The sequence below is a fragment of the Micromonospora zhanjiangensis genome, assembly GCF_042650605.1.
Taxonomy (GTDB): Bacteria; Actinomycetota; Actinomycetes; order Mycobacteriales; family Micromonosporaceae; genus Micromonospora_J; species Micromonospora_J zhanjiangensis.
In genome coordinates this window covers 1-57,671 of record NZ_JBHSBN010000008.1, presented here as the reverse complement: position 1 = coordinate 57,671, position 57,671 = coordinate 1, and the positions used below count along the sequence as shown (strand labels likewise).

At 71.5% G+C, this 57,671-nt stretch carries 43 protein-coding genes (1 of these 43 running past the window's edge); 28 read left to right on the top strand and 15 right to left on the bottom strand.

Annotated features, from left to right (window positions below; translation table 11 throughout):
• The 14 genes from ACFOX0_RS14030 to ACFOX0_RS13965 form a co-directional block, all read left to right on the top strand.
• Positions 1-1,633, top strand: the 3' portion of a protein-coding gene (locus tag ACFOX0_RS14030) for a hypothetical protein (protein ID WP_377545556.1). It extends 362 nt beyond the left edge of the window; only the last 1,633 of its 1,995 coding nucleotides appear in the window; the start codon falls outside the window, past its left edge; its stop codon occupies positions 1,631-1,633.
• A gap of 287 nt (positions 1,634-1,920) precedes the next feature.
• Entirely contained in the window at positions 1,921-2,994 is a 1,074-nt protein-coding gene (locus tag ACFOX0_RS14025) for a Gfo/Idh/MocA family protein (protein WP_377545554.1), read from the top strand.
• Complete coding sequence (locus ACFOX0_RS14020; RefSeq protein WP_377545552.1) at positions 2,991-3,995, top strand: NAD-dependent epimerase/dehydratase family protein; 1,005 nt, start codon at positions 2,991-2,993, stop codon at positions 3,993-3,995. The genes ACFOX0_RS14025 and ACFOX0_RS14020 overlap by 4 nt, the downstream gene beginning before the upstream one ends.
• Positions 3,992-5,125, top strand: coding sequence for a DegT/DnrJ/EryC1/StrS family aminotransferase (locus ACFOX0_RS14015; RefSeq protein ID WP_377545550.1), 1,134 nt, complete (start codon positions 3,992-3,994; stop codon positions 5,123-5,125). The genes ACFOX0_RS14020 and ACFOX0_RS14015 overlap by 4 nt, the downstream gene beginning before the upstream one ends.
• Positions 5,122-5,823 (top strand): acetyltransferase, encoded by a 702-nt coding sequence (locus ACFOX0_RS14010; RefSeq protein ID WP_377545548.1) that lies wholly within the window; start codon positions 5,122-5,124, stop codon positions 5,821-5,823. Before ACFOX0_RS14015 ends, ACFOX0_RS14010 begins: the two co-directional genes overlap by 4 nt.
• Positions 5,820-6,932 (top strand): DegT/DnrJ/EryC1/StrS family aminotransferase, encoded by a 1,113-nt coding sequence (locus ACFOX0_RS14005; protein WP_377545546.1) that lies wholly within the window; start codon positions 5,820-5,822, stop codon positions 6,930-6,932. The genes ACFOX0_RS14010 and ACFOX0_RS14005 overlap by 4 nt, the downstream gene beginning before the upstream one ends.
• Positions 6,933-6,942: 10 nt before the next feature.
• A complete protein-coding gene (locus ACFOX0_RS14000; RefSeq protein ID WP_377545544.1) occupies positions 6,943-8,223 on the top strand; it encodes an MFS transporter in 1,281 nt (426 codons plus the stop codon).
• On the top strand, positions 8,220-9,245 hold the full coding sequence (locus ACFOX0_RS13995; protein WP_377545542.1) for a TolB family protein: 1,026 nt from the start codon (positions 8,220-8,222) through the stop codon (positions 9,243-9,245). The genes ACFOX0_RS14000 and ACFOX0_RS13995 overlap by 4 nt, the downstream gene beginning before the upstream one ends.
• A gap of 26 nt (positions 9,246-9,271) precedes the next feature.
• Positions 9,272-10,135, top strand: coding sequence for a DUF6492 family protein (locus ACFOX0_RS13990; RefSeq protein WP_377545540.1), 864 nt, complete (start codon positions 9,272-9,274; stop codon positions 10,133-10,135).
• Complete coding sequence (locus tag ACFOX0_RS13985) at positions 10,132-11,574, top strand: O-antigen ligase family protein (RefSeq protein WP_377545538.1); 1,443 nt, start codon at positions 10,132-10,134, stop codon at positions 11,572-11,574. The genes ACFOX0_RS13990 and ACFOX0_RS13985 overlap by 4 nt, the downstream gene beginning before the upstream one ends.
• An 11-nt stretch (positions 11,575-11,585) precedes the next feature.
• On the top strand, positions 11,586-12,485 hold the full coding sequence (locus ACFOX0_RS13980) for a Wzz/FepE/Etk N-terminal domain-containing protein (RefSeq protein WP_377545536.1): 900 nt from the start codon (positions 11,586-11,588) through the stop codon (positions 12,483-12,485).
• A 203-nt stretch (positions 12,486-12,688) separates the two neighbouring features.
• Positions 12,689-15,886, top strand: a complete 3,198-nt coding sequence (locus tag ACFOX0_RS13975; protein WP_377545534.1) for a N,N-dimethylformamidase beta subunit family domain-containing protein — start codon at positions 12,689-12,691, stop codon at positions 15,884-15,886.
• A 175-nt stretch (positions 15,887-16,061) separates the two neighbouring features.
• On the top strand, positions 16,062-16,943 hold the full coding sequence (locus ACFOX0_RS13970) for a helix-turn-helix domain-containing protein (protein ID WP_377545532.1): 882 nt from the start codon (positions 16,062-16,064) through the stop codon (positions 16,941-16,943).
• Complete coding sequence (locus tag ACFOX0_RS13965) at positions 16,936-17,130, top strand: DUF397 domain-containing protein (RefSeq protein WP_377545530.1); 195 nt, start codon at positions 16,936-16,938, stop codon at positions 17,128-17,130. The genes ACFOX0_RS13970 and ACFOX0_RS13965 overlap by 8 nt, the downstream gene beginning before the upstream one ends.
• A gap of 265 nt (positions 17,131-17,395) precedes the next feature.
• Here ACFOX0_RS13965 and ACFOX0_RS34360 read toward each other — a convergent pair whose 3' ends face one another.
• From ACFOX0_RS34360 to ACFOX0_RS13950, 4 genes are all read right to left on the bottom strand, one after another.
• Positions 17,396-17,716 carry an Imm32 family immunity protein gene (locus ACFOX0_RS34360; protein WP_449288856.1) on the bottom strand — a complete coding sequence of 107 codons (321 nt, stop codon included), beginning with the start codon at positions 17,714-17,716 and terminating at the stop codon, positions 17,396-17,398.
• Positions 17,701-24,648 carry a polymorphic toxin-type HINT domain-containing protein gene (locus tag ACFOX0_RS13960; protein WP_377545528.1) on the bottom strand — a complete coding sequence of 2,316 codons (6,948 nt, stop codon included), beginning with the start codon at positions 24,646-24,648 and terminating at the stop codon, positions 17,701-17,703. Before ACFOX0_RS13960 ends, ACFOX0_RS34360 begins: the two co-directional genes overlap by 16 nt.
• A 53-nt stretch (positions 24,649-24,701) precedes the next feature.
• Entirely contained in the window at positions 24,702-28,274 is a 3,573-nt protein-coding gene (locus ACFOX0_RS13955; protein WP_377545912.1) for a LamG domain-containing protein, read from the bottom strand.
• 322 nt (positions 28,275-28,596) lie between these two features.
• Positions 28,597-29,118 (bottom strand): Rv0361 family membrane protein, encoded by a 522-nt coding sequence (locus ACFOX0_RS13950; RefSeq protein ID WP_377545526.1) that lies wholly within the window; start codon positions 29,116-29,118, stop codon positions 28,597-28,599.
• Between the two features lie 598 nt (positions 29,119-29,716).
• Between ACFOX0_RS13950 and ACFOX0_RS13945 the strand changes: the two genes are divergently transcribed.
• Together ACFOX0_RS13945 and ACFOX0_RS13940 are read left to right on the top strand one after the other, a co-directional pair.
• The gene (locus ACFOX0_RS13945) at positions 29,717-30,622 is read left to right on the top strand and encodes a hypothetical protein (RefSeq protein ID WP_377545524.1); all 906 of its coding nucleotides are present in this window, start codon (positions 29,717-29,719) and stop codon (positions 30,620-30,622) included.
• Positions 30,623-30,636: 14 nt separating this feature from the next.
• On the top strand, positions 30,637-31,323 hold the full coding sequence (locus ACFOX0_RS13940) for a hypothetical protein (RefSeq protein ID WP_377545522.1): 687 nt from the start codon (positions 30,637-30,639) through the stop codon (positions 31,321-31,323).
• 35 nt (positions 31,324-31,358) lie between these two features.
• On the opposite strand, the gene ACFOX0_RS13935 is transcribed toward ACFOX0_RS13940, so the two are convergent.
• Both ACFOX0_RS13935 and ACFOX0_RS13930 read right to left on the bottom strand, forming a co-directional pair.
• Positions 31,359-31,604 (bottom strand): type II toxin-antitoxin system RelE family toxin, encoded by a 246-nt coding sequence (locus ACFOX0_RS13935; RefSeq protein ID WP_377545520.1) that lies wholly within the window; start codon positions 31,602-31,604, stop codon positions 31,359-31,361.
• Entirely contained in the window at positions 31,601-31,900 is a 300-nt protein-coding gene (locus ACFOX0_RS13930) for a type II toxin-antitoxin system Phd/YefM family antitoxin (RefSeq protein ID WP_377545518.1), read from the bottom strand. The genes ACFOX0_RS13935 and ACFOX0_RS13930 overlap by 4 nt, the downstream gene beginning before the upstream one ends.
• 304 nt (positions 31,901-32,204) lie before the next feature.
• Here ACFOX0_RS13930 and ACFOX0_RS13925 point away from each other — a divergent pair, with 304 nt between their 5' ends.
• The 4 genes from ACFOX0_RS13925 (at position 32,205) to ACFOX0_RS13910 (ending at position 36,462) form a co-directional block, all read left to right on the top strand.
• The gene (locus ACFOX0_RS13925; RefSeq protein WP_377545516.1) at positions 32,205-33,278 is read left to right on the top strand and encodes a glycosyltransferase family 2 protein; all 1,074 of its coding nucleotides are present in this window, start codon (positions 32,205-32,207) and stop codon (positions 33,276-33,278) included.
• Entirely contained in the window at positions 33,275-34,315 is a 1,041-nt protein-coding gene (locus ACFOX0_RS13920) for an ABC transporter ATP-binding protein (RefSeq protein ID WP_377545515.1), read from the top strand. The genes ACFOX0_RS13925 and ACFOX0_RS13920 overlap by 4 nt, the downstream gene beginning before the upstream one ends.
• Positions 34,312-35,142 carry an ABC transporter permease gene (locus ACFOX0_RS13915; RefSeq protein WP_377545513.1) on the top strand — a complete coding sequence of 277 codons (831 nt, stop codon included), beginning with the start codon at positions 34,312-34,314 and terminating at the stop codon, positions 35,140-35,142. The genes ACFOX0_RS13920 and ACFOX0_RS13915 overlap by 4 nt, the downstream gene beginning before the upstream one ends.
• Positions 35,143-35,271: 129 nt before the next feature.
• Positions 35,272-36,462, top strand: coding sequence for a rhamnosyltransferase WsaF family glycosyltransferase (locus tag ACFOX0_RS13910; RefSeq protein ID WP_377545512.1), 1,191 nt, complete (start codon positions 35,272-35,274; stop codon positions 36,460-36,462).
• Positions 36,463-36,478: 16 nt separating this feature from the next.
• Here the strand turns inward: ACFOX0_RS13910 and ACFOX0_RS13905 are convergent, their stop codons facing one another.
• Together ACFOX0_RS13905 and ACFOX0_RS13900 are read right to left on the bottom strand one after the other, a co-directional pair.
• On the bottom strand, positions 36,479-38,308 hold the full coding sequence (locus tag ACFOX0_RS13905) for a DUF4082 domain-containing protein (protein ID WP_377545510.1): 1,830 nt from the start codon (positions 38,306-38,308) through the stop codon (positions 36,479-36,481).
• A 416-nt stretch (positions 38,309-38,724) separates the two neighbouring features.
• Complete coding sequence (locus tag ACFOX0_RS13900; protein ID WP_377545508.1) at positions 38,725-39,567, bottom strand: glycosyltransferase family 2 protein; 843 nt, start codon at positions 39,565-39,567, stop codon at positions 38,725-38,727.
• Positions 39,568-39,745: 178 nt separating this feature from the next.
• On the opposite strand from ACFOX0_RS13900, the gene ACFOX0_RS13895 reads away from it, so the two are divergent.
• From ACFOX0_RS13895 to ACFOX0_RS13885, 3 genes are all read left to right on the top strand, one after another.
• On the top strand, positions 39,746-40,528 hold the full coding sequence (locus ACFOX0_RS13895; RefSeq protein WP_377545506.1) for a WecB/TagA/CpsF family glycosyltransferase: 783 nt from the start codon (positions 39,746-39,748) through the stop codon (positions 40,526-40,528).
• Positions 40,525-41,547, top strand: a complete 1,023-nt coding sequence (locus ACFOX0_RS13890; RefSeq protein ID WP_377545504.1) for a glycosyltransferase family 2 protein — start codon at positions 40,525-40,527, stop codon at positions 41,545-41,547. Before ACFOX0_RS13895 ends, ACFOX0_RS13890 begins: the two co-directional genes overlap by 4 nt.
• Positions 41,548-41,757: 210 nt before the next feature.
• Complete coding sequence (locus ACFOX0_RS13885; protein ID WP_377545502.1) at positions 41,758-42,816, top strand: hypothetical protein; 1,059 nt, start codon at positions 41,758-41,760, stop codon at positions 42,814-42,816.
• Positions 42,817-42,871: 55 nt separating this feature from the next.
• Here ACFOX0_RS13885 and ACFOX0_RS13880 read toward each other — a convergent pair whose 3' ends face one another.
• From ACFOX0_RS13880 to ACFOX0_RS13860, 5 genes are read right to left on the bottom strand one after another with little or no spacing between them, the layout of a single operon-like run.
• Positions 42,872-44,131: a Coenzyme F420 hydrogenase/dehydrogenase, beta subunit C-terminal domain gene (locus ACFOX0_RS13880; RefSeq protein ID WP_377545500.1), complete on the bottom strand. Its 1,260-nt coding sequence runs from the start codon at positions 44,129-44,131 to the stop codon at positions 42,872-42,874.
• A 41-nt stretch (positions 44,132-44,172) separates the two neighbouring features.
• Positions 44,173-45,471: a polysaccharide pyruvyl transferase family protein gene (locus ACFOX0_RS13875; protein ID WP_377545498.1), complete on the bottom strand. Its 1,299-nt coding sequence runs from the start codon at positions 45,469-45,471 to the stop codon at positions 44,173-44,175.
• A 17-nt stretch (positions 45,472-45,488) separates the two neighbouring features.
• Complete coding sequence (locus tag ACFOX0_RS13870; protein ID WP_377545496.1) at positions 45,489-46,124, bottom strand: PIG-L deacetylase family protein; 636 nt, start codon at positions 46,122-46,124, stop codon at positions 45,489-45,491.
• The gene (locus ACFOX0_RS13865) at positions 46,121-46,984 is read right to left on the bottom strand and encodes a glucose-1-phosphate cytidylyltransferase (RefSeq protein WP_377545494.1); all 864 of its coding nucleotides are present in this window, start codon (positions 46,982-46,984) and stop codon (positions 46,121-46,123) included. The genes ACFOX0_RS13870 and ACFOX0_RS13865 overlap by 4 nt, the downstream gene beginning before the upstream one ends.
• Position 46,985: 1 nt before the next feature.
• Positions 46,986-48,215: a methyltransferase domain-containing protein gene (locus ACFOX0_RS13860; protein ID WP_377545493.1), complete on the bottom strand. Its 1,230-nt coding sequence runs from the start codon at positions 48,213-48,215 to the stop codon at positions 46,986-46,988.
• 191 nt (positions 48,216-48,406) lie between these two features.
• Here ACFOX0_RS13860 and ACFOX0_RS13855 point away from each other — a divergent pair, with 191 nt between their 5' ends.
• The 5 genes from ACFOX0_RS13855 to ACFOX0_RS13835 all read left to right on the top strand — a co-directional run bounded on the left by ACFOX0_RS13855 (position 48,407) and on the right by ACFOX0_RS13835 (position 54,137).
• The gene (locus tag ACFOX0_RS13855; RefSeq protein ID WP_377545491.1) at positions 48,407-49,564 is read left to right on the top strand and encodes an NAD-dependent epimerase/dehydratase family protein; all 1,158 of its coding nucleotides are present in this window, start codon (positions 48,407-48,409) and stop codon (positions 49,562-49,564) included.
• Entirely contained in the window at positions 49,561-50,826 is a 1,266-nt protein-coding gene (locus ACFOX0_RS13850; protein WP_377545489.1) for a class I SAM-dependent methyltransferase, read from the top strand. Before ACFOX0_RS13855 ends, ACFOX0_RS13850 begins: the two co-directional genes overlap by 4 nt.
• Positions 50,823-51,782 (top strand): glycosyltransferase family 2 protein, encoded by a 960-nt coding sequence (locus ACFOX0_RS13845; protein ID WP_377545487.1) that lies wholly within the window; start codon positions 50,823-50,825, stop codon positions 51,780-51,782. Before ACFOX0_RS13850 ends, ACFOX0_RS13845 begins: the two co-directional genes overlap by 4 nt.
• Positions 51,779-53,392, top strand: coding sequence for a lipopolysaccharide biosynthesis protein (locus tag ACFOX0_RS13840; RefSeq protein ID WP_377545485.1), 1,614 nt, complete (start codon positions 51,779-51,781; stop codon positions 53,390-53,392). The genes ACFOX0_RS13845 and ACFOX0_RS13840 overlap by 4 nt, the downstream gene beginning before the upstream one ends.
• Before the next feature lie 244 nt (positions 53,393-53,636).
• A complete protein-coding gene (locus tag ACFOX0_RS13835; RefSeq protein ID WP_377545483.1) occupies positions 53,637-54,137 on the top strand; it encodes a hypothetical protein in 501 nt (166 codons plus the stop codon).
• An 82-nt stretch (positions 54,138-54,219) separates the two neighbouring features.
• Here the strand turns inward: ACFOX0_RS13835 and ACFOX0_RS13830 are convergent, their stop codons facing one another.
• Together ACFOX0_RS13830 and ACFOX0_RS13825 are read right to left on the bottom strand one after the other, a co-directional pair.
• The gene (locus tag ACFOX0_RS13830; protein ID WP_377545481.1) at positions 54,220-55,947 is read right to left on the bottom strand and encodes a glycoside hydrolase family 27 protein; all 1,728 of its coding nucleotides are present in this window, start codon (positions 55,945-55,947) and stop codon (positions 54,220-54,222) included.
• A gap of 238 nt (positions 55,948-56,185) precedes the next feature.
• Positions 56,186-57,202 (bottom strand): NAD-dependent epimerase/dehydratase family protein, encoded by a 1,017-nt coding sequence (locus ACFOX0_RS13825; RefSeq protein ID WP_377545479.1) that lies wholly within the window; start codon positions 57,200-57,202, stop codon positions 56,186-56,188.
• Positions 57,203-57,671 lie beyond the last annotated feature (469 nt).

Here is a 57,671-nt window from a genome sequence, read left to right as displayed (position 1 = left end):
GGCCGAACGGGTGCTCAACGAGGCCCGGGAGCACGCCGAGACCGCGCTGCGCGACTTCGAACTGGCGCTCAAGACCCGGCGGGTCGAGGAGGACGAGGCCGCCGCCGACCGCAAGCGCGAGATGGACGCCCGGATGGCCAAGGCGGCCGAGGAGGCGGCCCGGCTGCGCGAGGCCGGCGAGGCCGCGCTCGCCAAGGCGCAGCAGGAGGCCAAGCAGCTCGCCGAGCAGACCGCCGAGATGGTCCAGCGCAAGCGCACCGAGACCGAGACCTACGTCCAGCGCCGCCGGTCGGAGATCGACGAGTACGTCAAGCAGCAGCGCACCCAGATCGACGAGTACGTCAAGCAGCAGCGCACCGAGACCGAGGCGTACGTGCAGCAGCAGCGCGCCGAGGTCGACGCGCACGTGAAGCAGACCCGCAACCAGGTGCAGCAGGAGCTGCGCGCCTGGCGCGAGGGCGTCGAACGGGAAACCACCCAGCGCCGCACCGCCACCGAGCAGGAACTGGCCGGCAAGTGGGCCGCCACCGAGCAGGAGATCGCCAACCGGCGGGCCAAGGCCGACCGGGAGATGGCCGACCGGCGGGCCTCGGTCGAGGGCGAGTTCGCCCAGTGGCGGGCCGGCCTGGAGGCCCAGTACGCCACGCAGAAGGCGGAGGCCGAGACGGCCGCGACCCGGATCCGGCAGGAGGCCGACGAGTACGCCGCGTCCACCCGCGACGAGGCGGACCAGCACGCCGCCACCGTGCAGCGCAAGGCCGACGAACACGCCGCCGCCGTACAGGCCCGGACCGAGGAACTGACCGCGAAGCTCAAGGCCGAGGCCGAGGAGCACGCGGACACCGTGCGCCGTAAGGCCGAGGAGCACGCCACCAGGATCCGCGCCGAGGCCGACGAGCACGTGTCGCTCTCCAAGCGCCAGTTCGAGGAGTACGCCGCCACCGCGCAGCAGCACCTCGCCACCACCCAGCAGCACCTCGCGGCCACCCAGCAGGAGGCGGTCGCCGGCCGGCAGCAGTTGGCCGAGGTGATGCTGGAGATCGCGCAGGCCCAGCAGCAGCTCGCCGATATCCGGCAGGAGACCTGGGCGTCGCGCCAGGAGTCCGACCAGATCCAACAGCAGCTCGCCGCCATCCAGCGGCAGTTGGCCAGCGAGCACGACCGGCTCGGCGACACCCAACGGTCGGCCGAGAAGGCCGGGCAGGCCGCCGCCGAGGCGGAGGCCGACGTCCAGCGGGTGGCCGAGGCCGTCGAGGCCGCCGAGCCGACTCCGGCGGTGGCCCCGGACGACGCGCCGAAACCGGCGGCGACCCCGGACCGTGCGCCGGAACCGGTCGCGGCCAGCCCGGACGGCGCGCCCGAGCCGGTGCTCGCGGACGCCACGCAGCCCGTCGCCGCGGCCACCTCGAACGGCAACGGTTCGGCCGCCGGGAACGGGTCGGTCGAGGTCCCGGTCGCCGGGGCGGACGGTCAGGTCAGCTCCCCCGACCGGGGCCGGGACGCCGTGGCGGCCACCATCGGCAGCCCCGCCGACCTGGCCAAGAAGGCGGCGAAGACCACCAAGCCGGGAGTCGAGGACCGGAACAACAAGTCCAAGAAGGTGACCGCCGACTCGCCCCGCCGCAACACCTGATCCGCCCCTGATCCGACCCGCCCGCGGGTACGCCGTTCGGCGTACCGGCGGGCGTTCGTCGTCGCGGCGGGCGGGCCGCGCGGGAGGCCCCGGATCGGCGGACGCCATCGGGCGGACCGGTCGCCGCCGGGTACGGTCGGCCCGTCGGATCCGCCGAACGTCCCCAGTGGCGGTACGGCTCTGCCGGATTTCCGTCTCTGCTCTGGCGCTCAGAGTGACGCCTCAGTAGCTTGCCGTGCGGGCGATCAGCCACGCCCGACCGGTCCTCCTACTGAAACGGAACGCCGTTGACCTCAACGCTGACCACCACCGACGAGCCGATCGGGGTCGCCGTCGTCGGGGCGGGATACTGGGGCCCCAACCTCGTCCGCAACTTCCAGTCCTCGACCGACTTCCACCTGCGCTGGCTGTGTGACCTCGACGTCGGGCGGGCCCGCCGGGTGCTGGGCGGCTACTCCACCGTCGGGGCCACCGGCGACCTGACCGAGGTGCTCGCCGACGACCGGGTCCGGGCGGTCGCCGTGGCCACCCCCGCCGGCACCCACCTCGCGGTGGCGATGGCCGCCCTGCGGGCCGGCAAGCACGTCCTGGTGGAGAAGCCGCTCGCCGCCAGCCGGGAGGAGGGCCGGCGGCTGGTCGCCGAGGCCGACCGGCGAGGGCTGTCGCTGATGTGCGACCACACCTACTGCTACACCCCGGCGGTGCTGCGCATCCGCGAGCTGCTGCACGACGGGCACCTCGGCGAACTGCACTACCTGGATTCGGTCCGGATCAACCTCGGCCTGGTGCAGCGCGACATCGACGTACTCTGGGACCTGGCACCGCACGATCTGTCCATTCTCGACTTCATCCTGCCGCCGGGCATCGAACCGGTGGCGGTGGCCGCGCACGGCGCGGACGGCATCGGCGCCGGACGGGCCTGCGTCGCCTACCTGACCCTGCGGCTCAACACGGGCGCCATCGCGCACGTGCACGTCAACTGGCTGTCCCCGGTGAAGATCCGCACCACCATCGTCGGTGGGTCCAAGCGGACGCTGCTCTGGGACGACCTCAACCCGAGTCAACGGCTGTCCATCTTCGACCGGGGTGTCGAGGTGGCCGGCGCCGAGGAACTCGGCCCGGATCAACGCCGCGACATGCTCGTGTCGTACCGGTCGGGCGACATGGTGGCACCGACCCTGATGGAACGGGAGGCACTGCGCACGATGGTGGAGGAGTACGCACGGTCGATCCGCGGCGGTATCCCCGCCCGCACCGACGGGCGGGCCGGGATGCGGGTGCTGGGCATCCTGGAGGCGGCGTCCCGCAGCCTCGCCGAGGGTGGTCGCACCATCGCCCTGGACCGGGAGGGCGACCGGTGAGCGGGATCCCGATCGAGGGCGCGCGCGCCCTGGTCACCGGCGGGGCCGGCACCATCGGCTCGCACGTCGTCGACGAACTGGTCCGGCACGGGGCGGCCGAGGTCGTGGTGCTGGACAACCTGGTCCGGGGCCGGCGGGAGAACCTGGCCGGGGCGCTGGCCGCGGGAACGGTCCGGCTCGTCGAGGGGGACATCCGGGACGTCGACCTGGTCCGGTCGGTGACCCACGGGATGGACCTGGTCTTCCACCTGGCCGCCATCCGGATCACCCAGTGCGCCGAGGAGCCGCGGCTGGCCAACGAGGTACTGGTCGACGGCACGTTCAACGTGCTGGAGGCGGCCGCGGCGGCCGGCGTCGGCAAGGTGGTCGCGTCCTCGTCGGCCTCGGTCTACGGGCTCGCCGAGCGGTTCCCCACCGACGAGCGGCACCACCCGTGGAACAACGACACCTTCTACGGCGCCGCCAAGGCGTTCAACGAGGGGATGCTGCGCAGCTTCCACGCCATGTCCGGGCTGGACTACGTGGCCCTGCGCTACTTCAACGTCTACGGGCCACGGATGGACGTGCACGGCCTCTACACGGAGGTGCTGATCCGCTGGATGGAGCGGATCGAGGCGGGCGATCCCCCGCTGATCCTCGGCGACGGCCGGCAGACGATGGACTTCGTCCACGTGGCCGACATCGCCCGGGCGAACGTCCTGGCCGCCCGGGCCGACGTCACCGACGAGGTGTTCAACGTCGCCAGCGGCACCGAGACCAGCCTGCTCGACCTGGCCCGGACCCTCAGCGACGTGATGAAGTCCGACCTGCCACCCACCTTCGGCCCGGCCCGGGCGGTGAACGGGGTGACCCGCCGGTTGGCCGACACCGGCACCGCCGCCGAGCGGCTCGGCTTCCGGGCCGAGATCGACCTGCGTACCGGCCTGGAGGACCTGGTCGAGTGGTGGCGCGCCCAGCGGCCCGCGGGCCCGGCCGGCGACGGACGGCGGGCCGGGTCGTGATCCCGGTGATGGTGCCGCGGCTGGGCGAGGAGGAGGCCCAGGCCGCCGCCGAGGCGGTCCGTTCCGGCTGGGTCGCGCAGGGTCCCCGGGTGGCCCGGTTCGAGTCCCGGTTCGCCGAGCGGGTCGGTGCCCGGCACGGGGTCGCGGTCAGCTCCTGCACCACCGCGCTGCACCTGGCGCTGGTGCTGCTGGAGATCGGACCGGGCGACGAGGTGGTCGTCCCGTCGCTGTCGTTCATCGCCACCGCCAACGCCGTCCGGTACGTCGGCGCCACCCCGGTCTTCGCGGACGTCGACCCGATCACCGGGAACGTCACCGTGGCGACGGTCGACGCGGTCCGCACGGCGCGGACCCGGGCGGTGATCGGGGTGCACCAGTGCGGCGTACCGTTCGATCTGGTCGCGCTGCGCGCGGCGGCCCGGCGGTGGGGCGTGGCGCTGGTGGAGGACGCGGCCTGCGCCGCCGGCTCGACCGCGTACGGCGAGCCGGTCGGCGCGGGCGCGATCGTCGCGGCCTGGTCGTTCCACCCGCGCAAGCTGCTCACCACCGGTGAGGGCGGGATGGTCACGGTCGACGACCCGGACGTCGCGGCCCGGCTGCGCCGGCTGCGCGAACACGGCATGAACGTCTCGGCGGCCGACCGGCACGCCAGCGGCCGGCCGGTGCTGGAGTCCTACCTGGAGACCGGCTTCAACTACCGGATGACCGACATCCAGGCCGCCGTCGGCCTGGTGCAGCTCGACCGGCTGACCGACCTGGTCGCCCAACGGCGCGCGTCGGCCGCCCGCTACCACGAGTTGCTGGCCGACGTGCCGGGACTGCGTCCGGTCCGCGACCCGGCCTACGGGCAGACCAACTACCAGTCGTTCTGGGTGCTGCTGGACGAGGGGTTCGGCGCCACCCGGGACGAGACGCTGGCGGCGCTGGCCGAAGCCGGCGTGTCGGCCCGGCGCGGCATCATGGCCGCCCACCTCGAACCGGCGTACGCCGACCTGGCACCGGCGACGGCGCCGTTGCCGGTGACCGAGCGGCTCACCCGCGATTCGCTGATCCTGCCGCTGCACCACGCGCTGACGGCGGACGACCAGGAGCACATCGCCGGCGTCCTGCGGAAGTTGGCGGCCGGATGAGGGACCTGGTCATCGTCGGCGCGGGCGGGTTCGCCCGGGAGACCGCCGCGGCGGTGCGCGCCGTCAACCAGGTCCGGCCGACCTGGCGGCTGCTCGGCTTCCTCGACGACAACCCCGCCCTGCGCGGTGTCGAGCGGGCCGGCCTGCCGGTCCTGGGCGGTCTGGAGACCCTCGCCGACCGGCCGGCGGCGGCCGTGCTGGTCTGCGTCGGCAACCCCCGGGACTGGTCCGGCCGGCAGCGCGTCGTCGCGCGGCTGGGCCTGCCGCCCGACCGGTACGCCACCGTGCTGCACCCGGGCGCCGAGGTGGGGTACGGCTGCTCCATCGGCCCCGGCACGGTGCTGCTGTCCGGCGTGGTGCTCACCGCGGACGTGACCGTCGGCGCGCACGTCGCGGTGATGCCGCAGGCCGTGCTGACCCACGACTGCCGGGTCGACGACCAGGTGACCGTCGCCAGCGGGGTCCGGCTCGGCGGCGGATCGGTGCTGCGGCACGGCGTGTACGTGGGGGCCGGCGCGCTGATCCGGGAGGGCGTCACGGTCGGCGCCCGGTCGCAGGTCGGCATGGGCTCGGTCGTGCTGCGCGACGTCCCACCCGCCCAGGTCTGGGTCGGCAACCCGGCCCGGTACCTGCGTGCCACCGCCCTGTCCCCGGACCGTACGACCGGGGTGATCCCGCAGTTGAGGAGCCGATCGTGACCGACATCCCGCTGGTCGACCTGGCCGCCGCGCACGCCGAGGTGGCCGAGGAGGTGGCCACCGGCTTCAAGCGGGTGATCGCCGGCAACGCGTTCGTGGGCGGCGCCGAGGTCGCCGCGTTCGAGCAGGAGTACGCGGCCTTCACCGGCGTGCCGCACTGCGTCGGAGTGGCCAACGGCACGGACGCGCTGGAGTTGGCGCTGCGGGCCGTCGGGGTCGGCCCGGGCAGCGAGGTGGTGCTGCCGGCCAACACGTTCATCGCCACGGCCGAGGCGGTGGCCCGCGCCGGCGGTCGTCCGGTGCTGGTCGACTGCGAGCCGGACAGCCTGCTGATCGACGTCGACGCGGCGCTGGCCGCGGTCACCCCGGCCACCCGGGCGGTCGTCCCGGTCCACCTGTACGGACAGCTCGCGGCGGTGGAGCGGCTGCGCTCCGGCCTGGCCGGGCGGGACGTGGCGATCGTCGAGGACGCCGCCCAGTGTCAGGGCGCGACCCGGCACGGCCGACCGGCGGGCGCCGACGGCATCGCCGCGACCAGCTTCTACCCGGGCAAGAACCTCGGCGCGTACGGTGACGCGGGCGCGGTGGTCAGCGCCGACCCGGCCCTGACCGCCCTGGTCCGCGCCCTCGGCAACCACGGCAGCGTGCGCCGGTACGAGCACGACGTGATCGGGATGAACAGCCGGCTGGACGGCCTGCAGGCGGTGGTGCTGCGGGCCAAGCTGGCCCGGCTGGCCGACTGGAACGCCGCCCGTCGGGCCGCCGCGCAGCGGTACGACGAACTGCTCGCCCCGCTCGACGTGGTGCGCCCGGTGACGCTGCCCGGCAACCGGCACGTCTGGCACATCTACTGCGTACGGGTCCCCGGGACCGGGCGCCGGGACCGGGTGTTGGAGATGCTCACCGCCGCCGGGATCGGCGCGGCCGTGCACTACCCGTACCCGGTGCACCTGACACCGGCGTTCGCCGGGCTGGGCTACCCGCCGGGCGCCTTCCCGCACGCCGAGCGGGCCGCCGGCCAACTGCTGTCGTTGCCGATCTACCCGCAGCTCACCGCCCGGCAGCAGGCGGTGGTGGTGGCGGCGCTGACCGCCGCGCTGGCGCACTGAAGCGTCCGCCGTGTACCTGACCCTGCGACCGGACCGGCGCGCCGGTGACCGGACCGGCGACCCGCGCGCCCGGCGTGGCCGGGTGGCCGGCCCGGTGCTGCTGCTCGGCGTGGTCAGCCTGCTCACCGACGTGTCGTCGGAGTCGGTCGCCGCGGTCCTGCCGCTGTACCTCACCGCCGTGGTCGGCCTCGGTCCGGCCGGGTACGGGCTGGTCGACGGCGTGTACCAGGGGGTGACCGCGCTGGTCCGACTGGCCGGCGGGTACGCCGCCGACCGGGGCGGCCGACCGAAACGGGTGGCCGTGCTCGGCTACGGGGTGTCCGCGGTGAGCCGGCTCGCGCTGTTGCCGGCCACCGGACTGGCCGCCGTCACCGCGACGGTCACCGCGGACCGGTTGGGCAAGGGCCTGCGTACCGCTCCCCGGGACGCCCTGATCGCCGCCGCGTCCCGGCCGGGGCTGCTCGGCCGGTCGTTCGGGGTGCACCGGGCGCTGGACACGGTCGGCGCGGCGGTCGGGCCGCTACTGGCGTTCGGGCTGCTGGCCGGTCTGCCGGGCGACTACTCCGCGGTGTTCGTGGTGTCCTTCGCGTTCGCGGCGGTCGGGGTGGCGGTGCTGGTGCTGTTCGTGCCCGACCTGCGCACGTCGGCCGCCGCCGGACCGGGCGGCCAGGTCGCGGCCGGGGTCAGCCCGCCGGTCGGGCCGCGCCGGGTGCTCGCCGAGGTGACCGGTCGGCGGTTGCGCCGACCGTTGCTCGCCGCCACCCTGCTGGCGCTGCTGACCGTGTCGGACGGGTTCGTCTACCTGTCGTTGCAGGACCGGGACGACTTCGCCGCCCGCTGGTTCCCGCTGCTGTACGTCGGCACCAACGTCGCGTACCTGGTGCTGGCGGTCCCGTTCGGTCGGCTGGCCGACCGGTTCGGCGCCGGCCGGGTGCTGGTCGCCGGGCATCTCGCCCTGCCGGTCTGCTATTTGCTGGCAGCGGCGCCGGCCGGCGGTCTCGGCACGACCGTGGCGGTGCTGGCGCTGCTCGGTGTCTTCTACGCCGCCACCGACGGCGTGCTGCCGGCGTTGGTCGGCCGGCTGGCCGCCGGGCCGGCCCGGGGCAGCGGGATCGCCGCCGCGCAGACCGCCGTGGCGCTGGCCCGGTTCGCCGCCTCGGTGGTCTTCGGTCTGCTGTGGACGGTCCAGGGCCGGGCGAACGCCCTGCTGCTCTTCGCCGGCCTGCTGACGGCGGCCGTCCCGGTGGCCGGCTGGCTGCTGCGCGGCAGCCGTGGGGAGGGTGGGATGTGAGCACCCGGACGCGGCTCGCGGTGCTGGTGGCGGTGGTGTTGGTCGCCGCGCTGGGCACCGGTGGCTACCTGTGGCGGGCCGGTCGGGCCGGGCCGTCCGGCGGGTCGGCCGGCGCGGCGCCGCCGGCCGGCGACGCGGACCGGCTCGCGGCGGTACGCGCACAGCCGCACCTGGTCTTCCGCAGCACCGCCCTCGGCGACGGGTACGGGCGGGTGGCGCTGGTGCCGCTGTCCCGGCCGGACGGGCCACGCGAACTCACCCCCGCCTCGTGCGACCGGGTGTACGCGACCGGCTCCGCCGCGATCTGCCTGGCCGCCCGGCGTGGCCTGGTCACCACGTACACCGCGCGGCTGCTCGGGCCGGACTGGGCGCCCCGGCGCGACCTGCCGCTCACCGGCGTACCGAGTCGGGCCCGGTTGTCCGCCGACGGTGGGCTGGTCGCCACCACCACGTTCGTCTACGGGGACTCGTACGCCAGTCCGGGGCGGTTCTCCACCCGTACCGTGGTCAGCCGGGCCGGCGGTGAGGTGCTCGGCGACCTGGAGCGGTTCGAGCTGGTGGTGGCCGGTCGGCCGGTCCGGGCGGCCGACCGCAACCTGTGGGGCGTCACCTTCACGGCGGACGCCGACCGGTTCTACGCCACCGCGGCGTCGGGCGGGAAGACCTGGCTGGTCGAGGGGAGCCTGGCGGCCCGCCGGCTGACCGCGCTGCGGGCGGACGTCGAGTGCCCGTCGTTGTCCCCCGACGGCACCCGGATCGCCTTCAAGAAACACGGTGACCTGCCGCCCGGTCGCTGGCGGCTGGCCGTCTACGAGCTGGCCACCGGTCGGGAGACGCTGCTGGCCGAGCCGCGCAGCGTGGACGACCAGGTCGAGTGGCTGGACGACGGCCGGATCGTCTACGGACTGCCGCGGGACGGCGGCCCGACGGCGACCAGCGACCTGTGGCGGGTGCCGGCGGACGGCACCGGCGGGCCGGAGCTGCTGGTGCACGACGCCTGGTCCCCGGCGGTGGTCCGGTGACCGGCCCGACGGAAGGAGGTCCCGCCGTGTCGCGGCTGGCTGTCATCACCCCGAGCTTCGCGCCCGACTTCGAACTCTGCGCCGACCTGCACCGCTCGGTCCTGGCGTACGCGCCGGAGTCGGTCACCCACCACCTCGTCGTGCCGGGCCGGGACCTGGCCCTGTTCGACCGGCTGCGCGGCCCTCGGACGGAGATCCACGACCAGGCGGCCTTCCTGCCCCGCTCGATCCAATCGGTGCCGGGGACGAAATACCTGGTCAACCTGCGTCGACCGGTCCCGCCGCTGCGGGGCTGGATCCTGCAGCAGATGCTCAAGCTGGCGGTCACCGCCCGGCTGGACGCGGACGTGGTGCTGCTGGTCGACTCCGACATCACCTTCGTCCGGCCGTTCACCGCCGAGACGTTCCGCCGGGACGGCGTGGTGCGCCTCTACCGCAAGCCGGACGAGATCGACGCGCGGCTGCCCCGGCACCTGCGGTGGCACCGGGCCGCCCGGACGCTGCTCGGGTTGCCGGCCGGCGAGCCGCCGTACCCGGACTACGTCTCGTCGTTGCTGGCCTGGGATCCGGTGCTGGTGCGGCAGGCGCTGGCCCGGGTGGAGTCGGTGACCGGCCGGCGGTGGGTGGACGCGGTCGGCGGTCAGCTGCACTTCTCCGAGTGGACCCTGTACGGGGTGTTCGTCGACGCGGTGCTCGGGGCACCGGCGACCTCGTTCGCGGCCGACGATCCGCTGTGCCACGCCCACTGGGACGAGACCCCGCTGGACGAGCGCGGGGTCGCCGACTTCCTCGACGGGGTGGGACCGGACGACGTCGCGGTGATGATCTCGGCCAAGTCGGGGACCCCGCTGCCGGTCCGCCGGGCCGCGCTGCGGGACCTCACCGGATGACCCGGTTGACCCGGATGCGCCGGATGACCCGGCTGCGGCTGCCCCGGGTACGCCGCGGCGGCCACCCGGTCGACTACCTGGTGGTGCGACCGCCGGGGTCCCGGCAGGCCGCCGCCCTGCTGCAGGTCTTCGTGGTCACCGTCTTCGTCTTCCCGTCGGACGCGGTGATCCGGATCATCGGTGCGCAGGGCTACCTGGCGAGCCTGGTGGCGATGCTGCTCTTCGCCGGGTGGGCGACCACCGCCCTGCTCGGCTTCCACGATCCGGTGCACACCCGGTACCCGGTTCGCGGCGCGCTCGCCCTGCTGTGGATCTGCTCGCTGTTGTCGTACGCCGTGATGCCGCTGTTCGGTCCGGACGAGACGCAGCGGCTCAGCGCGGACCGGTGGATGATGCTGCTGGTCGGCATGTCCGGGGTGATCCTGGTGACGGCCGAGCACCTGCGCGACCCGCGCGACATGCTGCGGGTGATCCGCGCCCTGGTGTGGGGTGCCGCGTTCTCCGGCACGATCGCCCTGTTGCAGTTCTGGCTGCGCTGGGACCTCAAGCCGGTGCTGCGGCAGGCCCTGCCGGGGTTCGAGGCCGGTGACGCGTACGGGTCCTTCCAGGGCCGGGACGCGCTGATGCGGGTGACCGGCACCGCACTGCACCCGATCGAGCTGGGCGTGGTCGCCGGCATGCTGCTGCCGTTGGCGGTCTGGCTGGCGATGGTCGACCGGGAACGGCGTCCGCTGCGCCGCTGGGTGCCGGTCGGCCTGATCGGGATGTGCGTGCCGATGTCGGTGTCCCGGTCGGCGATCCTGGCGGTGGCCGTGGCGATGGGGGTGTTCGTGGTGTCGCTGCCGCCCCGGCCCCGGGCCTGGGCCGTCTTCCTCGCCCCGGTGGCCGTGGTCGGCGTCTTCGCGGGCGTGCCCGGGTACGTGAGCACCATCGCCGCCTTCTTCGGCGCCGGCACCGAGGACCCGTCGATCACCAACCGGTTGGACAACTATCCCCGGGTGCTCGCCCTGGTGCAGGAGGCGCCGTGGCTGGGCCGGGGTGGTGGCACCTTCCTCGCGCCGGACGCCACGAAGATCCTGGACAACCAGTACCTGAAGTCCGCGATCGAGCTGGGGCTGATCGGGGTGGCCGCGTTGCTGCTCTTCCTGCTCGTACCGGCGGTGGCGGCGCTGGGGGCCCGGTCCCGGGCCACCGAGCCGGACTTCCGCGCCCTGTGCGCGGCGCTGGCCGGCGGCTGCCTGGCCGCCGCCGTGGACGCGTACACCTTCGACGCGTACTCGTTCCCCCAGTTCGCCTCCGCGCACGCCGTCCTGCTCGGGCTCTGCGGCACCTGTTGGCTGTCGGTCCGCCGGTGGGCCGGACGGCCGGGTGTCGAAATCGTCACGCCTTCGCTACCGTCGGCCACGGCGGCCGAACGTCGTCCCACCCACCCGGCCTGAAACGAGCGCCCATGGATCTCCTGGCCCTGCTGACCACCCTTCGCCGGCACAAGCTGCTCGTGCTCGTGGTCTCGCTCATCATGATCGCCGGTGACGCGTTCGTCGCCTTCGGCATCCCGCCGCAGTACGAGTCGCAGGCCCAGTTCGTGCTGATCGCACCGCCGCCCCCGCCCACCTCGACCGACATCCAACGCGATCCGGCGCTGGCCAAGGTGAACGCCGACAACCCGTACCTGCGGTTGCCGAACCCGTCGGTGGTGGTGGACATCCTGGCCCAGCGGGTCGCCGGCGACACGGTCCGCAAACAGCTCGTGGCCAAGGGCGCCGACCAGGACTACACGATCACCTCGACCAACGCGATCGGTTCCGGCCTGGTGATCGACATCGTCGGCACCGGAACCTCGGGGGCGCAGGCCCGGCGCACGCTCGACCTGGTTTCCGAGGCGATGGCGACCGAGCTGCACGAGATGCAGAAGATCAACGGCGCCGACGACAAGTACCTCTTCCAGGCGCTGCCGATCAACCCGCCGGCCGACCCGACGCGCAAGGTCACCGGAACGGTTCGCTCGCTCATCGCGGTGTCGGCGGCCTGCCTGGTGCTGCTGTTCGCGCTGGTCTCGATCGCCGAGGCCGCCGGCCCACGCCGGACGAGGCCGGTCGTGCCGCGGGACGGCAGGGACGACGACCCGCCGTCCGGCGGCGCCCCGGCGGACCCGCCGGCGGACCGCCCGAACGACCGCCCGGTGGACCGCTCGGCGGACCGCGACCGGAATCGGGCCGAGACCACGCGGCCGGTGGTGCCGGGGCCGTGGCCCGCCCGTTCCGCGCTCGGCAACGACAACGACCTCACCGTGGTGATGCCCCGGATGTTCGGCCACAACGCGCCCGGATCCTCCGACCGCGAGACCTGAACCCGCCGTTCCGTCGCGTTCCGGCACCCGACCTGTCGGCCTCCCGACCCGACCTGGCTGATCGGTCAGGCGGTGCACGCCGCCCGACGGGCGATCCGGTGTGGACGACCGGTGCGCCGAATCCGTAAGCCGCTCATATTTTGAGTAGTGATACCCGCCGATGGGGGACGGGTGCGCTCTCAAGGTGACGGGCGGGCGGATCGATGTCCATCAAGGACGTACGGCGGAGCGGGGCGACCAACAAACCAACGGGACGGAACGGCCGGGCGCGGCGGTGGCTCGGGTGGCTCGGCGTACTGAGCTTGTCGACCGCGGGCCTGGTCGGCGGTACGGCACCACCGGCCACCGCGGCCTGCGCGGCCAACCCAGTGGTCTGCGAGAACGCCCGGGCGGGCGCCACCGACTGGGACATCAACGGTGCCGGCGACGACACGATCCAGGGCTTCGCCACCGCGATCAGCGTCAACGTCGGCCAGCAGATCGCCTTCAAAATCAGTACCCCGGCCCGGTCCTACACGATCGACATCTACCGGCTCGGCTGGTACGGCGGCGCCGGCGCCCGGTACGTCGCCCCGGTCACCCCGTCCGCGCGGCTGCCGCAGTCCCAGCCGGCGTCCTGCGTCTCCGACCCGACCACCGAGCTGTACGACTGCGGCAACTGGGCCGTCTCCGCGACCTGGATCGTGCCGGCCGACGCGGTCTCCGGGATCTACCTCGCCCGACTCAAGCGCACCGACGTGGACAACGGCGAGGCCAGCCACATCACCTTCGTCGTCCGGGACGACGCCAGTTCCTCGGCCCTGCTGTTCAAGACCTCCGACGCCACCTGGCAGGCGTACAACACCTACGGCGGGTCGGACTTCTACCAGGGCGCGGCCAACGGGCGGGCGTACCGGGTCAGCTACAACCGGCCGTTCGCCACCCGGGGCGAGAACGGCGGCCGGGACTTCCTGTTCAGCAACGAGTACCCGATGCTGCGCTTCCTGGAGCGCAACGGGTACGACATCAGCTACACCACCGATGTCGACACCGATCGGCGGGGCGACCTGATCCGCAACCACCGGGTGTTCCTGTCGGTCGGGCACGACGAGTACTGGTCCGGACCCGAGCGCGCCAACGTCGAGGCGGCCCGGGACGCGGGCGTACACCTCGCCTTCTTCAGCGGCAACGAGGTCTACTGGCGGACCCGGCTGGCGCCCAGCGCGGACGGCACCGACACCGCCGACCGGACGCTGGTCTGCTACAAGGAGACCTGGGCCAACGACAAGATCGACCCGTCCACCGAGTGGACCGGCACCTGGCGCGACCCGCGGTTCACCCCACCGGCGGTGGGCGGCGGCAACCCGGAGAATGCGCTGACCGGCACCGCGTACGTGAGCAACCACGACGACCTGGCCATCCAGGTCCCGCAGCAGCAGGGCCGCAACCGGCTCTGGCGCAACACCACAGTGGCCACCCTGGGCACCGGCCAGACCGCCACCCTGGCCCCGCACACGGTCGGTTACGAGTCCGACGAGGACCTGGACAACGGCTTCCGGCCGGCCGGGCTGATCCGGCTGTCCACCACCACCGGGTCGACCCCGGAGTACCTGCGCGACTTCGGCAACACGGTCACCCCGGGCACCACCACCCACCACCTGACGCTGTACCGCGCGGCCAGCGGCGCCCTGGTGTTCAGCGCCGGCACCATCCAGTGGTCGTGGGGCCTGGACAGCGAGCACGACGGCACCAGCACAACGCCGGACGTCCGGATGCAGCAGGCCGTGATCAACCTGCTGGCCGACATGGACGCGCAGCCGGCGACCCGGATGACCGGCCTGGCCGCCGCCGCCAAGTCGACCGACACCAGTCCGCCCACCGCCACCGTCACCTCCCCCGCCACCGGCACCACCGTGGCGAACGGCGCCCAGGTCACCGTGCAGGGCACGGCCACCGACGCCGGGGGCGGCCAGGTCGCCGGCGTCGAGGTCTCCACCGACAACGGGGCCACCTGGCACGCGGCGAACGGCACCACCGCCTGGACGTACAGCTTCTACACGGGCGGCGTGGGCGGCCAGTCGGTACGGGTCCGGGCGATGGACGACAGCGCCAACATCCAACCGACGCCCGCCACGGTGTCGCTGACCCTCACCGGCCCGAGCACCATCTTCGGCGCCCGGGTGCCGGCCACCCCGGCGGTGAACGACAGCGCCGCGCTCGAACTGGGCGTGCGGTTCACCCCGCAGGACGCCGGCTACGTCACCGGGATCCGCTTCTACAAGGGCACCGGCAACACCGGTACGCACACCGGCACGCTGTGGACCAGCACCGGCGCTCCCCTGGCCACCGGCACCTTCGTCGGCGAGACCAGCACGGGCTGGCAGAAACTGACCTTCACCAACCCGGTGCAGGTCACCGCCGGCACCAGCTACGTCGCCTCGTACACCGCGCCCAAGGGGCACTACGCCGCGGACGGCCTGGCCTTCAGCGCCGCCGCCTTCGGCACGTCGCCGCTGCGCGCGGACCGGTCCACCGAGACCGCCAAGAACGGTCTCTACCAGTACGGCAGCGGCTTCCCGACCGAGTCCTACCAGGACAGCAACTACTACGTGGACGTGCTGTTCGTGGACAGCGAGACCGGTCCGCCCGCCCCGGTCGCGCTGTCCCCGCCGGCCGGCGCGGGCACCGTACCGGTGGCCGCCCGCCCGGCGGTGACCTTCTCCAAGCCGCTGAACCCGGGATCCATCCAGTTCACCCTGCGCAACCAGGCGAACGTCGTGGTGCCGGGCGCCGTCGGCTACGACGACGCCAGCCGGACGGTCACCTTCAGCCCCGTTTCGCCGCTGACCGTCGCCACCACCTACACCGCGACCGTCACCGCCGCCGACACCCTGGGCCGCCCCACCGAGGCGCCGGTGACCTGGTCGTTCACCACCGACGCGTACGCGGCGATCTACACCCTGTTCGCCGCCAACGCCACCCCGCAGGTCGCCGCGGCCAACGACTTCAGCTCGGCGGAACTGGGCGTCCGGTTCACCCCGTCGGCCGCCGGCCTGGTCGTCGGGGTGCGCTTCTACCAGGGCCCGGGCAACACCGGTACGCACACCGGCAGCCTCTGGAGCGCCGGCGGCACGCTGCTGGCCCGGGCCACCTTCAGCGGCGAGACCGGGTCGGGCTGGCAGACCGTACGCTTCACCACCCCGGTCACGGTCACCGCCGGTACGACGTACGTGGCGTCGTACCTCGCGCCCAACGGCCAGTACGCGGAGACACCGAACTTCTTCGCGTCGCCGTGGACCAACGGCCCGTTGACCGCCCCGGCCACCACCAACGGCGTGTACCGCTACGGCGGTCAGGGCTTCCCGACGAATTCCTACCGGGCCACCAACTATTGGGTGGACCCACTGTACGTCCCTCGATAGTTCCATTAAAAAGCGCGGCGTGAGGTGCTGTTTTCTGTCGTATCCATCTTGTACGGTCGAGGTCTGTCCCGATAAATATCGACCCCGCCTACCGCAATTCCCGGGGCACGATTCCGGTGTTACACATCCACCGGCGGGATGTTGCAAAATGAGACCTCGAAAGGATGGAAAGCCGATGGCCGAAGACATGGGGTCAACGGTCCCAAGGCGACAACTCGGCCGCACCCTGCGGCAACTCCGCCTCGAATCCCAGATCACCCTCGACGGCGCCGCCGACGCCCTCGACTGCAGCCGCCAGAAAGTCTGGCGCATCGAATGCGGCATCGGCGCCGTCCGCGGCGTCGACGTCCGCGCCATGTGCGAGCTGTACGACGCCACCGCCGAACTCACCACCGCCCTCGTCGCCCTCGCCGGCGAAACCAGGTCCAAGGGCTGGTGGCACGCCTACGGCGACGCCATCCCCGAATGGTTCGAGCTGTACGTCGGCCTCGAAACCACGGCCTCCCGGATTCGTCGCTACGACGAGTCCCTGATCCCGGGTCTGTTGCAGACCCGCCACTACGCCCGCGCCGTCTACCAACACCGGACCGACCTCAACGAAGAGGAGCGAGAACGTCTGGTCGAGATCCGCATCCAACGCCAGGCGCTGCTGATCCGGCGTCTGCCACCACCACCCCGGATGGACGTCATCCTCTCCGAGGCGGCACTACTGCGCGTCGTCGGCAGCCCGGCGGCGATGGCCGACCAGCTTTGCCACCTGCTGCGGGTCGATGACCTACCCAGCGTCAGCATCCGGGTCCTGCCCCTGTCGGCGGGGCTGCACTTCGGCGCGGTGGCCGGCACGTTCGTCATGCTGGAGTTCCCGCTCGGCAGCCGGGTCATCCCGGATCCGCCGGTGATCTACTGCGAGTCGCTGTCCGGCGCGCTCTACCTCGATCGGTCGCACGAGTTCGCGCTCTACGAACAAGCGTGGGCGAGCCTCGATGAACTGGCCCTGGATGGTGAACAATCAAGACACTTGATTGGGAAGATCATCGGGGAGGTCCATCGTGGTTGACTTGACCGACGCCGTCTGGCGCAAGAGCACCCGTAGTGGCGACAACGGCGGTGATTGCGTGGAGGTCGCCGACAACCTGACCGGCGTGGTCGCCGTGCGGGACAGCAAGGACCCGACCGGACCGGTCCTCACCTTCACGCCCACCGCGTGGGCCGGTTTCGTCCGGACGGTCGAGACCGGCCACTGACGACGTACCGGCAGACAGCCCGCCCCCGGCGAACCCGCCGGGGGCGGCGCTGGTCGCACCACCGTCGTCCCGGTCGTCCGGAATAGCGGGCACGCCCACCGAAGCCGAACCACCCCACCGATGCCGCAGACAGTGAGTCAGCGACGCAGGTCGTGACGATCGCTCACCTGAGCGGACAGCCGATGGTCGTCCACACTACCGAGCGCCCGTCGCCTCACAGCGGAATGGTCAGAGTCACGCTCGATGACGCAAACATGGGTGTCGGCTATTTCTTCTCAACCTCTATCCGAATTGCGGCCGATCCTTCCTCCAGCCATCCGCAGTAAGTATCAAAGTCCAGATGGCGGCCGTCCGGAACCGCGTCCTGCGCAAGAGTTAGTAGATGCCTTGCAAGGGACACCAGGCCCGCCGGGTTTCCAGAAATTACGACGGTCCTTTCCGGTGAATCCCACACCTCCGCTCGGAGGACGGTGCCGTCGTTCCACCAAGTAGCAACGCCCAGTGCCGGATCGTAGACCGCGACCTCAACATCTACACGCGACGTAGATCGATCATTACTGTGACCATCGGCTACGGCAGATGCCATCCTGGCTCCTCAGGTAGGTAAATGTGGATGTTGCTGACCGGGCCACGGCTGCGGATTCCGGGTCCAATCGGGCTGTCATAAGTCTCAAAGTTGATGTGGGGATTCTGCCTCGGGTGCGCCAGATCTGCATCGGTAAGCCTGACCTGACGAAGGCCGTCTTTACTCAAAAATCGACCGCCTCCCATATCACGATACCCGGGACCAACGAACTCGGCGGCGGTCTCCATAGCGTCGCTCGTCGCCATATGCGCGCCGTCTCTGAGATTCCCGACACCAGCTGGAACACCTTCCCCACAGTTATGCACCAGCACGGACGTGTTGCCGGCAAGCACATGGTACGTGTGGATGCCTTCGACGGTGAGGGTGTAGGCCGTGCCGAAGTGGGACGTCACAGGGAGCAGGCCGTCGACGCGCAGTCCGGTGCCATCCGATGCCAAAAGCAGGTCACCTGGGTTGAGCGCGTCGGCCCGCTCCCACCGTTGATCCGTTTTACTCCAGAACGGATGGTCCTCGGTGGTGACCAAGCGCTTACCACCGGCCGACAATGCGACAAGCGTGTCCTCGTGAATCCAGAGATGGGTCACTCTCTGCGAGGTCTGCCTGCCGGTTTCCGGATCCGTGGCAAGAACCTGATCACCGACCTTGACATCCTTGATTGCCTTCCGGCTGCCGTCGGCCATAAGCACGCCGGTGTCACCGGAGAAACTGCACGCCGCCCCAGCGATATTGGCTGCTCTTTTGGCGATCTTCGACTCGATCTCGCCAGCGAGTTTCGAATTTATCGGCGTCCGCGGAAGGCTTCCTGGCGCCAACGCTCCGAAATAGACCGGCCCTACGCCCATCTTGTCGATGTCGGGCAGCGGCATCATCGTCGCCCAGTAGCCCGGGAAGAGAGTCTTCTTTATCCACTCGTCACACGCACCGCCGCCAACTTTGGCGCATATGTCCATGGCTAGGGCGAACTCCTGGTGCATCTCCTCGTTTGGAGCCGTATCACCCCATCCCTGAGCCATTCTCATTTGTTTCGCGGACTGCTGGCGCCACATCTGGGCGAATTTTTCGAGATCCACCCCGTCGGGAACAAGAATTACGTTTCCGAGGATGCGGGGGTTGTTGGACCGATGACTGTTTCTGGTGCTTCCCTTACCGCGCGACTTCCCCCAACTAACGTTGCTCGTGCTGCCGCAACCACCGGGGCATCCGGTTGTCGGGCTGTAGCCGTAGCAGTCGAATTCGTTGCAGTCGGCGTCGATGAGGCCACTGGGGTCGCTGTTGGTGACCGGTGATCCGTGTGAGTAGGCGTAGCCGTTCCACTGCTGTGGGTCAGCGAGGTCCTGCACGGGGTCGACCGAGATGAACTGGCCGAGGTTCGGGTCGTACTCGCGGGCGCCGAGGTGGGTCAGGCCGCTCGGATCGTTGTCACCGCCCACAAAGCCCTTCGGGTTGCCCCAGAGTTGCTTGGGTCCGCGCGGCACGCCGTACGGGGTCTGCCGTCGAACCGTCACGGTCTGCCGAGCGGCGTCGACCATGGTGTCCTGGGTGCCCTGGTGATCGGTGAAGAGCCAGGTGAGCCCAGCGGGCGTACGGCTTCCGACAAGGTTCCCGGCGAACGAGTAGTACCGCGTCGCGGAGACAACGCTGTTCTCGGATCGGATCTCCTGGCCCGGGAGGTAGAGCGTTGTACCGGTCGAGTCCCGGCGGATCAGGCGGGCGCCCTCAGCGTCGTAGATGTTGCTGCCAGAGGATGCGCTGTTGCCGGAGACGCTGGTGAGATGCCCTTCGGGGTCCCAGGCCAACGTCTGCGAACTCTCGCCGGGCGGGCAGGTGTTGGCTGCCGCACCGGTCGGCCGGCAGACGGTGTTGCCCGAGCTGTCGTACCCGAAGTTGAGGGTCGGACCGGGTTGACCGCCCGACGCCGTCGTCACCGAGGTGACGGCGTGCGGCCGGACCACACCCTTGCCTGCCGTGGGATACGCGAACGTGCGGGTGGTGTCGCCGTCGCCGGTGTGATTTGTCTCCGTACGGCGGTTGCCGAGACTGTCGAAGGTCCAGTCCTGCCAGTACGGCGCCGGACCGGTCAACCCCGCCACCGACGGATCGGTGGTCTTGCAGTCCACGCCGGTTGCCGGGGTCCAGGCCGTGCTGAGGCGACTGAGCGTGTCATACCGGAAGCACTGGTTGTCGGTCGCGCCGACCTGCGGGGCGTCCGTGATGCCCAGGTAGTTGCCCGACGGGTCGTAGCTGTACCCGCGATTGACGACCGTGCCGGGTGAGGTTTCCGGTTTCACCTGGACCCGGTCGACCCGCCGGGTCACCAGGTCGTAGCTGGTCGAGTCCTCGACGTAGACGCCACCGTCGATCTTCCGCTGGGTCAGCGTGGGCTCGCCGTACGCCGTGTAGAGCTGTTGCGAGACGTAAGACCCTACGAGATCGGTTTTCAAGCTCGTCGGGAGTCCGCTCGCAGCAGCGTACTTGGTGGTGACCAATTCTGCGCTCAGCCCACCGGCAGCGGGAAATACAGTCTCGGTCGGGGAACCGTCGAAGTCTGAGTAATTGAAAATGTAGGACCAGGTACCAGCAAGGCCGGTTGCCTCGGTAGCAGGAATGAGGTACTTCGCTCCGGTCGGCTGATACCGGGTGTTAAAGGCCGATATTCGATAGGTGTACGCGTTGGCCGAGCCGGCCGGTTCGTAGCGGGTGCTCTCGGTCAACTGACCGCGGACAGTTGCGCCGCCGTAGACCTGGTCGTACTTCCATGACGCCCGCTTGGTGGCGGCGGCGATGCTGTTGTCGTACAGGCCGATCTTGCGACCGATCTTGTCGTACTCGTACACCAGCTTCTTGTTGTTGGCGTCGGTGGTGCTCGTCAACTGGTCGTAGTCGTCGTAGCCGCTGGTGCTGTGGCCGCTGTCCGGGTCGTCCGTCGACACCTTGCGGCCCTTGATGTCGTAGCCGTAGGACCACTCGTTGCCTTGGGTGTCAGTGACCGTCTTCAGTTGGCCCTTGCGGTCGAAGGTGTAACGCGTGGTGATGTCAGGGCTGGCGTGCTGCCGCAGTTCGACCGTACGACCCTGCGCGTCGGTGACGGTGGTGACCGGCGTGCCGCCCTTTGGCGGTGTCACGTCGGTCTGGTCACCGCGGTAGGTGGTGACCGAGCGCCATTTCTCGACCAGGTTGGTGACCCCGTCGGTGCCGAAGAGGATCTGGTTCGTCGGCCGGGACGCGTCGTCGTACACCGTCTTGGTCAGCGAGGGCACCGACCACTCAGGCTTCCACCACAATCCGCCGCTTGGGCTACCGGGCTCGGCGTGAACCGTGTATGCGGTCGCCTCCCGACCGACCGGGTCGTAGAGCGTGTCGGTCACAACACGCTCCCCGTTGGCGCCGGTTGTCTGCGTCTGTCGCGGACGCATCAGCGCATCGGTGATCTGGTACGCGGTCCGATAGCCGCCGCCCGCGGTCAACTTCCGGATCGTGGTGTAGGGGTAGGCGTCACGTGCGGGCGCGTAGGTGTACGCGAACTCGGCCGACGGTGAGGTCAGGTGCGACGCCCGGTCCCAGCCGACGGCCCAGACCTTGGTGACCCGGCCGAGCGAGTCGTACTCGTTCTCCGTTACCCGCTTGTTGGCGTCGGTGGTCTTGGTGGTGGCGCCCCAGTACGGCGGGGTCACCGTGGTCGTGGTCCACGGCGTTCCGCCCTGGGGGTCAACGGTGCTCACGGCGACCGAGGTCACCGGGCCGCCGGTTGCCGGGGTGTAGGCCGTCGTAACGGTGTTGCCACGCACGTCGGTCGATGTGACCGGCCGGCCGTAGGCGTCGTAGGTGTTGGTGCTGACGGTCTGCCAGACGGTGCCACCGGTGGCCGACCAGTCCTTCAACTTCTCGGACCTGGTGGCAAGACCGGTGGTGGGGGCGGTGTCGACGTCGGTGGCGCCGTCGTAGTAGGTGCGCTCATCGGCGATGACGTCATCCGTGCCGGTTGGACCCTTGTCGCAGGTGAGGGCGGTCGTGGTGACCTGCTTGACCTTTTGCAACAGGTTCCGGACCGGGTTGCGGTTGTACGAATAGCGGACACATTTCTGGTCGTCGGACTTGGCGAGATCGCCGTCGTCCTGCGTCCAGTTCACCGTCCCGTACGCGTCGTCGAAGGCCGATTCGGTTCGGACCGTCCGCCAGCCCGCCGTGCCGTCCTGCCCCAGTGCGGTGGCCTGGTACGTGACCCGGGTATTGGTGTACCGGGCGGTCACGGTGTCCCCGTTGATGGTGCGGGAAGCGGTGGCTGAAGACATCCACGGGACGTTCACCGTCTTGGAGACCGGCTTGGTGTCCACGCCGTTGTAGGTGACCTGTTCCCGGGTCATGCCGGCGAACTGGTCCTCGTCCTTGACAGTCTCCGTCCCGACCGACGCCGCAACGGTGACGTCCCGAATGCCGCCGGTCGGCGCCAGCCGGTCGCCGTGCATGCCTCGCAGGAAGGTGGTGCGGGTAAGGGTCTGGCTCGGCTCGTCGCCGACCCGCGTCTCGACCGTGGCGTAGCCGCGGAACTGGTTCCACGTCTTGCGGTTCGGTTTGACCAGCCCGTCATCGTCGGCATAGTGCCAGGCCGGCGTGCCGACGTAGGTGTAGAAGGTGTTCTTGACCGGTTGCCCGTGGTCCGTCCCGTCGACCAACACCATGAGGTCGGACTCGGAGACCTTGGTGACGACGTACTTGTGCCACCACTCGGTGATGTCCGGACCGTCCGGCGCATACGGGTCAGGGCCAATCACCGGGTAGCACAGTTTGGTGTTCGTCTCCGGCGCCGACGGCAGTTTGCCGTTCGCGCACTCCGGCACGTTATAGGTCACCTGGACCTTGGCGCCGGCCTCGGTGACGATGTTCCCGATCCGCATCCGGTTGTTGCTGGTGTTGTGCGCGGTCAGCACCCGGTTGGGCAGCGATGTCGGTTCGAAGGTCACCGGTGGCATCGCGACGCTGCCGCCGACCAGGCCGGTGTGCACGATCGAGTTGAGCCAGAGGCCGGCGAAGTCGCTGCCGTCGCCGACGGCGGGATAGGAGTGGCTGAACGTCCAGGAGTCGACGGGCTGCCAGGCCGGCGTGCTCTTGGTGGTGTCCCACACCTGGGTAGTGATCTTCGCGAGGCGCTTGGTGGACCAGAAGGTGGGTGCGACGTTGTTACCGCAGTCGGCCGCCGTGGAGAGGCACTCCTGGTCCCACGGCACGTCTTTCCAGTGCGCGGCGTCATGGGTTGAGCAACCCGAGGCGCACCGGTCAACCCGGTCGAAAGCGACCTGCGCGAGCGGCGTGACGGATCGGTCGCTCGCGTCGCGGTCCCAGGTGCCGTAGTCGATTCGGGCCAGGGTGCCGCCACGGATGTACTTGGCCTTGTCGGTGGGCTTGAAGTTGCGACCGTAGTAGTTGACTTCCTGGTCGTACCAGTACGACATGGTGTTGCCATGTACGTCGACCACGTAGTCGAGGTTCCAACGCCAGGCCTGGTCGCAGAAGGATCCGCCGAAGTTGCCGCTCTTGAAGCACGGTTCGCCCGAGTGGTTGCCGGCCACCGGGACGGTCCAGGCGGAGTTGGTCTTGGCCGACTGCCCCGGCAGGTTGTTCCGTCCGAAGAAGTACTGGGTACCGTCGGCGTCGGTGACCTTCCAGTACTCGCCGTCGTTGTCGCCGTTGCTCTCGCCGGTCAGCTTCTCGATCTTCGAACCGTCCTCGGACCTGGCGTGCCAGCCCTTGCCGGTCTGGAAGACGAGTTCCGAGCCCTTCCCGTTGAGCGAGAGGGTCGCGTTGTCCGAACGCCAGCACTCGTCGCCGGTGTCCTTGGAGTTCGTCGCGCCGTTCTTGGTGTCGTCGCTGCAACTGACGTAGCTGCGTTCGATGTAGCCCGGCCAGTAGTCAAAGCCCTCACCGATCCAGGACGGCTGGTTGTTGGACGCCTGCGACTTGCCGTCGACCGCCGCCGACGAGTAGGACAGTTCGAGAGTGGGCCGGGGTCCGCTCAGCGTGGGTGGCACGCGCATCGGATACGACCATGTGAAATTGCCCGTGGACCCGCCGGAGGACCAGGTGGCCGACGGCGACAGCGGCGTCGCCTTGAAGTCGCCCTCCCCGCCCGCAGGACCTGCGGCGAGGGCGAGCAGCGTGCCGGCCGAGGCGGTCAGTGGCGCGTCACCAAGCCGCTGGGCCCGCGTGGTGGCGGTGCCGACCACGCCCGAGGGCGGCACCGGCACATCGGCGGTCACCGTGCCGCCCTGATTTCTGGACGGCAGCGGCACGGCTGCACAACCCGGACGATCGGGGCTGGTCAGCGCGCATTCCGGCAGTTGCCACAGCCGCAGCCGGGACGACCAGCTGCCGCCGTACGCGGACGTGAACTTCCGGTAGTCGACCGCCACACTCGCCGTGCCCTTGGCCGGGTCACCAGGCGCGCCGGCCACCCGCAGCAGCAGGCCGTCTCGCCAGGCCGCTGGCGCCTGGGACCGGTCGAGCAGTTCCACCGAGACGGCAGAGACCCCGGCTCCCGACCCACCGGTCGACCGACCTATCGTGACGGGCAGGTCCCCGGCACGTACCGGCGTGCCGGCGCCGGCGGAGCGTTGCCCCGCGGCTGCCAGCGTGACGGTCGCGCGGCCCGGCTTCGGCCAGGTCGGCGCTGGCAGGTCGGCGTTGGTCGCGGTCTTGGTCGGCCAGGCCCGCCCCTTGGCCGGCGCACCGCCCGAACCGGTCCTCTCCACCTGCGCGGCAAGGTGCTGACCACCATCCGTCGGCTTGGCCTGGCTCGCGGTCCCGATGAGCAGCGAGGCCACCACAGTGCCGACCACGAGGCCCGCGAGTGAGGCCCGGGACCGCCGGCGGAGCAGCGCCCGCCGTTTCACCGGAGCGACACCGACGGGAACGAAGTCGGTCGGGAAGATGCTTCTCACAATCGCCTCCACAGGGCGCCGGGATTTCGAGAGGGACTGACGGGAGACGGTCGTCATTCGGCCGTGTCGAGCGATTGGGAGTCGAAGAGGAGTTTCACGTCGGCGTCCGACAAGGCGCCCTGAAAGAGGTTGACCTCGTCGATGCCGCCCTGCCAGAGGTCCACCAGATTGGTGCTCTGGCCGGGGAAGGTGAACCGGCCCGCGCCCACGGTGAGGGGACCGGTCGAGTCGAAGCCGTTAGTGAATGCGCCCGACCCGAACGTGGTGGTCTGCTCCAACGCGCCGTTGATGTAGAGCCGGACCTCACGCCGGGACCGGTCGAAGACCCCCACCAGGTGGGTCCAGGTGGCCAGGTCGTCCTCGGTCATCACCCGGGACTGCATCGTGGCGCGCACCGTTTTGCCCTGCAGATCGTCGTTGTCGGATCCGAAGACGTCGAAGGTCCACCGATGTTCCATCGTGCCGTTGACGTCGAACCGACGCTCACACAGGTAGAAGGCCGACTGCTTGGCGCCCATCTGCGAAACAGCGGTCATCATGTTCAGCTCACTGGGGTTGACCCAGGCCGAGACCGAGAACGATTGGTCGGTACGGACCACACGGGCGTCCTGCCACAGCGGCATCGAGTCGGTGCCGACGTTCTTTTGCGACTTGGCGTATTCCGTAGTGGCCTGGCTCGGATCGTCAACACCCTGGCGGTCCAGCAGCAGCCCGTTACCTTGGTAGCCGTGCCCGATCACGCTGCCCGGTGTCATCGCCAGACGTTGGGGAAACTTTCCGGCATTCAGCACACTGCACAGCTCGGGGTCTGTCGTCGGCTGGTAGCAGGACAGTGCGCCCTGGAAGTTCCAGTTGCCGACCTTCACCGGGGTGAGGAAGCCTGGCTCGTCGACCCCACCCGAGGATGGGTCGGAGGCGAGCTGGCCGGTGAAGTCCTGGTCGACCAGCGCCCGGTCGAAGACCTGGACGTCGGACAACGCCCCGGCGAAGTAGTTGTTGGCGGTCGTACCGACCAGCAACCGCCCCACCTGGAACGGATTGGTGGCGCTCCAGGCGGTGGCCCAGGGCGTCGAGGCAACCGGACGGCCGTCGACGAACAGGGTCAGCGTCCGCGCGGCCTCGTCGTAGGAGACGGCGACGTGCTGCCAGCGACCGACATCGGCGGAGGTGATCGGATTCGGGGCCGCCAGCGAGGTGTACGAGGCCGATCCGCCGCAGTCGGTCTGCCGGGTGGTCACGTTCCACCTGGCTGCGCCCGCCGAGACCGTCGCGCCGAAATAGAAGCCGTAGATGCAGGTGCCCGATTGGGTGGCGATCGCCATGTTCTGGGTGGGTAGGGCGGACAGCCGGACCCAGGCCGACACCCCGTACGACTTCGTCGTGTCCACCACGGGCGTCGGAGCCTGGAGATAGGACGAGGTGCCGTTCAGGCTGACCGTGCTGCCACCGACGATATGGATGTCGTTGGCCCAGGAGACGTTTCCGGCCGTGAGCGGGGTGTCGCCGCCGAGGGCGGGCTGGCTGTCGGCCAGTGCCTGAGCCTGTGTGACGCCGGGATAGCTGTCCAGACCCCAGCGGGCTACTGCGGGTGACGGCCGGTTCGCGACGAACTCGATCGAGCCGTAGCCGACGTTGCCCGCACCGTCGACCGCGGCCACGTAGAGGACGTTGCGGCCGTACTTGGGCACCGTCGGCGAGACGGACGCGGATCTCTTCCAAGCGCTGGTCGGCGGCTCGGGGTCGACTTCCGTGGTGGGTGGGCTCGACCAGCCGTAGCGGAACTTCGTCACCGTCGTGTCCGTCGTGGTTATGGTCACCGGAGCGACCTGACCGGGCACCGGTGTCGGTCCGGAGAGCGCCGCCGTCACATTCGGTACGTGGGTGTCCACGGTGAATTCACACCACTGGGACGGCAAACTGCCCTGGTTGTAGGGTGCCGGGTCGGTGGACCGGGCCCGGAAGGCGTACACGACCGGTGGGAATGCCTCGGCCAGCGCGGGCAGCGCGGCGGTGGTGGACCGGCCACCGGCGGGCACCGAGGTGCCGGCCGGCGGCGTCATCCGCGGCGTCGAGTCGTTGTACGTTCCCGAGGCGGGCACCTGGAGCAGTTCGTACTCGGTTCGCAGCGCCTGGGTGGTGTCGGCGTCCGGGAAGATCGCCGACAGGGTGGGGGTCTTGGTGCCCACGGTCAGCCGCAAACCTGGCGTGCAGGCCACCCCGCCGACCTGTGGGTTGATCGGCGCGCCCGGGTAGGAGTCGAAGTCGACGATCAGCTTGGCCTTGTTCGGGAAGTACCGCTTCCAGCGCTTCTGATCCGACTCGTTCACCCCGTGGATGTCACCGCAGGCGCAGAAACCGAGGGTGACGTTGGTCCACTGGTTCTTGGCATGCGTCTGGATGAGCTCCCGCACGCCGTCATTGGTGAAGTTGACGGTCATGTCCGGATCCTTCGCCCCGCAGCCGTCGTCCTCGTTGCCGTGCGAGTACGCCTGGCCGATCCATTTGTTCAGTGCCGGCGCCCATTTCGACCGTGGTGTGGAGGTGATCCCGTTGGTGTGGAACAGGTGTGTGATCGTGTCCTCGCACGAGTGCGAGTGGTCCAACACCATCTGCACGTACGCCTTGTAGATGTACTTGCCCTTCAACGCCGACAGCGGGAAGTCGAAGTACGAGCGGTACAGCACTCCGTCCACCGGGTTGCGGCCGACCCTGGCGTTCGACAGGTCGTCGTTGGTTTTGTTCGCGTTGTTCGAATAGGCCCACCGAGACTTGCCCGTCGACCAGGCTGGATCGATGAAGATGGGGAAGCGTGCCCGGCCGTCGGTCAACATTGCCTGATCCGGCTTCAGCAGCAGCTCGCTGTCGGAGACCTCGGTCGTGACCGGCGCCGTCCGCGCCCCGTCCCCCGAGCCGGTCACCGATGAACGCATCTCGGCCGGTGCCGCGCTCGCTGAATCCCACATCAACGCCGGCTCAGCGGTAGCGATCTCCCGTCCCTGGACGACCGCACGCAGCGACCCGTCCGGCAACCGCTGCACGTCGGCGTCCCCGCCGAGACGGAGCTTGATCTCACGCAGCGACGGGTCGCCGGCCGCCGCCGCAGTCTTGATCACGAGCACGTGGCTGAACCCTCGCACGGTTGCCCGCACCACGAGATCGACGCCGGGTTTCACCTCGGGGTACGTCGCCGAGTCGCCGGACACCGACGGCGCGGGCAGCGGAGTGGGCCAGGTCAGCGAGAACGACGAGCTGCCACGAGTGAGCGTGACCAGCGCCTCCGATCCGCCCGTCGAGAACCGCACGTCGGCCGTCGAGGCGACCGGACGCAGCAGGCCGTCGCCGCCGCGGCGCAGGGAGAGGTCGATGTCGGCCCACGACCCGTCCGCCTGGCGCACCCGCTGCGGTTCGACCGCAGACTCGGCAACGAGGCCGCCGGTGGGCTTGGCGAACACCTGTGTGAGCTCGGTACGCGCCGAGAGCACCTCTACCTGCTCACCCGACCTCTTCGCGGCGGCCACGGCCGACCTCTCGTCGGGGGCCGTGGCCGGCCGGGCCGGCGCGGCGGGGGCCGCCCGGGCGGGCACCGCCGGTTCGACCCAGGCCGCACCTGTCGTGATGAGCAGCATGCTCACCACCGCGCCGAGGGTCCGGGTAAGCGACCTGTTCCAGTCCGAGCGCACACGTCTACCGCGACAAGCCACCGCCGAGCCCCCGTCTTCAGTTCGAACGACGGCGGAACTCTACAGAGGACGCACGCTGCGTGTAAACGGGCGTCACATCCTGCAATCACAAACCGGATGAATCCACGGATACCCGAGACCTGACACCACTCGTCGTGATCTTCAATGTGTCGATGCGGGATCCGCTCGGCGGTTGAAGCCCTACACCGGCAACGCTTGGCGAAGATCGAGGACGGGGGCGTCCCGATAAAGTCCCGCGGACCGGCGGTCAGCCGGTGGGGGTCGGAGTCGCGCCGGATCCCTCACCGGACGGGTCGCAGACCCTCCAGTGTCCCGACTCCTTCCGGAAGTGCAGGGTTGTGTCCGGCTGGCCGGGACGGCTCACCCGGGCACTTGCGGCGTCACCGGTTACCGTGATGTCGGAGGTCTTCACCGGCCGCGTCGGGCCCGGGCTGACGACCGGCCCACCCTCGGCCGGGTCGTAGTCGTCGTCCTCGGTGATGTCGGCGGCCTCCGCCGCGCAGAGCAGGCTGAGGATCTTGCCTTGGTCGTCCCGGTCGACCGCCGCGGCGAAGTCGCCGGCCAACCGCTGGATCTTCGCCTCGTCGCTGTTCGCCCGGGCCACCAGCACCCAGCCGACCACCCCGGCCGTGATCACCAGGGCCAGCACGGCGGCCACCCCGCCGATCAACCACCACTTCCACGCCCCGCCCGACCGCCGCGCCACCGCCGGACCGGGCGGCGCCACCGCCTGGCCGTACGACGGGCCGGGCCCCGACGTCGGCCCCACCGGCCACGGCGAGCCCGGCGGACCAGACACCTGCCCGGCCGGCCACGACGGGCCTGGCGAACCCGACACCTGCCCAGACGGCCCGGACGGAGCCGACACCTGCGCCGGTGGCCTTTTGGCGCCCGGGACATCGGGTGGTGGCGTACCCAGCGGCGCGGGCGGCGGCCCCTCCGGGGACGACGACGTGCCGGGCAACGTGGCATCCGGCCCCGGACCGTCGCCGGCCTGCGATCCCGGCGGCACAGCGTCCGGACCGGTAGCGTCGCCGGCCTGCGATCCCGGCGGCACAGCAGCCGCCCCCGGACCGTCACCCGCCCGCGATTCCGGCGGCACGGCAGCCGGGTTCGGGCCGTCACCGGCCCGCGATTCCGGCGGCGCGCTCTCTGCTCCCCGACCATCGCCGTCCTGCGGCTCCGGCGGGACCGCCCGATCGTCCGGCTGCGACATTCGCGACTCCCCACTGGCCGGGCCCGGCACCCCTGTAACGGTTGGGCCGAGCCTCAAAGGCTATCCGGGCCGGGCAACCGGGCGCACACTCCATGTTGGAGCGGGTGGTTACCATGCCGGGTGTCCGCGGATTCGACGGAGGGTGGGCGACGTGCCGACATCGAGTATCCGGCCCGCGAGGCTGCCGGCGAGGAAGACCCTGGCGGCCCTCGCCGCGTTCGTCCTGCTGCTCGCCCTGGGCACGCCGGCATCCGCCGCGCCGTCGCCCCCGGGGAGTCTGTGCGCGGCCCAGACGGCCGCGGTGCTGTCGCTGCAACAGCGGATCAGCGCGCACAACGCCCGGCCACACACCTTCGAGCTGCCCCGGCAGGCGGGCGCCTACGCGGCCTACAACCTCGAGGCGAAGCAGCTCGAGGCCGAGAAGGTCACGGTCAATGCCAACCTCAGGACCTGCATCGACGCGATGAACGCGCTGGCCGACGCCGCGAACACGTCGCTGGCGCTGCAACCGGTCCCGAGCGACGTCCGGGCGAAGATCGTCGCGGCGAAGGCGGGCATCCCGCCGAACTGGACCCCGCCCGCGCCGCCGCCGACCGGGAAGAACTGGACGGTGCCCAAGGGCAGCCCGCTCCGGCCGCTCTACGACGTCCTGCGCTACGACAACCCGGCGCAGATCGGCAGCGCCATCCTGCGCGGCGCGCCGCGGCCGACGATCGGGGCTCCGGACTCGGCGTACCCGCCGTCGACGGGCTACGTGTACGGGACCAGCGCCACCGGCCTGGCCAAGGCGTCGCCGGACCACATCGTGCCGCTGGCGCAGATCGTCAACATGCCGGGCTTCACCCGGCTGAGCCCGGAGAACATGTACGTGGTCACCCGCGCCCCGGTGAACTTCCAGTGGCTGTCGGACAAGGCGAACAAGTCGAAGCAGTCCCGCAGCGTGGCCGGCATGTCCGGGGTCGACGAGACGTGGCGGACCGACCAGCTCGCCCTGACCGAACAGGTCCGCGAGCAGCTGCAAGATATCATCGACAAACTGCTGAAGATCCAAGGTTGACGGAGGGGGGCGAGGTGACCGAGGCCGATCCCGTCGAGGTCGCGGCGGCGCTGGACGGCACGCCACCCACCCTGGTCAGACCCGACTCCGCCGACCTGGACCGGCTCCCCGAGCCGTGGCTGCCCATCGCCCACGGCACCGACCCGGCGGCCCGCCTGGCGACCGCCCTGGCGCTGTGGAACCCGGGCCTGCTCGGCCTGCTGCCCCGGTTCGCCGAGGCGCTGCGCACCCGGTTCGTCGACGTCCGCACCGGCATCATCGACGACTGTCCCGTCCTGCTCTACGCCGCACCCGGGGACAACGGCCGACTCGCCTGCTGGGTCGGCTACGACCCGGGCAGCTTCGGCGACCCGCCGCCGTTCTGGGACAGCTTCCCCGAACCGTTGCGGGAGTTCCTGCGGACCGTGCACGCCGGTTTCGTCTCCGGCAGCCGGCTCAGCTACGGCCCGGTCCGGCCCCGGCACATGGACACCCTGGCCGACCTCTCCGACTGGCCGGACGGCATCCCCGACTGGGAGGCCGACATCGCCTCGACCCGGCTGCTGCAGCTCTGCACCGACGGCGGCGGCATCCTCTCCTACTGCCTCTCACCCGACCTGGACCCCGGACAGGTCGCCCTGGTCTACGAGGGCGACGTCGACCCGCAGGACCTCGGCCCGGAGCTGGACCAACTCCTGATGTCCCGCCTGCGCCGCCCCTGACCCACGCGGTTCTGCGGGAGTGCGCCCTCCGGCGGTCAGTTGTCGTAGACGTCCTTACGGTGCCCGACCGCGTGCACGGTCAACTCGTCCCCGTCAAGGCGATAGATCACCCGGTAGTCACCGACCCGCAGCCGGCGGCCGGAGCCGTCACGCAGATCGGTGGAGCTCTGCGGAGTCGGATCGGCAACCAGGCCGAGGATCGCGCCCAGGACTGTCAGGAAGACATTGCGCGGCTGCTTGTGCAGCCAGACCAGCACATCGCGGTCAACCTGGACCTTCACGCCGCCTCGCTGCTCGCCCGGTCCGCCAGCAGCGCCTCGACCTCACGAGGATCGACGCCAAGCGACTCCAACGCCGCAGCCAGCGGCACGAACTCGCCCTCGGCCCGGGACCGAGCGATCGCGGCGGAGTCCTTGCGGTCGCGGAACGCCTCCAACTCCTCCCACTCGTCGATGCCGATCAGCACCGCGACCGGACGCTCGTACTTCGTAATGATCACCGGCTCGTGCGTGCGCTCGACCGCCTCCAGCACCCGACCGGCGCCGTCCCGGAACTCCCGCAAAGTCATCGTCACCATGGGCATCACAGTACCATGCGGTACCATTTTCCTGGAAGCATTGGCCGTATCGCCATCCCACCCCTCTGACGGCAATCACCTACACCGGAGCGAGGCCGAGGCCCGGGCGAGGGGCCGGTCCAGTGATCGGAAGTCGCCTACCGGACAGCGTTTGCGGGCGAGCGGCCGTTGTGCGCGCCGCGCCGGATACGGCAGCCTGATTGCTCGACGCGGTCGGACGATCGCCCTCTGTGTCCACGGAGTGGGAGGACAAGGCGTTGGAGGAACGGATCGTGGCGCCACCGGACGAGGTGGGCACCCGCCGATGGTGACCCGGATCAGACCGCGACCCCTGACCACCAGACCCACCGTCTCGGTGGTGATCCCCTGCTACAACTACGGCCACTACCTGCCCGAGTGCGTGCACAGCGTGCTGTCCCAGTCGGGCGTCGAGGTGGACGTCCTGATCGTCGACGACGCGTCGCCGGACGGCAGCGCCGAGGTGGCCCGCGAGCTTTCCGCCGACCCTCGGGTACGGCTGATCGCGCACCGGGAGAACCGGGGCCACATCGCCACGTACAACGAGGGCCTGGCCGCCGTCGACGGCGAGTACGTCGTGCTGCTCTCCGCCGACGACCTGCTCTCCCCCGGCTCGCTGGCCCGGTCCACCGCGCTGCTGGCGGCGTTGCCGGACACGGCCTTCGTCTACGGCTTCTCGGCCGGCTTCGCCGACCGGCCGCCGAAGCCCCGGCTGCGGCCGACCTCGTGGTCGGTCTGGACCGGCCCGCAGTGGCTGGCCGAGAACCTCGCGCTGGCCACCAACCCGGTCGCCACCCCCGAGGTGGTGATGCGCACCGCCGTCCTGCGCAAGCTGGTCGGCTACGACGCCCGGGTGCCGCACGGCGCCGACTTCCTGCTCTGGCTGCGCGCCGCCACCCGCGGCGCGGTCGGTCGGGTCAACGGCGCCGACCAGGCGTACTACCGCATCCACGGGGAGAACATGCACGTCCAGCAGTTCGGCGGGATGCTCCGGGACGTGCGCGAGCGGCGTCGGGTGTTCGAGATCCTGTTCACCGAGGACGGTGACCGGATCGCCGGTTCGGACCGGCTGCACGACACCGCACGGGCCGCGCTGGCACGCGAGGCGCTCGCGGTGGCCTGCCGGTCGTACCGGTTGGGTCGGGCCGGCGCGGAGCCGTCCGGCGAGTCTGCCGAGTTGGCCGCGTTGGCGACCAGCCTCTCCGGCGAGGCCCGGGCGAGCCGGGAGTGGCGGCGCTACGCCCGGCAGGTCGACGGCGCCCGGCCGCCGCGGCTGCCGCTGCCGGTCCGGGAGTTCACCGACCGGGTCGAGCACCGGCTGCGCTGGGGCCGGTGGCGGCGGACGGGGATCCGGGTATGACCGCCGTCGAGATCGGCCCGACCACCGCGGCGCCCGCCGGCACCGACGGGGTGATCGTGCTGTCCGGCCTGACCAAGGTGTACGAGCCGACGCCGCGCTGGATGCGGGTGATGGCCCGCACGCACGTCCGCGCCAACGTGACCGCGTTGGACGGGGTGGACCTCACCGTCCGGGCCGGCCAGATCTGCGCCATCGTCGGGCCGAACGGTGCCGGCAAGACCACCCTGTTCCGGATCATCGTCGGGCTGACCACGGCGACCACCGGCACCGGCCGGGTGCTCGGCCTGGACGTGGACCGGGACACCGAGCAGGTCCGCCAGGTGGTCGGCTGGATGCCGTCGGAGGACCGCAGCCTGCTGATGCGCGCCACCTGCCGGGAGAACCTGCACCTGCACGGCCGGTTGCAGGGGATGTCCCGGCGGGCCATCACCGAACGCATCCCCGAGGTGCTCGCCAAGGTCAATCTCTCCGGCCAGATCGACTCGGTCGTCGCCGGGCTGTCGGCCGGGATGAAGGCCCGGTTGCGGCTGGCCCGGGCGCTGCTGCCCGGTCCCCGGGTGTTGATCCTCGACGAGCCGACCGGGGCGGTGGACCCGATCGCCGCGCACGAACTGCTCGGGCTGATCACCGACCTGGTCCGCCGCGAGCGGCTGGCGGTGCTGATCTCGTCGCACCGGCTGGAGGAGATCGAGGCGTTGCGGTCGCAGACGCTGCTGCTCGACCGGGGCCGGGTCAAGTACGTCGGTGACCTGGACACGCTCCGCGAGCAGTGGGAACGCCCGCAACTGGAGTTGGTCTTCGATTCGGCCGCGACGGCCGACCGGGCGGCCGCCGCGCTGCTCGCCCACGGGCTGGCCGCGACCGCCGACGGCCACGCCGTGCGGTGTGGGCTGCGACCGGCCGAGGGCGCCGGCCGGGTGCTGTCCGCGCTCGGTCCGACGGCCGGCGAGGTCCGGCACGTCCGGGAGATCCCGATGCCGTTGCGGGACCTGATCGCCCGCGCCTACCGCCAGGACGCACCGGAGGGAATCCGTTGACCAGCACCGCGTACAGCGCCGCGATCGGCCGGCGGGGGTTGTTGCGCAAGTCGCTCGACACCTGCGCGGCGTACGTCCGGATCGACCTGGTCGAGGAGCGGATGTTCCCGGCGACGACCGTCCTGCGGTACGCCGCGGTGGTCTTCCCCGTGCTGCTCTACTTCTTCCAGGGTTCCTTCCTGGACACCCGGGACGCCTTCGTCTTCATGCTGATCGGGGCCAGCGTCACCGCCGGGTTCCAGGACGCGCTGAGCGCGCTGACCAACCGGCTCCAGTTCGCCCAGGAACGCGGCACGCTGGAGACCTATCTGGTGGAGCCGGTGCCGTGGGCGTTGATCCCGGTGGCGATGAACATCTGGCGGAGCGTCACCGGCACGCTGATGGCCTGCTTCATGATGGGGTTCGGTTGCCTGCTCGGTGCCCGGATCGAGTGGCGGGCCATCCCGCTGGCGCTGCTGGTCTTCCTGGTCGGGATCGCCGCCTGCAACGCCATCGGCACGCTGACCGCCAGCTTCATCATCCTGTTCAAGCGCGGCGAGCCGCTCATCATGCTCTACAGCCTGGCCGCCTCGGTCCTCGGCGGCACGCTCTTCCCGGTCGACGTGCTGCCCGGTTGGATCCGCTGGCTCAGCTACCTGGTCCCGCATTATTACGTGATCGCCACGGAACGACAGTTGCTGATGGCCGACCCGCCGGCCGGCGGCACGTCACCGGGCGCCTCCATCGCCACGCTGGTGGTCTTCTGCGCGCTGGTGTTCGCGGTCGGGCTGTTCGTCTTCGACCGGTCCCTCAAGCTGGCCCGCAAGCTGGGCATCCTGAGCATCTGACGGCGGGTCACCGGTCGGCCGGCGCCCGGCGGGCCACCGGTCGGTAAGGGACGCGGACCGGGGCCGGGTGGGAGGCGGGGTTCGCGGGACGAGACGGGTTCGGACGAACGAGACGGTTGGGGGCGCGGCATGCGGGGACGGGTGGGGCAGACGCTGCGGGCGCTGCGGGGCGACCCGGCGCACCTGGCCCGGCGGGTCTCCCGGCGGGCCTACCAGCGGCTGGGCGCCGCCGACCTGGACGTCCTGCTCGGCCTGGACGACGTGGCGGACTCCCGGGGGCTGACGCTCGCGGTGCCGGACCGGCGACCGGCCCGCGGCACCCCGCTGACCGTCGGCTGGGTCTGCGCGCCCCCCGGCCCGGGCTCCGGCGGCCACACCACCCTGTTCCGGATGGTCGAGGCGGTCGAGGCCGCGGGCCACACCTGCGTGCTCTACCTGTACGACCGGTTCGACGGCGAGCTGCGGCCCCGGGTGGAGCTGATCCGGCGGTGCTGGCCGAACGTCCGGGCCGAGATCCGTTCGGTCGCCGACGGGCTGCCGCCGTTGGACGCCTACGTCGCCTCGGCCTGGGAGACCGCGCACGTGCTCGCGGCGCGGGCCGACCTGAAGACCCGACGGCTCTACTTCATCCAGGACTACGAGCCGCTGTTCTACCCGCCCGGCTCGGAGTACGTCCTGGCCGAGGACTCGTACCGGTTCGGTTTCCGGTCGATCACCGTCGGCCCGATGCTGGCCGACCTGCTGGCCGAGCGGTTCGGGGTACGGGCGGCGGTGGCGCATTTCGGCTGCGACACCGAGACCTACCGGCTCACCGAGCCGGGTCCTCGCAACGGGGTCGTCTTCTACGCCCGGCGGGACACCGCCCGGCGCGGTTACCTGCTCGGGGTGATGGCGCTGCGGGAGTTCCACCGGCGGCACCCGGACCGCGAGATCCACCTCTTCGGCGATCCCACCGCCCGGGTGCCGTTCCCGGCGACCAACCACGGCAAGCTGTCCCCGGCCGGGCTGAGCGAGCTCTACAACCGCTGCACCGCCGGCATCGCGCTCTCCTTCACCAACGCGTCGCTGGTCCCGGACGAGCTGCTCGCCTGCGGGGTGGTCCCGGTGGTCGGCGACAACCCGTACGCGCGGGGCGGGTTGCCGAACCCGCACATCCGCTGGACGGAGCCGACGCCGTACCGGATCGCCGACGCGCTCGGCGCGGTGGTGGAGGGTGACCGCCCGGCGCCCGCGGAGCTGGCCGCCTCGGTGCGGTCCCGGCCGTGGAGCGACGCCCAGCGGGTCACCCTGGCCACCATCGAGGACGAGGTCTACGGCTGACCGCGCCGGCGCCGGGTCAGGGAGTGATCTTGTAGATGTGGTACGTGAACTCCTGGGCGAAGGTGTCGGTGAAGGCGCCCCCGTTGATCGGGACGCTGCGGTTCTCGTAGAGCACCTGGGCGCTGGTGCCGGTGATCCCCGGGGGCAGCACGAGCTTCTGGCTGCCGGTGCCGCCGGTGGGGCCGGGCATCGCGAAGATGTAGTACGACCCGCCGGACGCCTTCAGCATGGTGTCCAGGCTGGAGTTGAACGTCCACTGGTAGGACTGGGTGTTCAGCACCGGCGCGAGGTCCCTGATCCGGGAGTTCGTCTCGGTGATCTTCGGCCGGACGGTGGTCTTGCCGCAGTCTCGCAGCACGTGCTGGGAGATGCACGGGCCGCCGAAGTTGTGGTTGAAGTAGATGATCCCGCGCGCCTCGTGGATGACCGAGTTCATCACCGCGCCGGCGGCCTGGTTCCCGGTGATCGTCGGCGCCGTGTTCTCGGAGGCCGGATGGCCGTCCTCGACGAAGGCCCAGATCGCCTGCAGCTTGCCGTCCGTGGCGTCCAGCGCGCGCATCCGGTCCATGGTCCGGCCGTAGTTCGCCGACCGCCGGCAGTTGGCGACAGTGACCCCGATGCTCGGTCCCTCCGACGGCGACGTGCAGACGTTGGGGTCGGTGTACCAGTAGATGTCGTTGGAGACCACGCCGGTCCAGCCGTTGACGAACCGGGCGGCCTCGGCGTCCGACTCCCAGAACATCACGCCCTTGCCGTAGTTGGCGTAGTGGAACCGGCCGTTTGCGGATGGCAGCTTGGCGCTGAGGGTGTTCTGCACGGTGTAGCCGCAGTTGCCCGTCGACGGCGAGCAGATCGTCCCCTGGCCCGGGAAGTTCCCGGTCCACGCCGCGGTGCCGGGACCGGCCCACATGTCCACCTCGTCGCTGATCAGCCACCCGGTGGTCTCCGCGCCGAACCCGGGCAGTGCCCCGTCGAGCACCGCGTACATGCCGTTGCTGCGGATCAACGGCAGGTTCGAGCCGCTGGTCAGCTGGACGTACGTGTTCAGGCCGGCCGCCTTGTCCAGGTCGATGTCCGCCTGGGCGTAGGTGCCCTCGAACCAGACGCCGATCGGGAAGAACGCCGGGTTGGTCCAGCCGGCCGCCCGGGCGACCGGGAAGCCGGCGTAGTAGCCCGGACCGCCGTTCCACGGCACCCGGGGCAGGTTCAGCCCGCCGGTGCTGGTCGGCGTCGGCGACGTGGTGGTCGGTGGGGCCGTCGGCGTCCGGGTGGGCGAGGTGGTCGGCGTGACCGTCGGCGACGGCGTGCCGGTGGGTGTGAAGACCAGGTCGACCCAGTAGTTGGTGGCCCGGAAGGTCTGGTTGGGGAAGGTCCCCGCCGGCCCGTACGCGAAGAGGCCGTTCACGCTCGCCGTGGACAGCGGGCCGGCCTGGATGGTCTGGGTGAAGTAGTTCTCGCTCGACCGGTAGCGGGTGGTGTGGTACGACACCAGGTACTGCGAACCGGCCTTCAGCGCCACCGCTCGCGGCAGGGTGACCTGTTGCCAGCCCGAGCTGGTCTCGTTGGTCGAGGGGGCGGTGGCCAGTTGGGTACCGCCGCTCGACCAGACGCTCACCTGGTGCGGTCCCGGGTCGTTGGTGACCTTCAGGAACCGGACCGCGGTCAACGAGCCGGCGGTGCTGGTGGTGAAGCGCAGGCCCACCTCGATCGGGGCGACCTCGGGATCGGTGGGCACGTTCGACACGTCGGTGTTGGTGAAGAACGAGTAGCTGACGGCCAGCGACCGGAGGGAGCGGGCGTCCGCCGCGAACGCGGTGATGGTGGTCGCAACCGCGAACAGGCCCACGACGGCCCCGGCGAGGAGCCGCCATCCGTGCCGGGGCCAACGGTGGACCCCGGGCGACGGTCGCGGGAATCGGTACGGGCGGGGTACGGGCACGGGCGGAGGTTGTCGGCGTTCCACGGGAATCTCACCCTTCGGTATTTCGAGCTGCGACCGGTCCCGCGCGGACAACGGGACCAACCCTCCCCAGTGAACGTTTTTCGTGTTGCGGCGGAACGCGCCACGATTCACCGCCGCCGACGATAGCCATTACGCGAAGGACGCCCAAGAAACTTAATCAGCTCTTATAGCGGGGCAGAACAGTTCTGTCGGAAACCATCTACTCCGAGGAAAATGATTCGTAATGCTGCACGGTGGACTATCGCATTCACGACAGCGGCCACCCGGCCGCGGTCGGCACGGCGGCCGCCCGGTCCCGGTCAGCGTCCCCAGCCGGAGCGCGCGGTCCAACCCGGCGACCGGCGCAGCCCCTCGGCGAGCAGCACGACGAGCAGGTAGCAGCCGGCCGCCGGCAGCAGCCGGGGCGAGCGCAGCACCACGTCCCGCAGCCAGGACCAGGTGTTCGACCCCTCGACCGGGTCGGCCGGCGGGCGGTGGCCGGGCGGGGCGGAGCGGACGTACCGCCAGAACTCCGCGTTGCCCGCGCGGGCCCGGGCCAACCGGCGGACCAGCTCGCGGGTGCGCCGGGGGGCCCGCACCGGCAGCACCGCGTCGATCTCCACCTTCTCCCCCGCCGCCACCACCGCGTCCAGGAACATGTCGTCGGCGGTGATCTCGGGAAACCGGTCGAACCGCGACCTGGCCTCGGCCGACAGCGCGATCACCCCCCGGCCGAACAACCGGCGGTCGAACACCGGCAGCCGGGCGTTGACGGCGTAGTAGGCGCGGACCGGCCAACTGCTGGCGCTCGCGTCGACCGCCAGCCGCGGCACCGCGCCCTCGACGCCGGGCCGGCGCACCGCCTCGGCCAGTTGCCGCAGCAGCGTCGCGGTGACCGGCATGTCGGCATCCAGATAGATCCGCACGTCCCCGTCGGCCAGCCGGTCCGCCGCGTTCAGCGCCGCCGGTTTGGACGCGGCGGCGACCTCGACCACCCGCACGCCGTACGACCGGGCTATCTCGACGGTGCGGTCGGTGCAGCCGTTGGCCGCGACCAGAACGCGCAGATCAGGGCCGAAGCCGGGCGACCGGGTCAGGGTCGCCAGAACGTCGCCGATGCCCGCCTCCTCATTGAAGGCGGGCATTATCACACTGGTCGTCACGCGGGTGATGGTGGCATCCCGTACGGTGGACGACAACCGGGCGTACGGCCGATTTCCGGTCCTCCCACCCGGACATTCCCTGACCGTTCGTGGCATTGTCCGGGCCGGCAATATCGGTACGTTTGCATTTGTGCTTGACGCTTCTCGACCCGCGCAAAGGATTCCCCGAAGGATCATCGTGCACGGCATCGAATTCGACCCGATACGGGAGGACGACGTCGTACGGCACGTCATTCACGAACTGTCGGCCGATCGGGGTGGTCAGATCGTGACCCCCAATGTGGACATCCTGCGCCGGGCGGTACGCGACGGCGAGGCCCGGCGGCTCCTGGTCGGCGCGGACGTGGTGGTCGCCGACGGCGCACCGGTGATCTGGGCCAGCCGGCTCGGCGGGACACCGCTGCCGGTCCGGGTCGCCGGATCCGACCTGATCTGGAGCCTGAGCCGTGCGCTCGCCGGGCAGGGCGGCTCGATCTATCTGCTCGGCGGCGAGCCGGGCACCGCCGCCCGCGCGGAGCGGGTGCTGCGGGACCGGTTTCCCGGCCTGGCGACGGCCGGGCACCTCAGCCCGCCGTTCGGCTTCGACACCCGGCCGGAACAGTTCGACGCGGTGTGCGCGGAGGTTACCGCCGCCCGGCCCGATCTGGTCTTCGTGGGGCTCGGCTTCCCCAAACAGGAACGGGTCATCGCCCGGCTCCGGCCGCTGCTGCCCCGGTCCTGGTTCCTCGGCTGCGGTGCGGCCATCGGCTTCGTCGCCGGCGTGCACCGGCGCGCCCCGGTGTGGATGCGCCGGTCGGGGATGGAGTGGCTGCACCGGCTGGCCGCCGAGCCGGGCCGGTTGGCCGGCCGGTACCTGGTGCACGACGTCCCGTTCGCGCTGCGGCTGCTGGCGACCGCCACCCGGTCCCGGGTCGGCACGCCGCGGATCCCCGTCCCGCGCCGCCCGGAGGGTGACGCGTGACCGCCCCGGACACCTCGACCCACGACACCTCGACCCCGAACCCGTCGACGTTGGACGCCTCGGTGGTCATCGTCACCTACAACACCCGCGACCTCGTCCTGGGCTGCCTGCGCGCGCTGCTGGCCGGGCGCACGCCGGACGTACGCTTCGACGTCACGGTGATCGACAACGCGTCCCGGGACGGCTCGGCGGACGCCGTCGCCGCGGCCTTCCCCGAGGTACGGCTGATCCGGCTGGCCGACAACGTCGGCTGGGGCCGGGCGGTGAACCGGGCCGCGGTGGCCACCACCGGCGAGCACCTGCTGCTGCTGAACCCGGACACCACCCCGGCCGGCGACCTGGTGAGCGAGCTGGTCCGGTTCGCCCGCCGGCACCCGGGGCACGGCATCTACACCGGCCGCACGTTGCGCTCCGACGGCTCCGACGACAGTTGGTCCTGCTGGGGCCTGCCCAGCCTGTGGAGCTGCTTCGGCTTCGCGACCGGGCTGTCCACCGCGCTGCGCCGGTACGGCTGGGCCAACCCGGAGGGGCTGCCCGACTACGACCGGCGCAGCGTACGGGTCGTACCGGCGGTGTCGGGCTGCCTGATGCTGATCGAACGCGACCTGTTCTACCGGCTGGAGGGCTTCGACCCGCGGCTGTTCCTCTACAGCGACGACATCGACCTCTGCACCCGGGCGGCCCGGTTCGGCGCCCGGCCGGTGCTCGACCCGGCGGCGACGGTCGTGCACGTCGGCGGCGCCTCTTCGGACCCGGACGGCCAGCGGGCGAAGATCCTCCGCGGCAAGGTCACCTACCTACGGCGGCACTGGTCGCCGGCCAAGGCCCGGCTCGGGGTGGGGTTGCTGGTCGCCGGGGTCGGGTTGCGCGCGCTCGGCCGGTTGCTGCTGGGCCGGGACCGGTCCCGCGGGATCGACTGGCCGGCGGTCTGGCGGGCCCGGTCGGTGTGGGCAGCCGGCTGGCCCGAGCTGGTGGAGCCGCGCCCGCCGCGCGACCCGGCCACCGTGCCGAACGGCTGAACCCACGACCGGCGGCCGGGGTACCGATCTCATGTTGCGTCGGTTCGCGCCGACACAAGGGCCGTTTGGCACTCGTTTCTGTCCGTAATATCGCTGATCGAATACTCGCGAACACTCCACCACGGCCTGTAACGTCAGCCTCACCTGACGACGGATCGGCGGTTACCGAGGCCATATTCGAGAGTCAGGGCTGGCACCACCGGAGCAGCCATGGCCGCCTTCCACGATCCCTCGCCGACCAGCCCGCCGGGATGGCCGAGCGCCGGGCCGACGCCGCCGCCCGGGCGCGATCCGGCCCGGAACCGCCGGCGGGTTCGGCTGGGCGCCGCTGGCCTGGTCCTCGCCGGCCTCGGCGGCGTCGCCCTGCTGGTCCCCGTCCCCGTGGTCGGGCGGCACTGGACACCGGCACCGGCGGGCGACCCGGCACCCGCCGGCCAGCCGCGCCTCGCGCCCGCCCCGTCGACCGATCCGCACGCCGCCCCGGAGATCGCTGCCACCCCCAGCCCCACGGCGACGCCGCCCACCCCGATCACCTACTGGCCGAGCGCGGCCACCACCGGCGTACCGGTCGGGACCGTGCTGACCACCACCGGCTCACTCACCCTGAGCACGGACGGCCAGGTGGTCAGCAACCGCGACATCGTCGGCTGCGTCACGGTGACGGCCCGGAACGTCACCATCCAGCGGTCCAGGATCACCTGCGCCAGCACGCTGTACTCGATCCGGACGCTGAGCACCGCGGTGAACCTGACGGTCACCGACGTCGAGATCAACGGTTCCGGCAAGAACTCGGCCGCGGTCTGCTGCGACAACTACACCCTGCAGCGGGTGAACGTGCATCACAGCATCGACGGGCCACGGCTCGGCAACAACACGAAAATCATCGACTCGTACGTGCACGACCTGACCCGCACGCCGACCTCGCACAACGACACGCTCCAGGTCACCGGGGCCAGCAACGTGCTGATCCAGCACAACAACCTCCAGCCCTACAACCCGGTCACCCGGGACCCGGCTAACGCCTGCCTGATGCTCGGCTCGACCACCGCCCCGTCCACCAACAACGTGCTCTACCAGCTCAACCTCTGCGACGGCGGCAACTACTCGATCGGCATCCGCTCCGACATCGTCGCCACGAAGCTCGTCTTCAAGAACAACAAGTACGGCCGCGACTACCGGTACGGGGTCATCGCCAGTCTCGCCATCGCGGGGCTTCAGTGGGACCGGCCGACCAACGTCTGGTTCGACAACGGGAAACCGGTCATCTGACCGGCGGCCGGCGCGCGGCCGGCCGGCATTCGGCGAACAGGCCGCCGGCCGACGGTCAGCCGACCGGTCGCCGCTGTTCGCCGTACGGGATCAGCTCGGCCGGCTCGCGCAACCGCTTGCGGCGGATCCGGCGTACCGTGCCCACCGTCGAGCGCAGCCGCTCCCGTACGGTCAGGTGCCGCCACCACATCCGGGCCGTCGGCAGGTGCCGCAGCCGGGGCGTCATCAGGCCGGCCGCCCGCAGGGTGACCAGCCGGCCGGCCACCGCACCGCGGGCCCGCAGCAGGTTCGGCTGGGATGCCGGCAGGATGGTGGGCGCCGCCTCGTCCAACGCCAGCACACCGGCCGCGATCGCCGCCTCGACCAGCCGAACCCCGCGCTCGGTCCGGGCCAGCACCAGCGACCGGCCCGGATCGTCGCCGGTCGGCCGGTACCACGGGTCACCGACCGCGACGTCGGCGAACTCGCCGGTGTGGTCGGCGCACAGGTAGCACCGCCACTGCCGGTGCTGCTGCAGGATCTCGCCCCAGGACTCCTGGTAGCTGAGCGTCCGCTCGTGCCCCGGCTGGTCCTCGACCAACCGGGCCCGGGCCCGGCCGGGCCAGCCGTTGCCCCGGTAGTGCACCGACTCCAGACCCGTCGGGTCGGAGATGCCGAGCCGGCGCAGCATCTCCAGGGTGCCCCGGGTGGTCGGGGTGCCCGCGCAGAACAGGGCGATGGTCAGGCCGAGCCGGGCGTCCAGCGCCGGGCGTACCCGGCGGGCCATCCGGGTCGCCGCCACGTCGCACGGCTTGCCGATGAACACGCACGGCCCGTCGGCCGACTCGACCAGGTCCAACCGGTCCGCCGGACTGGCCGGGGCGTACCGGGAGCCGGCCGCGGCCAGCAACTCGGCCGGGTCGCGGGACAGCCGGGTCTCGTTCAGGTACGGCACGTCCGCCCGGGCGCCGACGTGCAGCACCCCGGCCATGCCCTGCCCGGTGAGGCAGTACCCGGCCAGCGCGGTGGCCACCCCGCCGCTGGAGCCGGCGTACCGGATCGCGGGGTCGGTGGCGTACCCCTCCCAGACCCGGCGGACCGGCCCCCAGGCCGGCCGCAGCGCGGCGATCTCGCCCGGCTCGGCGCGCCGCGAGTCGTGCGCCAGGCGTACCCCCGGACAGCAGTCGACGGCGGCCGTCGCGCCGGGTCCGGCCGGCGCAGACGGCAGCACCGGCAGCGGACGCCGGCCGTGGTCGAGTACGTCCACCATCCGGACCTCGTCCGGGGCGAGGTACGCGCAGACCCCGCAGCCGGTGCAGAGCCGGTTCGCGGCCACCTCGTGCACGGTCCGCGGCCGGCGGCGCGACGCGGCCGGCATCAGCGGGCCCGCGCGGTCGCGCGACCGGCGTGCTCGGCGCGGGCCAGCGCGACGATCTCGTCCATCTGGCTCGCCGCGCGGGCCACCGCGAGCGGCGTGTTGACGGCCAACTCGGCCGCCGCCACCTGCCGCTCGGTCCAGGCCGACCAGAGCTGGGCGAGCAGGTCCTCCTCGCTCGACCGCCGGGCGTCGGCGACCCGCCGTTCCTGGCCGACGCTGGCGAAGACCCCGCGCGCCTTGAGGCTGTAGGCCACGTTGGCCGCCGGCACCGCCGAGGAGAGCGCGGCGATGGTGGCGTGCATCCGCATCCCGCAGAACCACGAGGTACGGGCGATCACCCACTTCGACTGCTGCGGGTCCAGCCCGGTCGGCACCAGCAGCACCCGGTCGCCGTGCCGGGCCGCGAGCACCCGGTGCAGCCACTCGGAGACCGCGGTGTCGTCGTCCGGGCCACCGCCCGGCACCCGGACGTGCGGCACGATGATCACGCGGGTGTCCGGCTCGGCCAGCAGCCGCTCGCCCAACCGGCGGGCCAGCGCGCGGGTGTCGGCGGTGAGCCCGAACCGGGCCGCGCCCTGCGGCCGGGCCAGCAGCCCGCTGACGTTGATCCCGGCCACCGGTCCGGGCGCCGCGGCGAACCACGCGTCGAGCCGGTCGCGCACCGGGGCGTCCGGCTCGCGCGGCTCCAGCGCGAAGGCCACGTCGACGCCCTCCCGGTGCCGGCTCGGATCCAGGTCCGCTCCGAGCAGGTCGGCCAGGGCGAGGAAGCTGTCCGGGTCCCGGGCCCAGGCCATGGTCGCCGACCGGGTCAGCGCCGCGGCCGTGGCCCGGACCCGGTCGGCGCGGTACGGGCCGTACGTCTGCGGGAGCAGCACCAGCGGCCGGTGGCGCAGCACGGCGAGCCGCTTCGGCCAGGTCACCGCGTTGAACCGGCGGGTGCCGTACAGGTCGGTGAAGCTGTCCCCGCCGCTCGCGTCGAGCACCAGGTCGGCGGCGTCGATGGCGGCCAGCCCGGCGTTGCGCAGGCCGCCCAGCGCGGCGCTGACCCGCATGTTCAGGTAGGACTCCGGCCGGTGGTAGCGGCGCGAGGCGCGGGCCCCGGCCAGCGAGATCTGCATCGGGATCCCGGCCACGAAGGCACGGCCCGAGCGCATCCCCCAGCCCTCGTCGAAGGCGGTCACCCGGGCGGCCGGCTCCCGGCTCAGCACCCCGCTCAGCGTGGCGGCCCGCAGCGCGCCCACCCCGAGATTGTGCCGCCATCCCGTCACCCCGAACAGGGCGATCGTCAGTCCACTCATGCCCAGCCTCGTCTCGGTCACATCTCGACTAACGCCTTGTCGCACCGATACGCCTCGGCGTACCGGGTGCGGCATTCCATCCCGCGTAACCGGGCCAGCCCGAGGAAGATCTCGTCGTCCCACCAGGACCGGTCCTTCTGCGACGGGAAGTAGTTGTTGAGCAGGTCCACCTTGCGCCGCGCCCGGTCCGCCGACAGGCCCAGGTAGACGTTGCGCCGGCCCAGGTCGCCGTCCCACTTGGGGATCTCGTAGTGCAGCACGGTGGTGTCCCGGAACGCGGTCGGCGCCAGCTCGCCGAGCAGCCGGTGGTCCTGGTGCGCGTCGTCCGGGCCCGGCGCGAGCACCAGGTCCGCCCCGCCGGTCGCGGCGGCGTCGACGATCCGCTTCGCCCCGGCCCAGTGCGCCGGCAGTCGACCGTCGGGCAGGTCGTGCAGCGCGAAGTCGATCCGGGCGGTGGGCAGGAAGGCGGTGGCCGCGGCCCGCGCCTCGGCCCGCCGGTCCGGCGTACCGGTCAGCAGCACGTAGCGCACCCGCAGCCCGGCGATGCCGGCCAGGGCCAGCAGCAGACCGCCGGCGCCGATCTCGATGTCGTCCGGGTGGGCGCCGAGCAGCACCACCGAGCGCACGCCGGACAACCGGAACGGCGGCCTCACCGGGCCAGCGCCGGCGCGCCGGGCCGCGCCACCGGGCCGCCAGCTTCGGCCGTTTCCCGGTCGGCCGCGGCGGCCGTTCCGCGGTTGGCGTCCCACAGCATCCACGGGCAGCGCGCCGACCGGTACAGCTCCTCCAGCTCCGCCCGGTCCTTGAAGGTGTCCGCGGCCCGCCAGAACCCGGTGTACGGCTGCGCCATCAACCGCCGCCCGGCCAGCAACCGGTCGAAGGCGTGCGGCACCAGGTCCTCCCCGGCCCGCAGCTCGGCGAAGATCTCCGGCCGGAGGATGAAGTAGCCGCCGTTCTCCCACTGCATCAGGTCGGCCAGCGGACGGATCCGGTCGACCCGGTCGTCCGGCCCCACGTCCAGCACGTGGTGCGTGGAGCGGACCGGCACGGCGAGCAGGCTCGCGGTCGCGTCGCCGACCGCGAACCGGTCCAACAGCTCCGGCAGCGGGGCGTCGGTGAGCGTGTCCGCGTAGTTGGCCAGGAACATCGGTTCGTCCGCGACGTACGGCCGGACCCGGGCCAGCCGCTCGCCGATGGTGGCGGTCAGCCCGGTGTCGATGAAGGTGATGCTCCAGTCGGTGATGTCGGAGGAGAACAGCCGGACGTCCCGGCCGCCGCCGGTCAGGTTGAAGTCGTTGGAGCGGGTCTCGTCGTAGCGCAGGAAGTAGTCCTTCACCGCCGCCGCGCCGTAGCCCAGGCAGAGCACGAACTCGGTGTGCCCGAAGTGCGCGTAGTAGCGCATCACGTGCCACAGCAGCGGCCGGTCACCGATCATCGCCATCGGCTTGGGCGCCGAGGCGGCGTCCTCGCGCATCCGCATGCCGAGCCCGCCGCAGAACAGCACGACCTTCACCTCAGACCACCTCCAGGCTCGGGATCGGGAAGACCAGCCGGCCGCCCCAGTCGCGGACGTGGGCGAGCTGGGCGGTGATCTCGGTCCGCAGGTTCCACGGCAGCACCAGGACGTAGTCGGGCCGGTCCCGGGCGATCCGGTCCGGTTCGTGGATCGGGATGTGCGTGCCGGGCAGGAACCGGCCCTGCTTGTGCGGGCTGCGGTCGACCGTGTACTCGACCAGGTCGGACCGGATGCCGCAGTGGTTGAGCAGGGTGTTGCCCTTGCCCGGGGCGCCGTAGCCGACCACCCGCCGCCCCTGGGCGCGGGCGGTGAGCAGGAAGTCGACCAGTTCCCGCTTGATGGCGAAGACCGCGTCGGCGAAGCCGCGGTGACCGTCCAGGGTGTGCAGGCCCGCCTCGGCCTCGGCGTCCAGCACGCTCTTGACGTTGACCGAGGGTTCCCCGGCGTGTTCCGCCGGCCGGGCGTACACCCGCAGCGAACCGCCGTGCGACGAGATCTCGTCCACGTCGACCACGGTCAGGTCGGCCGTGGCCAGCGCACGGCGCGCGGTGAGCAGCGAGAGGTACTGGTAGTGCTCCTGGTAGATGGTGTCGTACTGGCGGCGCTCGATCAGCCGGAGCAGGTGCGGGAACTCGCAGGTGACCAGGCCGGTCGGCCGGACCAGGGCGGCCAGCCCGGCGGTGAAACCGAGCAGGTCGGGCACGTGGGCGTAGACGTTGTTGGCCACCACCAGGTCGGCCCGGCCGTACCGGTCGGCCAGTTCGACCCCCGAGCCGGCGGACAGGAACCGCACCTCGGTGCGGATCCCCCGGGCCCGCGCGGCGACCGCCACATTGCCCGCCGGTTCGACCCCGAGCACCGGGATCCCCCGGGCGACGAAGTGCTGCAGCAGGTAGCCGTCGTTGCTGGCGACCTCGGTGACCAGGCTGTCCGGGCCGAGGCCGAGCGCGTCGACCATCGCCTCGGCGTACCGGCGGGCGTGCGCCACCCACGAGTCGGAGTACGAGGAGAAGTAGGCGTAGTCGGAGAAGATCTCCTCCCCGGACACGTGGGCGGGCAGCTGGACCAGCAGGCAGTCCGGGCAGATCCGTACGTGCAGCGGGTAGAAGGTCTCGGCGGCGTCCAGCCGCTCGGCCGGCAGGTAGCTCTCGCAGAGCGGCGACATACCGAGATCGACGAACGTCTCGGTCAGCGCCGCCCCACACAGCCGGCATTCGACAATGCTCATACCCATTCACCTTTTAGGAGAAAGATTCGCGAACCCCGGCGTCGGACCGGCCGCGCCCGACGGGCAAAGCTAGCGGTCTGACCTGGGAAAATGGATCACTTGAGTAAGAATCCCGACAATTGTCGGAGCCATTTCCGGGGCCCTCCATAAACTCGCCTGCACCAACCCAGAAGACCTCCGGGAGTTTTGCCATGCGCGTACTCGTGACCGGCCATCACGGTTATCTCGGAACGGTACTGGTGCCGCTGCTGCGGACCGCCGGGCACGAGGTGACCGGGTTGGACACCGACCTGTACGCCGACTGTCTGCTCGGCCCGCCGCCGCCGGAGGTGCCCGCCTGGCGGCTGGACCTGCGGGACGTCCGCGCCGAACACTGCCACGGCTTCGACGCGGTCTGCCACCTCGCGGCGCTCTGCAACGATCCGCTGGGCGACCTCGACCCGGACCTGACCTACGAGGTGAACTACCGGGCCACGCTGCGGCTGGCCGAGGCGGCCAGACAGGCCGGGGTGACCCGGTTCCTGTTCTCCTCCTCGTGCAGCCTGTACGGCGCCGCGCCGGGCGGCCGGCCGCTGGACGAGACGGCCGGCTTCGCCCCGCTCACCCCGTACGGCGAGTCGAAGATCCTGGCCGAGCGGGGCCTGGCCGCGCTGGCTGACGACGACTTCTCCCCCACCTTCCTGCGCAACGCCACCGCGTACGGGTTCTCCCCCCGGCTGCGCGGCGACCTGGTGGTCAACGACCTGGTCGCGCACGCCCTGCTCACCGGCGAGGTGCCGCTGCGCTCCGACGGCACGGCGTGCCGCCCGCTGGTGCACGCGCAGGACATCGCCGCCGCCTTCCTGGCCCTGCTCACGGCGCCCCGGGAACGGGTGCACGGCCGGGCGTACAACGTGGGTGTCAGCACCGAGAACTACCGGATCCGGGAGGTGGCCGAGATGGTCGCGGAGGTCGTCGGCGGGGTCCGGGTCACCGTCGCCGGCGGCGCCGGCCCGGACGCCCGCGACTACCGGGTGGACTGCGACCGGATCGTCGCCGAGGTGCCCGCGTTCCGGCCCCGGTGGACGGTCCGGCGGGGGATCGAGGAACTGGTCGAGGCGTACCGGCGGCACGGGCTGACCATCGAGGCGTTCCGCGGCGAACGGCACCAGCGGCTGCGCCGGATCCAGGCGCTGCGGGCCGCCGGCCGGCTCGACCCGACGCTGCGCTGGACCGACGTCGGCGCCGCGGCCGGCGCACCGACCGCGCCGACCGCTCGGACGGGTGGGTCGCCGGCCGCCCGCACGCCCGGTTCGCCGCCGGCCGCGCCGGACCCCCGGCTGCTCGACCGGCGCCGGGCCCACCGGTGAGCGCCGGGCCGTCCCGCCGCTGCCCCGCCTGCGGTACGTCCGACCTGGTGGAGTTCGCCGACCTGGGTGACGTGCCGGTGTGCTGCGGGGTGCACTACGCCACCCGGGAGGAGGCGCTCGCCTCGCCGCTGGGTCGGATCGTCCTGGGCCACTGCCCGGAGTGCGGCTACGCCCGCAACCTCGCCTTCGATCCGGCCGCGCTGGTCTACGACACCACGATGGACACCAACCTGCACCACTCCCCCGCGTTCCAGGCGTTCTCGGCGGAGCTGGTCAAGCGGCTGGCCGACCGCTACCCGTTGCGCGGGGCCACCGTGCTGGACGTCGGCTGCGGGCAGGGCGAGTTCCTCCGCGAGCTGTGCCGGGTGGCCGGCGCCCGGGGACACGGCTACGACGCGATGTACGCCGGGCCGACCGGACCGGACCGATCCGGCGCGGTGTTCCACGCCCGGCCGGCCCCGCTGGACGCGGACACCCCGAGGTTCGACGTGGTCACCTCGCGGCACTGGTTCGAGCACCTCGACGACCCGTACGGCTTCCTGGTCCGGCTGCGGGAGCTGGCCTCGGGCCGGCCGGTGTACGGCTACCTGGAGGTGCCGGACGCCGACTACGACCTGGCCACCGCCGGCTGGGAGGTGATCTACCCGCACGTCTCCTACTTCGCCGGCCTCCCGCTGCGCCGGATCGTCGAGCGGGCCGGCTGGCGGCTCACCGCGACCGGCCGGCTCTTCGGTGGCATGTTCCGGTACGCCGAGATCGCGGTGAACGCGGCGCCGGGCGCCCCGCTCACCGGCGCGCTCGCCGGCCCGGCAACCGCGCCGGCGGCGGGTGACGCGGTCGGTCCCGGGCCGGTCGGTGCGGGATGGTTCACGGCGGACCGGCCCGGACCGGCCGACCGGGACCGGTTGCTCGCCGCGATCGCCGGCTTCGCCGGGCGGCACGCGGCCGAGCGGCGCCGCTGGCGGGAGACGATCGACCGGCTGCGCGCCGACGGGCGCCGGCCGGTGCTGTGGGGCGCCGGCTCGCGCGGGGTGCAGTTCCTGCACCTGGCCGACCCGGAGCACCGGCTCGCCGCGGTGGTGGACGTGAACCCGCGCAAGTGGGACCGCTACCTGCCGGCCACCGGGCACCGGGTGACCGCGCCGGACAGCCTCACCGGCCTCGGCACCAGCGCCGTGGTGATCACCAACCCGGCGTACCGGTCGGAGATCGCCGCCGCCCTGCGCCGCCGCGGCATCGACGCGGAACTGCTTGTCGCATGACCGTCGACCACGGCGGGTTAACCTACGGCGACCGGACCGGCGGGCCGCTGCCCCGGGTCAGCCTCGGGCTGCCGGTGCGCAACGGCGAGCGTTACCTGTCCGAGTGCCTGGACGCGCTGCTGGCCCAGCAGTACGCCGACTTCGAACTCATCGTCAGCGACAACGCCTCGACCGACCGGACCTGGGAGATCTGCCGGCGGTACGCGGCGGTCGACCGACGGATCCGGCTGTACCGCAACGAGATCGACCGGGGTGGGCACGCCAACTTCGCCCGGGTGGTCGAGCTGGCCCGGGGCGAGTTGTTCAAGTGGGTGGCGTACGACGACGTGTGCCTGCCCGGGTACGTCGGCAGTTGCGTGGCGGAGTTGGACGCGGCCGGTCCGGAGACGGTGCTGGCCTATCCGCGTACCGTCCTGATCGACGAGGCGGGCCGGGTCATCGGCCCGTACGCCGATCGGCTGGACCTGCGCGACCCGCGCCCCTGGCGGCGGGTGGCCGGGGTGGCCCGGCACGTCAGTCTCTGCCACGCCCACTTCGGCGTGTTCCGGGTGGTGGCGCTGCGGCGTACCGGCCTGATCCGGCCGTACGTCGCGTCCGACTACACCCTGTTGGCCGAGGTGGCCCGGCTGGGGCGGATCCACGAGGTGGACCGGCCGCTGTTCCACCGCCGGGTGCACGGCGGCTCGACGTTGCAGGCCCCGGGGGCCACCGCCGCCACCGCGACCGCCTGGTTCGGACCGGCGGCCGGCCGACCGACCGGCCGGGGCCGGATGGTCCGGGAGACGGTGGCCGTCCTCGCCGGTGGGGACCTGCCGCCGGCCACCCGACTGAGCTGTGCCGTCACCTTCCCCACCGTCTGGTACCTGCGCCGGGCGCGGGTGCTGCTCGGCCGCTGGCGCCGCCGCCTGATCCGCCGATCCTGGTCCACCCCCCGAGCGAGGAGCAACGCCCCGTGAGCGCCCCCACCGGCACCCCGACCACGCCCGACCCGGCCCGACCCGGACCCGGACCCGGCCGGGCCGGCACCGCGACCGCTCCGGACCCGGTCACCGCCACCACCGGTACGGGCCCGGGCACCGCAGTCCCGCGCCGAGCGGGCCGGGTGTCGGCGGCGCTCGGCTGGTCGTACGTGCTGATCGGCGGCCAGGTCGGCGCGTCGCTGGTCGTCACGTTCGTGCTGGCCCGGCTGCTCGGCCCGACCGCGTACGGGTTGCTGGCGATGGCGATGGTGTTCATCACGGTGGCCCAGGTGCTGATCCAGCAGGGCCTGGTCTCGGCGATCGTGCAGCGGGACCGGCTCACCGACGAGCATCTCGACGCGGCGTTCGGTGTGCTGGTCATCGCCGGGGTGGGCGTGGGGCTGCTCGCCGCCGCGGCCAGTCCCCTGTGGGCGCTGGTCAACCGGCAACCGGCGCTGACCCCGGTCTGTCTGGCGTTGACCCCGATGGTGGTGTTGCAGGGGCTGGCCATCGTGCCCGAGGCGGTGTTGCGCCGGGAGCTGAGATTCCGGGCGGTGGCCGTCCGTACCCTGGTCGCGGCCGTGCTCAGCGGCGCCGCCGGGGTGGTCCTCGCGCTGGCCGGCGCGGGCGTCTGGGCCCTGGTGGTCCAGCAGTTGGTCACCGCGGTGACCAGCCTGGTGGTGCTCTGGGTGGCCTGCCCGTGGCGGCCGAGCCGGCGTCCCCGGCTCGGCGCCATCCGGGAACTCTGGGCCTACTCGGCGCACTCGGCCAACGCCGGCCTGGCCATGCTGCTCAGCGCCAAGGCCGAGCTGATCTTCACGGGCCTCTTCTTCGGACCGGTGGCCACCGGCATCTACCGGCTGGCCGCCCGGTTGCCGGACATGCTGGTCGACGTCACCGTCCGCTCCATCCAGCAGGTGTCGCTGCCGTCGCTGTCCCGGCTGCAGTCCGACCGGGCCGCCTTCGCCGCCCACCTGATCGAGTTGCAGCACCTCGGCACGGCGGTCGGTCTGCCGGTGCTGGGCGTGCTGGCGGCGACCGCGGGGCCGCTGGTCGACCTGCTCGGTCCGCAGTGGGCCGGCTCCGAACTGCCGATGCGGCTGCTCTGCCTGTACGGCGCGGCCAACGTCTACGGGCTGCTGCTCGGTCCCGCGTTGCAGGCGATCGGCCGGCCGGCCAAGCTCGCCGCGATCGCCTGGACCCGGGGCGTGCTCGGGGTGCTCACGCTCGCCGCCGTCGGCACCGCGATGACCGGCAGCCGGCCGGTGACCGCGGCGGCGACCGTGGCGCTGGCCGGGGTGGGGCTGCAGGTCTTCGTCAACGCGCTGTCCGTCTGGGTGACCGTGCACCGGGTGGTCGGCGCATCGGTGTCGGCCTTCCTGGCGCCGACCGTGCCGGCGGCGCTGGCGGCGGTCGCCGCCGCCCTGGTGCCGCTGCCGCTGGGCCGGCTCGGCCTGACCGGCCACGGTCCGTGGACCGGTTTCCTGGTGCTGGGCACCGTCGCGGCCGTCGCCGCCGGCACCGTGCTGTGGACCACCGACCGCCGGCTACGCCGGCTCGTCCTGACCCGGGTACGCCGCCTGCACGCCTCCCCGCCCGGTAGCTGACCGAGATCGTGGCGCGGACCGGCCCCCTCGCGTCAATGAACCTTTTTCAACCTCCCCTTGCGCTCCGGCGTCGGCCGAGGTCGAAGACGCGGCTTGCGCACCGCGCGGTTCAGGTTGAAAAAGGTTCAATGTCCTGGTCGTTCGCTGTGGACGGTCGCGGGAGGGCAAGCGGGGGGCGGGAATGTCGGTGCCGGATGCGAGGATCCCGCTCCGGACTCAACGGAGATCACAACGGAGCGGTGGGATGGGCGTCGACATCTTCTGGCGGAGGATTCCGGAGCAGGCGGTCCGCGGGCTGCCGCCCAAGGAGCTCAGTGACCTGGTGCCGTACTGGTTCGACGAGGACTTCGCGACCCTGCGCGAGGCCGGCCTGCTGGTGGCCGGCGAGGACACCTGCGGGCTGGTCGGCGCCCTGTTCCTGCACGGCACGGCGGGCGGCCCGCACGCCGGTCTGGCCAAGTGGCTGGCCGCCGGGCCGCCGCAGTGGGACGACGACCACGCCGTCGGCGCGCTCAGCGCGGACTTCGTCCGCCGGGCCGCGGACTTCCTGGCCGAGGCACCGATCGACGACTGGGTGGTCGAGCACCGCGAGGCGCTGGCCGCCGCGGCCCGCTCGATGGGCTACCGCCGCCCGTTCGACGACGAGTGGTGCGACCAGGTCCGCCGGGACGCACACGAGCTGGCCGCGCTGTTCCTCGCCGCCGCCGAGCGCGGCGAGGCGGTCATCGAGAAGATCGCCGCCTGAGGCTCGGCCGCCTTCGGTGTCGCGGACCGCCCACGCGGGGCCGGGTCGGTCGGCTCGGCCCCGCGTGGATTGATGGCATCCGTCAGCTCCGGGTCCACTTCTGGTTGCTCTGGCCGTTGCAGGTCCAGATCACGACCAGGGTGCCGTTGGCGGTGGCCGCGCCGTTGACGTCCAGGCAGAGGCCCGACTGTACGCCGGTGATCGTGCCGTCGGCGTTGATCCGCCACTGCTGGTTGGTCTGCCCGTTGCAGTCCCAGATGATCACCTTCGTGCCGGCGCTGGTCTGGTTGTTGTAGGCGTCCAGGCACTTGCCGAGCACCTGCAGCTGGCCGCCGGTGGTGTAGGTCCACCGCTGGTTGTTGCCGCCGGTGCAGTCCCAGATCCGCATCTGCGTCCCGTTGCTGGTGCTGCTGTTCGGGTCGTCCAGGCACCGGTTGGAGCCGACCCCGCGCAGCACGGTGGTGGAGTCACCGCCACCCGGGTCGCCGGTGGTGCCGCCGGAGACCCGGTACATGACCACGCCGTGCCCGGGCACGCTGGCGCTGATCGTGCCGCTGGTGGTGCTGGTGGACCCGCTCCACAGGTCCTTCAGGCCGTAGCTGGTGGCACCGGACTTGCCGATCGCGGCCGCGGTGGTGCTGATGGTCGCCGTCGAACCGGTCTCGTTGAACAGCACCACCGACACGTCCCCGTTGGACAGCGGCTTGGCCAGTACGTCCAGCCCGCCCGAGGAACTGACCATCCGGCCCTGCTTGCCCAGGGAGTCCTGGTCGACCGCGATCACGTCCCGGTTGCCCAGGATGGACAGCGTGGTCGCGCTCGCGGTGACCAGGTTGTTGCCGGCCAGCAGCGGGGCCGCCATCTCGGCCCACAGGCTGAAGTGGGCCCGGTCCTCGGTGGCCGACATGCCGTTGCCGACCTCGAGCATGTCCGGGTCGTTCCACGCGCCCGGCCCGGCGTAGGCGGCCAGCCCCACGTTCTGCCGGAAGATGTTCAGCACGCTGTTGAAGTTGGCCTGGATGTCGCCGGTGGTCCGCCACAGGTTGCCGACGTTCGGCGCCCAGGTCCACGGGGCGTTCACGCCCCACTCGCAGATGCTGTAGACGATCGGCCGGCCGGTCGCGGCCAGCGCGTCGCGCATCGCCGAGTACCGGGCGATGTACTGCTCGGTGGTGCTGCTGCCGTTGTTGTAGCAGTTGTCGTACTTCAGGTAGTCGATGCCCCAGGAGGCGAACAGCCGGGCGTCCTGCGCCTCGTGCCCGAGGCTGCCCGGGTAACCGGCGCAGGTCTGGGTGCCGGCGTCCTCGTAGATGCCGATCTTCAGGCCCTTGGAGTGCACGTACGCCGCGGTGCCGGAGATCCCGGAGGGAAACTTGCCGTAGTCGGGCTGGAGGTTCCCGCTGGCGTCCCGACTGTGCTGCATCCAGCAGTCGTCGATGTTGACGTACTGGTAGCCGGCGGCGGCCAGGCCGGACGACACGATCTTGTCAGCGGTCTGCTTGACCAGCGACTCGGACACGTTGCAGCCGTAGGCGTTCCAGTCGTTCCAGCCCATCGGCGGGGTCAGCGCGAGCCCGTTGCCCAACGCCAGTTTGTTCTCCGACCGGTCACCGGCACCCGCCGCCTGGCCACCGGCGGTGGCCGGTGCGGCGGACCGGGCCGCCGTGGCGGGCGAAGCCTGGGCGGGCGCGGCACCGGGACCGCCGACCGCCCAGAGGGCGGCACCGATCACCAACAGTGCCGCCGAGCCGCCCGACGACCATCGGCGCCGGTGTCCCGCGCGACCCGTTTCTCTGTCTGTCGGCCCCATTCGGTCCTCCTTCGCCGGCCGGTCGCACCGGTCCGCCTCGGCTCACATGAAACATATAGTTGTCGATGTTAGCGATAACAAGGCGTCCGTCAACAGCGGATGGCCGGCGCAACCGGGACGACACGAGCAGAACGGGAACGGGCCCAGGCCAGGCGACGACCGGCCGCTGCCGGTCGTCGCCTGCGAACAAGCGGCCGAACGGGACTCCTGACCCGGCCGCCCGGGTCGAACCGGCTGGTCAGCGGGTGGCGAGCCAGGAGTCCTCGGCGGTGTAGTCGAAGGCGTCCGGGCCGTGCGCCCGGACGAACACCGGGAAGGCGGTCCGCCAGTCCCGCTGCCGGGCGGTCTCCACCACCCAGTCGACCACGGCCGGCAGCGCGGTCAGGTAGTTGGTCACCGGCCGGTAGCCGAGTTCCCGCCCGGCGGCGGTCATGTCCAACACGTACGGGCGGGGCACCGACCACGGCGTCGCGCCGATACCGTCCGGGCCGGTCCCGGGCAGCAGGATCTCCTCGGGCCGGTGGTCGAGCTGTTCGTTGATCGCCGTGGCGATCTCCCGCACGCTGACCGCCTCGGCGTCCACGGCGTTGAGCACCCGGTCGCCGGGCCGCTGCGCGGCCAGCCGGACCAGTTCCGCGAGATTCGCCGTACTGGTGGTGTGGAAGCGGCTCTCGCCGCGGTGGTTGAGCACCAGCGCGGGGCGCCGGTCCAGCGCCCGGCGGACGAAGTACCACTCCCGGGGGAAGGCGCTGTGCCGGCCGGCGATGGCACCCGGCCGCAGCACGGTCACCGGCAGCCCGCTGTCCAACAGGACGTTCTCCAGCGCCACCTTGCGGGTCGAGTAGGTCGAGTCGCCGGGCGGCACCGTCCGATGGGTCTCCGGGACCGGCACCGGCAACGCCGGGAAGTCGTCCGGTCCGGTCGACTCGTCCAGCGTGCGGCCGTGCTCGTCGGCGTACACGGAGAAGCTGGACAGGACGACGGCCGAGCCGACCCGGTCGGTCAGCCGGGCGAGCTGCCGGCCGTGCTCCTCGGTGTAGGCCACGCAGTCCACCAGGACGTCGTACCCGCCGGCCAGGGCCTCGGCGAGGGACACGTCGTCGTCCCGGTCGACCGGGGCGCCCCGGACCCCGTCCGGCCAGTCGCGCGGCCGGCGCCCGCCGGCGGTCACCCGCCAGCCGTGTTCCACCAGGTTCGCCACCACGGCGGTGCCCACCTGTCCCGCCGCGCCGAGTACGAAAGCGGATCCTGTCATGGCCGCGAACCTAGCCCCGGTACGCCGCCGGACCCGCATCCTTCTGCGGGCAGCAGAACCCGGGCGGAGGCCGCCACCGTGAATCGCGCCCGGGTCAGTGCCGACGGGCCGGATCAGTGCCGGCAAATCAAGATAAGAGGTCGCGCAGATAGGTGGGTTTGTTTGACGGGACCTGCCGGGGCACAACTCATGTCGGCCGTTTGGTCGTCCCGTGGTCTTCGACAGGTTGCCTGGACCGCCGCGGAACCAGCAGGTCGAGCGCGTCGGCCGGCGATCGTCTGGGCCACGGCGAGCTGTCACCCATGGGCGGCGTTGTGCCGAGGATCGCAACCGCTTGCCCGGTTAAGGACCTGCTGGCAGGCTCAGATCATGATCAGTACCGGCGCCTTGCTTGGTATCGCTCTCGTCGAGCTCACCATGGTCGCGATCCCGGGGCCAAACATGTTCTACCTCGTGTCGCGGACGCTGT

What these genes read in the sequence shown, in the direction of transcription:
- ACFOX0_RS14010 (WP_377545548.1), top strand. Translation starts at nt 5,122, where the DNA reads ATGAGGGACCTGGTCATCGTCGGCGCGGGCGGGTTCGCCCGGGAGACC.
- ACFOX0_RS13985 (WP_377545538.1), top strand. Translation starts at nt 10,132, where the DNA reads ATGACCCGGTTGACCCGGATGCGCCGGATGACCCGGCTGCGGCTGCCC.
- ACFOX0_RS13980 (WP_377545536.1), top strand. Translation starts at nt 11,586, where the DNA reads ATGGATCTCCTGGCCCTGCTGACCACCCTTCGCCGGCACAAGCTGCTC.
- ACFOX0_RS13975 (WP_377545534.1), top strand. Translation starts at nt 12,689, where the DNA reads ATGTCCATCAAGGACGTACGGCGGAGCGGGGCGACCAACAAACCAACG.
- ACFOX0_RS13970 (WP_377545532.1), top strand. Translation starts at nt 16,062, where the DNA reads ATGGCCGAAGACATGGGGTCAACGGTCCCAAGGCGACAACTCGGCCGC.
- ACFOX0_RS34360 (WP_449288856.1), bottom strand. Translation starts at nt 17,716, where the DNA reads ATGGCATCTGCCGTAGCCGATGGTCACAGTAATGATCGATCTACGTCG.
- ACFOX0_RS13955 (WP_377545912.1), bottom strand. Translation starts at nt 28,274, where the DNA reads ATGCTGCTCATCACGACAGGTGCGGCCTGGGTCGAACCGGCGGTGCCC.
- ACFOX0_RS13930 (WP_377545518.1), bottom strand. Translation starts at nt 31,900, where the DNA reads ATGGTGACGATGACTTTGCGGGAGTTCCGGGACGGCGCCGGTCGGGTG.
- ACFOX0_RS13925 (WP_377545516.1), top strand. Translation starts at nt 32,205, where the DNA reads ATGGTGACCCGGATCAGACCGCGACCCCTGACCACCAGACCCACCGTC.
- ACFOX0_RS13920 (WP_377545515.1), top strand. Translation starts at nt 33,275, where the DNA reads ATGACCGCCGTCGAGATCGGCCCGACCACCGCGGCGCCCGCCGGCACC.
- ACFOX0_RS13910 (WP_377545512.1), top strand. Translation starts at nt 35,272, where the DNA reads ATGCGGGGACGGGTGGGGCAGACGCTGCGGGCGCTGCGGGGCGACCCG.
- ACFOX0_RS13885 (WP_377545502.1), top strand. Translation starts at nt 41,758, where the DNA reads ATGGCCGCCTTCCACGATCCCTCGCCGACCAGCCCGCCGGGATGGCCG.
- ACFOX0_RS13875 (WP_377545498.1), bottom strand. Translation starts at nt 45,471, where the DNA reads ATGAGTGGACTGACGATCGCCCTGTTCGGGGTGACGGGATGGCGGCAC.
- ACFOX0_RS13860 (WP_377545493.1), bottom strand. Translation starts at nt 48,215, where the DNA reads ATGAGCATTGTCGAATGCCGGCTGTGTGGGGCGGCGCTGACCGAGACG.
- ACFOX0_RS13855 (WP_377545491.1), top strand. Translation starts at nt 48,407, where the DNA reads ATGCGCGTACTCGTGACCGGCCATCACGGTTATCTCGGAACGGTACTG.
- ACFOX0_RS13845 (WP_377545487.1), top strand. Translation starts at nt 50,823, where the DNA reads ATGACCGTCGACCACGGCGGGTTAACCTACGGCGACCGGACCGGCGGG.
- ACFOX0_RS13835 (WP_377545483.1), top strand. Translation starts at nt 53,637, where the DNA reads ATGGGCGTCGACATCTTCTGGCGGAGGATTCCGGAGCAGGCGGTCCGC.
- ACFOX0_RS13830 (WP_377545481.1), bottom strand. Translation starts at nt 55,947, where the DNA reads ATGGGGCCGACAGACAGAGAAACGGGTCGCGCGGGACACCGGCGCCGA.
- ACFOX0_RS13825 (WP_377545479.1), bottom strand. Translation starts at nt 57,202, where the DNA reads ATGACAGGATCCGCTTTCGTACTCGGCGCGGCGGGACAGGTGGGCACC.